At 63.5% G+C, this 56,813-nt stretch carries 50 protein-coding genes, 1 tRNA gene and 1 pseudogene (1 of these 52 cut by a window edge); 25 read left to right on the top strand and 27 right to left on the bottom strand.

The annotated features are described in order from the left end of the window. Positions 1–401 carry the 3' portion of an ectoine/hydroxyectoine ABC transporter permease subunit EhuD gene (gene ehuD / locus CAG18_RS09970; protein ID WP_003256382.1) on the top strand. Its footprint begins 256 nt before the window's first position, so 401 of the gene's 657 nt are visible here — the last part of the coding sequence; its start codon lies beyond the left edge, outside the window; it ends in the stop codon at positions 399–401. A gap of 59 nt (positions 402–460) precedes the next feature. After that, entirely contained in the window at positions 461–1,255 is a 795-nt protein-coding gene (gene ehuA / locus CAG18_RS09975) for an ectoine/hydroxyectoine ABC transporter ATP-binding protein EhuA (RefSeq protein ID WP_075046875.1), read from the top strand. Positions 1,256–1,270: 15 nt separating this feature from the next. Here the strand turns inward: ehuA and CAG18_RS09980 are convergent, their stop codons facing one another. Beyond that, entirely contained in the window at positions 1,271–2,290 is a 1,020-nt protein-coding gene (locus tag CAG18_RS09980; RefSeq protein WP_085720819.1) for a transporter, read from the bottom strand. A 306-nt stretch (positions 2,291–2,596) separates the two neighbouring features. Beyond that, complete coding sequence (locus tag CAG18_RS09985) at positions 2,597–3,622, bottom strand: Fic family protein (RefSeq protein WP_085720820.1); 1,026 nt, start codon at positions 3,620–3,622, stop codon at positions 2,597–2,599. 179 nt (positions 3,623–3,801) lie between these two features. On the opposite strand from CAG18_RS09985, the gene CAG18_RS09990 reads away from it, so the two are divergent. The 6 genes from CAG18_RS09990 to CAG18_RS10015 all read left to right on the top strand — a co-directional run bounded on the left by CAG18_RS09990 (position 3,802) and on the right by CAG18_RS10015 (position 9,759). Further along, entirely contained in the window at positions 3,802–4,191 is a 390-nt protein-coding gene (locus CAG18_RS09990; RefSeq protein WP_015268917.1) for a nuclear transport factor 2 family protein, read from the top strand. A 94-nt stretch (positions 4,192–4,285) separates the two neighbouring features. Next, positions 4,286–5,785: a cytosine permease gene (locus CAG18_RS09995; RefSeq protein ID WP_046616768.1), complete on the top strand. Its 1,500-nt coding sequence runs from the start codon at positions 4,286–4,288 to the stop codon at positions 5,783–5,785. Between the two features lie 13 nt (positions 5,786–5,798). Beyond that, positions 5,799–7,229, top strand: coding sequence for an aldehyde dehydrogenase family protein (locus CAG18_RS10000; RefSeq protein WP_085720821.1), 1,431 nt, complete (start codon positions 5,799–5,801; stop codon positions 7,227–7,229). A gap of 419 nt (positions 7,230–7,648) precedes the next feature. Further along, positions 7,649–7,894 (top strand): hypothetical protein, encoded by a 246-nt coding sequence (locus tag CAG18_RS10005; protein WP_102083596.1) that lies wholly within the window; start codon positions 7,649–7,651, stop codon positions 7,892–7,894. Between the two features lie 228 nt (positions 7,895–8,122). Then, on the top strand, positions 8,123–8,359 hold the full coding sequence (locus CAG18_RS10010) for a DUF6429 family protein (protein ID WP_085720823.1): 237 nt from the start codon (positions 8,123–8,125) through the stop codon (positions 8,357–8,359). 182 nt (positions 8,360–8,541) lie between these two features. After that, on the top strand, positions 8,542–9,759 hold the full coding sequence (locus CAG18_RS10015; RefSeq protein WP_054572310.1) for a DUF3422 domain-containing protein: 1,218 nt from the start codon (positions 8,542–8,544) through the stop codon (positions 9,757–9,759). Positions 9,760–9,870: 111 nt separating this feature from the next. Here the strand turns inward: CAG18_RS10015 and CAG18_RS10020 are convergent, their stop codons facing one another. From CAG18_RS10020 to CAG18_RS10040, 5 genes are all read right to left on the bottom strand, one after another. Next, on the bottom strand, positions 9,871–12,282 hold the full coding sequence (locus CAG18_RS10020; RefSeq protein WP_085720824.1) for a DUF3772 domain-containing protein: 2,412 nt from the start codon (positions 12,280–12,282) through the stop codon (positions 9,871–9,873). A 56-nt stretch (positions 12,283–12,338) separates the two neighbouring features. After that, a complete protein-coding gene (gene ada / locus CAG18_RS10025; RefSeq protein ID WP_015268912.1) occupies positions 12,339–13,391 on the bottom strand; it encodes a bifunctional DNA-binding transcriptional regulator/O6-methylguanine-DNA methyltransferase Ada in 1,053 nt (350 codons plus the stop codon). Between the two features lie 147 nt (positions 13,392–13,538). Then, positions 13,539–14,165, bottom strand: a complete 627-nt coding sequence (locus CAG18_RS10030; RefSeq protein ID WP_015268911.1) for a DNA-3-methyladenine glycosylase — start codon at positions 14,163–14,165, stop codon at positions 13,539–13,541. A 74-nt stretch (positions 14,166–14,239) separates the two neighbouring features. Next, a complete protein-coding gene (locus CAG18_RS10035) occupies positions 14,240–15,418 on the bottom strand; it encodes an MFS transporter (protein WP_023661336.1) in 1,179 nt (392 codons plus the stop codon). Positions 15,419–15,864: 446 nt separating this feature from the next. Beyond that, positions 15,865–17,079 (bottom strand): MFS transporter, encoded by a 1,215-nt coding sequence (locus tag CAG18_RS10040; RefSeq protein ID WP_085720825.1) that lies wholly within the window; start codon positions 17,077–17,079, stop codon positions 15,865–15,867. A 182-nt stretch (positions 17,080–17,261) separates the two neighbouring features. Here CAG18_RS10040 and CAG18_RS10045 point away from each other — a divergent pair. Beyond that, positions 17,262–17,833: pseudogene (locus CAG18_RS10045) on the top strand (FecR family protein); the annotation flags it as partial. Positions 17,834–17,933: 100 nt separating this feature from the next. After that, positions 17,934–18,010: transfer RNA gene (locus CAG18_RS10050), tRNA-Met, on the top strand. 101 nt (positions 18,011–18,111) lie between these two features. Here CAG18_RS10050 and CAG18_RS10055 read toward each other — a convergent pair. Further along, complete coding sequence (locus tag CAG18_RS10055) at positions 18,112–18,726, bottom strand: LysE family translocator (protein ID WP_085720826.1); 615 nt, start codon at positions 18,724–18,726, stop codon at positions 18,112–18,114. A gap of 225 nt (positions 18,727–18,951) precedes the next feature. On the opposite strand from CAG18_RS10055, the gene CAG18_RS10060 reads away from it, so the two are divergent. Then, positions 18,952–19,869 (top strand): LysR substrate-binding domain-containing protein, encoded by a 918-nt coding sequence (locus CAG18_RS10060; RefSeq protein WP_085720827.1) that lies wholly within the window; start codon positions 18,952–18,954, stop codon positions 19,867–19,869. On the opposite strand, the gene CAG18_RS10065 is transcribed toward CAG18_RS10060, so the two are convergent. Then, the gene (locus CAG18_RS10065) at positions 19,809–20,390 is read right to left on the bottom strand and encodes a D-Ala-D-Ala carboxypeptidase family metallohydrolase (protein WP_085720828.1); all 582 of its coding nucleotides are present in this window, start codon (positions 20,388–20,390) and stop codon (positions 19,809–19,811) included. The genes CAG18_RS10060 and CAG18_RS10065 overlap by 61 nt on opposite strands. A gap of 67 nt (positions 20,391–20,457) precedes the next feature. Here CAG18_RS10065 and CAG18_RS10070 point away from each other — a divergent pair, with 67 nt between their 5' ends. Beyond that, the gene (locus tag CAG18_RS10070; protein WP_015268904.1) at positions 20,458–21,615 is read left to right on the top strand and encodes a hypothetical protein; all 1,158 of its coding nucleotides are present in this window, start codon (positions 20,458–20,460) and stop codon (positions 21,613–21,615) included. A 16-nt stretch (positions 21,616–21,631) separates the two neighbouring features. Here the strand turns inward: CAG18_RS10070 and rimI are convergent, their stop codons facing one another. Next, positions 21,632–22,087: a ribosomal protein S18-alanine N-acetyltransferase gene (gene rimI, locus CAG18_RS10075; RefSeq protein WP_003256329.1), complete on the bottom strand. Its 456-nt coding sequence runs from the start codon at positions 22,085–22,087 to the stop codon at positions 21,632–21,634. After that, on the bottom strand, positions 22,084–22,869 hold the full coding sequence (locus tag CAG18_RS10080; RefSeq protein WP_041506271.1) for a hypothetical protein: 786 nt from the start codon (positions 22,867–22,869) through the stop codon (positions 22,084–22,086). The genes rimI and CAG18_RS10080 overlap by 4 nt, the downstream gene beginning before the upstream one ends. 439 nt (positions 22,870–23,308) lie before the next feature. Between CAG18_RS10080 and mksB the strand changes: the two genes are divergently transcribed. The 3 genes from mksB to mksF are packed head-to-tail and all read left to right on the top strand — an operon-like array spanning position 23,309 to position 28,126. Further along, positions 23,309–24,598: an Mks condensin complex protein MksB gene (gene mksB, locus CAG18_RS10085; protein WP_024086237.1), complete on the top strand. Its 1,290-nt coding sequence runs from the start codon at positions 23,309–23,311 to the stop codon at positions 24,596–24,598. Then, positions 24,588–25,295 (top strand): Mks condensin complex protein MksE, encoded by a 708-nt coding sequence (mksE, locus tag CAG18_RS10090; RefSeq protein ID WP_013970824.1) that lies wholly within the window; start codon positions 24,588–24,590, stop codon positions 25,293–25,295. Before mksB ends, mksE begins: the two co-directional genes overlap by 11 nt. Next, positions 25,292–28,126: an Mks condensin complex protein MksF gene (gene mksF, locus CAG18_RS10095; protein WP_085720829.1), complete on the top strand. Its 2,835-nt coding sequence runs from the start codon at positions 25,292–25,294 to the stop codon at positions 28,124–28,126. The genes mksE and mksF overlap by 4 nt, the downstream gene beginning before the upstream one ends. A 143-nt stretch (positions 28,127–28,269) precedes the next feature. Here mksF and CAG18_RS10100 read toward each other — a convergent pair whose 3' ends face one another. From CAG18_RS10100 to rplU, 5 genes are all read right to left on the bottom strand, one after another. After that, positions 28,270–28,731 (bottom strand): CreA family protein, encoded by a 462-nt coding sequence (locus tag CAG18_RS10100; protein ID WP_015268900.1) that lies wholly within the window; start codon positions 28,729–28,731, stop codon positions 28,270–28,272. After that, positions 28,728–29,846 carry a glutamate 5-kinase gene (gene proB, locus CAG18_RS10105; RefSeq protein WP_015268899.1) on the bottom strand — a complete coding sequence of 373 codons (1,119 nt, stop codon included), beginning with the start codon at positions 29,844–29,846 and terminating at the stop codon, positions 28,728–28,730. The genes CAG18_RS10100 and proB overlap by 4 nt, the downstream gene beginning before the upstream one ends. Before the next feature lie 85 nt (positions 29,847–29,931). Further along, entirely contained in the window at positions 29,932–31,158 is a 1,227-nt protein-coding gene (gene cgtA, locus CAG18_RS10110) for an Obg family GTPase CgtA (RefSeq protein ID WP_013970821.1), read from the bottom strand. A 189-nt stretch (positions 31,159–31,347) separates the two neighbouring features. Beyond that, positions 31,348–31,605 (bottom strand): 50S ribosomal protein L27, encoded by a 258-nt coding sequence (rpmA, locus tag CAG18_RS10115; RefSeq protein ID WP_003247464.1) that lies wholly within the window; start codon positions 31,603–31,605, stop codon positions 31,348–31,350. Positions 31,606–31,643: 38 nt separating this feature from the next. After that, positions 31,644–31,958, bottom strand: coding sequence for a 50S ribosomal protein L21 (gene rplU / locus CAG18_RS10120; protein WP_003247466.1), 315 nt, complete (start codon positions 31,956–31,958; stop codon positions 31,644–31,646). Positions 31,959–32,202: 244 nt separating this feature from the next. Between rplU and CAG18_RS10125 the strand changes: the two genes are divergently transcribed. From CAG18_RS10125 to CAG18_RS10135, 3 genes are all read left to right on the top strand, one after another. Then, the gene (locus tag CAG18_RS10125) at positions 32,203–33,171 is read left to right on the top strand and encodes a polyprenyl synthetase family protein (RefSeq protein ID WP_003256318.1); all 969 of its coding nucleotides are present in this window, start codon (positions 32,203–32,205) and stop codon (positions 33,169–33,171) included. A gap of 166 nt (positions 33,172–33,337) precedes the next feature. Continuing rightward, positions 33,338–33,679: a zinc ribbon domain-containing protein YjdM gene (locus CAG18_RS10130; protein WP_009686103.1), complete on the top strand. Its 342-nt coding sequence runs from the start codon at positions 33,338–33,340 to the stop codon at positions 33,677–33,679. An 84-nt stretch (positions 33,680–33,763) separates the two neighbouring features. Next, on the top strand, positions 33,764–34,009 hold the full coding sequence (locus CAG18_RS10135; protein ID WP_003256316.1) for a hypothetical protein: 246 nt from the start codon (positions 33,764–33,766) through the stop codon (positions 34,007–34,009). 127 nt (positions 34,010–34,136) lie between these two features. Here the strand turns inward: CAG18_RS10135 and CAG18_RS10140 are convergent, their stop codons facing one another. The 5 genes from CAG18_RS10140 to CAG18_RS10160 all read right to left on the bottom strand — a co-directional run bounded on the left by CAG18_RS10140 (position 34,137) and on the right by CAG18_RS10160 (position 38,883). Then, positions 34,137–34,754 (bottom strand): FKBP-type peptidyl-prolyl cis-trans isomerase, encoded by a 618-nt coding sequence (locus CAG18_RS10140; RefSeq protein ID WP_085720830.1) that lies wholly within the window; start codon positions 34,752–34,754, stop codon positions 34,137–34,139. Between the two features lie 85 nt (positions 34,755–34,839). Then, positions 34,840–35,145 (bottom strand): DUF6482 family protein, encoded by a 306-nt coding sequence (locus CAG18_RS10145; RefSeq protein WP_015268897.1) that lies wholly within the window; start codon positions 35,143–35,145, stop codon positions 34,840–34,842. 158 nt (positions 35,146–35,303) lie between these two features. Next, positions 35,304–35,792 (bottom strand): TIGR00645 family protein, encoded by a 489-nt coding sequence (locus CAG18_RS10150; RefSeq protein ID WP_003247486.1) that lies wholly within the window; start codon positions 35,790–35,792, stop codon positions 35,304–35,306. Positions 35,793–35,944: 152 nt separating this feature from the next. Continuing rightward, entirely contained in the window at positions 35,945–36,283 is a 339-nt protein-coding gene (locus CAG18_RS10155; protein ID WP_003247487.1) for a hypothetical protein, read from the bottom strand. 161 nt (positions 36,284–36,444) lie between these two features. Further along, a complete protein-coding gene (locus tag CAG18_RS10160) occupies positions 36,445–38,883 on the bottom strand; it encodes a Lon protease family protein (RefSeq protein ID WP_013970817.1) in 2,439 nt (812 codons plus the stop codon). Positions 38,884–39,136: 253 nt separating this feature from the next. Here CAG18_RS10160 and CAG18_RS10165 point away from each other — a divergent pair, with 253 nt between their 5' ends. From CAG18_RS10165 to CAG18_RS10180, 4 genes are all read left to right on the top strand, one after another. Further along, the gene (locus CAG18_RS10165) at positions 39,137–39,625 is read left to right on the top strand and encodes a DUF3015 domain-containing protein (RefSeq protein WP_003256313.1); all 489 of its coding nucleotides are present in this window, start codon (positions 39,137–39,139) and stop codon (positions 39,623–39,625) included. A gap of 74 nt (positions 39,626–39,699) precedes the next feature. Further along, positions 39,700–41,553, top strand: coding sequence for a DUF4105 domain-containing protein (locus CAG18_RS10170; protein WP_085720831.1), 1,854 nt, complete (start codon positions 39,700–39,702; stop codon positions 41,551–41,553). 215 nt (positions 41,554–41,768) lie between these two features. After that, positions 41,769–42,125, top strand: a complete 357-nt coding sequence (locus CAG18_RS10175) for a hypothetical protein (protein WP_085720832.1) — start codon at positions 41,769–41,771, stop codon at positions 42,123–42,125. Between the two features lie 67 nt (positions 42,126–42,192). After that, positions 42,193–42,690 (top strand): GreA/GreB family elongation factor, encoded by a 498-nt coding sequence (locus CAG18_RS10180; RefSeq protein WP_085720833.1) that lies wholly within the window; start codon positions 42,193–42,195, stop codon positions 42,688–42,690. Positions 42,691–42,829: 139 nt separating this feature from the next. Here CAG18_RS10180 and gdhA read toward each other — a convergent pair whose 3' ends face one another. From gdhA to CAG18_RS10195, 3 genes are all read right to left on the bottom strand, one after another. Further along, entirely contained in the window at positions 42,830–44,170 is a 1,341-nt protein-coding gene (gene gdhA / locus CAG18_RS10185; protein ID WP_085720834.1) for an NADP-specific glutamate dehydrogenase, read from the bottom strand. Between the two features lie 313 nt (positions 44,171–44,483). Beyond that, a complete protein-coding gene (gene ettA, locus CAG18_RS10190; protein ID WP_015268893.1) occupies positions 44,484–46,151 on the bottom strand; it encodes an energy-dependent translational throttle protein EttA in 1,668 nt (555 codons plus the stop codon). A 291-nt stretch (positions 46,152–46,442) separates the two neighbouring features. Then, positions 46,443–46,844 (bottom strand): hypothetical protein, encoded by a 402-nt coding sequence (locus tag CAG18_RS10195; RefSeq protein ID WP_015268892.1) that lies wholly within the window; start codon positions 46,842–46,844, stop codon positions 46,443–46,445. 248 nt (positions 46,845–47,092) lie between these two features. Here CAG18_RS10195 and CAG18_RS10200 point away from each other — a divergent pair, with 248 nt between their 5' ends. From CAG18_RS10200 to CAG18_RS10215, 3 genes are all read left to right on the top strand, one after another. Next, positions 47,093–50,923: a bifunctional diguanylate cyclase/phosphodiesterase gene (locus CAG18_RS10200; protein ID WP_043935307.1), complete on the top strand. Its 3,831-nt coding sequence runs from the start codon at positions 47,093–47,095 to the stop codon at positions 50,921–50,923. A 341-nt stretch (positions 50,924–51,264) separates the two neighbouring features. Further along, positions 51,265–52,518, top strand: coding sequence for a serine hydroxymethyltransferase (glyA, locus tag CAG18_RS10210; protein ID WP_003256308.1), 1,254 nt, complete (start codon positions 51,265–51,267; stop codon positions 52,516–52,518). Between the two features lie 278 nt (positions 52,519–52,796). Continuing rightward, positions 52,797–53,750: an arsenic resistance protein gene (locus tag CAG18_RS10215; RefSeq protein WP_085720836.1), complete on the top strand. Its 954-nt coding sequence runs from the start codon at positions 52,797–52,799 to the stop codon at positions 53,748–53,750. 23 nt (positions 53,751–53,773) lie between these two features. Here the strand turns inward: CAG18_RS10215 and CAG18_RS10220 are convergent, their stop codons facing one another. Genes CAG18_RS10220 through CAG18_RS10230 form a run of 3 tightly spaced genes read right to left on the bottom strand, consistent with a single transcriptional unit; the run spans position 53,774 to position 56,616 of the window. Further along, positions 53,774–54,097, bottom strand: a complete 324-nt coding sequence (locus CAG18_RS10220) for a RidA family protein (protein WP_052329203.1) — start codon at positions 54,095–54,097, stop codon at positions 53,774–53,776. A 44-nt stretch (positions 54,098–54,141) separates the two neighbouring features. Then, positions 54,142–55,560 carry an aldehyde dehydrogenase family protein gene (locus CAG18_RS10225; RefSeq protein ID WP_015268888.1) on the bottom strand — a complete coding sequence of 473 codons (1,419 nt, stop codon included), beginning with the start codon at positions 55,558–55,560 and terminating at the stop codon, positions 54,142–54,144. Positions 55,561–55,572: 12 nt separating this feature from the next. Next, on the bottom strand, positions 55,573–56,616 hold the full coding sequence (locus CAG18_RS10230) for a homoserine dehydrogenase (RefSeq protein WP_054572298.1): 1,044 nt from the start codon (positions 56,614–56,616) through the stop codon (positions 55,573–55,575). Positions 56,617–56,813 lie beyond the last annotated feature (197 nt).

Here is a 56,813-nt window from a genome sequence, read left to right on the forward strand (position 1 = left end):
TGACGGCCATGCAGGCCGGCATCATCGGTATCGGCGTGCACTACGCCTGTTACCTGGCCGAGGTTTACCGCGGCGGCCTCGACTCGGTAGCGCGCAGCCAGTGGGAAGCGGTGGTCGCCCTCAACTTCGCGCCGTGGACCGCCTACCGGGCAGTCATCCTGCCCCAGGCGATTCGGCCGATCCTGCCGCCGTTGGGCAACTACCTGATCGCCATGCTCAAGGACACCCCGGTGCTGTCGGCCATCACCGTGGTGGAAATCATGCAGCAGGCCAAGAACGTCGGCTCCGAAAGCTTCCGCTACCTCGAGCCGATCACCCTGGTCGGTCTGTTCTTCCTGGCCCTGAGCGTCGCTCTGGCCTACCTCGTTCGGCGCCTTGAAGTGCGCCTGGAGCTCCGCTGATGATCGCCCCTGTGACCCACTTCGCCACTGCCACCGCCACCCAGCCGCTGGACACCCACATGCCCACACCGGCCATTGCCCAACCGATCGTCAGCTTCAAGGACGTGACCAAACGCTACGGCAGCTTCACCGTGCTCGACGGCCTCAACCTCGATGTCGCCCCCGGCGAAAAGGTGGCGATCATCGGCCCCAGCGGCTCGGGCAAGTCGACGTTGCTGCGGGTACTGATGACGCTTGAGGGCATCGACCAGGGCATGATCGAAGTCGATGGCGAATCGCTCACCCACATGCCCGGGCGCAACGGCGCGCAGCTCATCGCCAACGAGCGCCATGTACGCAAAGTGCGGGCGAAGATCGGCATGGTGTTCCAGAGCTTCAACCTGTTCCCGCACATGAGTGCCTTGCAGAACGTGATCGAAGCCCCGGTCCAGGTGTTGGGCGTGAAGCCGGCCGAGGCGCGCGAACGGGCTGCCGAGCTGCTGGAGATGGTTGGCCTGGGCAACAAGTTCGAGCATTACCCGTCGCAGTTGTCCGGTGGCCAGCAACAACGCGTGGCGATTGCCCGGGCGCTGGCGATGCGGCCCAAGGTGATGCTGTTCGACGAAGTGACCTCGGCACTGGACCCGGAACTGTGTGGCGAGGTGCTGAACGTGATCCGCCGGTTGGGCAGCGAGCACAACCTGACCATGCTGATGGTGACGCATCAGATGGGCTTTGCCAGGGAGTTCGCGGATCGGGTGTGCTTCTTCTACAAGGGGCAGATCCACGAACAGGGGACGCCGGCGCAGATCTACGAAAACCCGCAACAGGAGCGGACCCGGGCGTTCCTCAGTGCAGTGCGGGAGGCGAACTGACCGACGATCGTCGCTTCAGTACTCGCGCCGCTTGCGAAACGCCCAGCGCCCCACCAGCACGGTGAAGGTCGCCACCAGGGCCACCAGCACCCAGAAACCATGGGGGTTTTCCGCCAGCGGCACACCCCCGACGTTCATGCCGAAGAAGCCGGCGATGATGTTGATCGGCAGCGCCAGCACGGTCACCACGGTCAGGGTGAACAGGGTGCGGTTGGTCTGTTCGTTGAGCTTGGCGGCGATTTCTTCCTGCAACAGCTTGATCCGCTCACCGAGGGCGGTGAGGTCGCTGATCACCAGGGTGAACTCTTCTGTGGCCGCGCGCAGCTGGCGTATGTCCTGTTCCTGCAGCCAGTCGGGCGGCCGGTTGAGCAGGCGCAGCAGCGCCCCCGGCTCCAGCGCCAGCAGGCGCTGCAAGCGCACCAGCACCCGGCGCATGCTGCCCAGTTCGGCGCGGTTGTCGCTCAGGCGCTGGGACAGCAACTGGTCTTCGATGCGGTCGACGCTGGCGGTGGTTTCACGCACGATCTGGGTCAGCACATCGCCCTGGTCGCGCAACAGATGGACCAGCAACTCGATGGATGAATGAAAGCGCTCGCCATGCTTGACCGACGAGCGCAGCTTGTCCACCGAATGCAACGGCTGCAACCGCGCGCTCACCAGCAACTGGCTGCTGGCGCAGGCCCACAGCGTGGAGATGTCCGAGGACACCAGGCCGAAGTTGAACACCACATCGTTGACCACTGCCAGCAGCGCCGAGTCGGCGTGTTCGATACGGGTCGAGCGCGAACCTTCGCGCAGGGTTTCGAAGAAGGCTTCGGGCAACTGCAGGTGGGTGCGCAGCCAGCGTTCGCAGGCAGCGTGGGCCAGGTTCAGGTGCACCCACAGAAACTCGCCAGGTTCCAGCGGCTGGCCGAGCGTGCGTAACAACTGCGCCGAATCGATTTCGCGCCCCGGCTGGCCAGGGCGGAAGGCGAAGGCGTAGAGCAGGCCGAACAGGTCGTGGTCCTGTGGCAGATGCAGCGCGGGATGGCCCATTCGAACTCGCAATGAGGCACGGGGAGATGGCAGAAAGGTTGCTGAATATTCGTTGCAGTCAGATGACAGCTGGATAACTGAAAGCCCTTTGGGCTGCGCTGACGCGTAGAGAGCCGAATTCGCAAGCGGTCCGCATACACTGTGGGAGCGGCTTTAGCCGCGAAGAATCCAACGCGGTGCCTGGCACCGGCTGCGCCGGTGTTCGCGGCTAAAGCCGCTCCCACAGGGTCCCTGCTAATTCAATGAGTTATGTGCAGCCTTATGAGAACGGGCACGCCCGCTCCCACAGGATGCGCGGCGCGAAACCTACCTTGCAACCCGCCGATACTGCTGTTTGGGGCTCCGTGGTGATTCGGGATCGGTCATTTCGATCAACCCGGCAGCGAGTGCCGGGTGCAGGTAACTCTTGCGGAATGTGGCACGGTGCGAGAGGCCCAGCTGGTGCATCAATTCGCTGCTCTTCAAAGCAACGCCTGCAGGCAGCACATTCAAGAGACTCGCTACTTGGTCGGTTACTTGGTCGGTTACTTGGTCGGTTACTTGGTCGGTTACTTGGTCGGTTACTTGGTCACTGTCTTCTGCTTCGATAAGCGCCCGCAACAAGGCTTCGAGCATGAATTCGACAAATGGGGTTGCTTCAGCAGCTTGGTCGGCGGCGGCCAGGGCAGCGTAGTAAGCGTCCTGCTGCTCACGAATAACGGTTTCCACCGGCAGGTACGCCAACACCGGCCGCCACTGGCTGAGGAGAAGGGTCTGCCATAACCGTCCCATCCGCCCATTACCGTCAGCAAATGGGTGGATGAATTCAAACTCGTAGTGGAATACACAACTGGTAATCAGCGGATGCCAATCGTTGTTCGCGAGCCAGTGCAACAAATCCTGCACCAGCATCGCCACCCGGCTGGCCGGTGGCGCCATATGCAGAAGGCGAGTGCCGCGATAGATGCCCACCCCTCCACGCCGGTAGCGGCCAGCGTCATCTATAAGCCCATGCATCAGCATGCCGTGCGCAGTGAGCAGATCGTCCTGGGACTCAGCGCGCCAACCAGGCATCGCATCGTAGGTCGCGAACGCGTTACGGACTTCCTGGATTTCGCGTGGCAAACCCAGAACCCGCTTGCCATCCAGCAAGGCGGTTACCTGCTCCACGCTCAAGGTGTTGTTCTCGATGGCGAGCGACGCCTGGATGGTGCGGATACGGTTGCCTCGGCGCAGCTGTGGCGTCAGCGTGCCATCACGGTAGGCAGTCAACAATCCCACTTGCTCGCTGATTTCGGCAACCAGAGCCAGAATGCGGGGGGTCACCGTCAGTGGTGGTTGGTAATTGCTCATTGCCTACAGCCCATGGGGATCAGCCGCCACCTTAATCCACAGATCAGGCGGGGGTAAAGAAAGCGCAGCCATCACTTCACAAATTCCTGAACTGATTATTTGCCCACAGCGATTTTTCCCCTCGCCAACCGCTACCAGAATCGCTTCACCACAATCACAAGAACCGTGAGGCCACTCCCGTGGACCAGACACTTCAGGTACGGCAAGCCGCCGCCGACCTCGTTGCGGCGTTCGCCAGCAACGACACCGCTCGCTATTTCGCCTGCTTCAGCGAAGACGCCACCTTCCTTTTCCACACACTGCCGCAACCGCTGCTGTCGCGCCATGCCTACGAGCAACTCTGGGCCCAGTGGCAGGCCGACGGGTTTGCCGTGCTCGCCTGCGAATCGGGCAATGCCCAGGTGAGCCTGCAAGGTGACGTGGCGATCTTCATGCATGATGTGGCCACGCACATCCGCATCGCCGGCGAAGAACACCAGTTGAGCGAGCGCGAGACCATCGTCTTCCGCCGCCACGGCGAACGGTGGCTGGCCTGCCACGAGCACCTGTCGGTCGTATCGCCGGCCTGATCATCCATTTACGCGGCCCTGCCGCCCTGCCATCGCACCCACAATAAGGCCTGCGTACTGCGCCGGCCCACAACAACCGCGCTGGAGCATCACCATGAGCCACTCGACCGGTATCGAGACCAACGGCGTCGAACAGATCCCCGACGATCAACGCGACGCCTCCCCGCTGGACCTGTTCCGCCTGATCTTCGGCGGCGCCAATACCTTCGCCACGGCCGTGCTGGGCAGCTTCCCGGTGCTGTTCGGGCTGTCGTTCCAGGCCGGCGTGTGGGCGATCCTGCTCGGCGTCGGCGTGGGCGCGCTGATCCTCGCGCCCATGGGCCTGTTCGGCGCGCTCAACGGCACCAACAACGCGGTGTCGTCTGGGGCGCACTTTGGCGTGCACGGGCGCATCGTCGGTTCGTTCCTGTCGCTGCTCACCGCGGTGGCGTTCTTTTCGCTGTCGGTGTGGAGCTCGGGCGACGCCCTGGTCGGCGGCGCCAAGCGCCTGGCCGGCCTGCCGGAAACCGACCTGACCCTGGGCCTGGCCTATGGCCTGTTCGCGGTGCTGGTGCTGGTGGTGTGCATCTTCGGCTTCCGCTTCATGCTGTGGGTCAACAAGATTGCCGTGTGGGCCTCGAGCCTGCTGTTCCTGCTGGGCATCGTTGCCTTTGCCGGGCCGTTCGACGCCGGTTATGCGGGCAGCGTAAACCTCGGCCAGGCGGGCTTCTGGGCGGCATTCGTCGGTGCGGCGATCCTGGCCATGAGCAACCCGGTGTCGTTCGGTGCATTCCTCGGCGACTGGTCGCGCTACATCCCGCGTGAAACGCCCAAGGCGCGCATCATGCTGGCGGTGATCGCGGCCCAGGGCGCGACACTGATCCCGTTCCTGTTCGGCCTGTGCACCGCCACCCTGGTGGCCACCCAGGCACCGGACTACATCGCCGCCAACAACTACGTCGGTGGCCTGCTGGCGGTGGCGCCAAGCTGGTTCTTCCTGCCGGTGTGCCTGATTGCGGTGATCGGCGGCATGTCCACCGGCACCACGGCGCTGTACGGCACCGGCCTGGACATGTCCAGCGTGTTCCCACGCCTGCTCAGCCGTGCCGGCGCCACACTGCTGATCGGCGTGCTGGCGATCGGCTTCATCTTCGTCGGCCGCTTCACCTTCAACCTGGTGCAGAGCGTGTCGACCTTCGCCGTGCTGATCATCACCTGCACCAGCCCGTGGATGGTGATCATGATCCTCGGCCTGATCACCCGCCGCGGCTTCTACCATGCCGACGATCTGCAGGTGTTCACCCGCGGCCAGCGTGGCGGCCACTACTGGTTCCTGCATGGCTGGAACTGGCGCGGCATGGGGGCGTGGATACCCAGCGCGGCGGTGGGCCTGTGCTTCGTCAACCTGCCAGGGCAGTTCGTCGGCCCACTGGGCGACCTGGCCGGCGGCATCGACCTGAGCCTGCCGGTCACCCTGGGGCTGGCCGGCGTGCTGTACCTGCTGCTGCTCAACCTGTTCCCCGAACCTGCCGGCGTGTATGGCCCCCAGGGCCCGCGTTGGGTGCGTTGCAAAAGCACCGCGCACACGCCGGTAACCACCGCCGAAATGGCCTGACTGGAAACCGACCATGACCACTTCCCACTACATTGCCGGCCGCTGGGTCGAAGGCCAGGGCAGCGACTGCATCAGCGTCAATGACCCGGCCCTTGGGCAACCGTTTGCCGAACTGATGGCCGCCAGCGTCGCCCAGGTAGACCAGGCCGTGACCGCTGCCCGTGGCGCCCTGCCCGCCTGGAAAAACACCAGCGCCAGCGAACGCGCCGCCTACCTGCGCGGCTTTGCCGAACAGCTCGGGCAGCGCCGTGAAGCGTTGATCGCCTTGCAGATGCGCAACAACGGCAAGCCACGTCACGAGGCGGAAATCGACCTGGACGACGCCATCGCCACCTTCGGCTACTACGCCGAACTGGCCGAGCAACTGCCATCGAAGAACCGTGATGTGCCATTGGCTGCGCCTGGCTTCAGTGCTCGTACCCGCCTGGAACCGGTGGGCGTGGTCGGCCTGATCGTGCCGTGGAATTTCCCGCTGGTGACCAGCGCCTGGAAGCTCGCCCCGGCCCTGGCCGCCGGTTGCACCGTGGTGCTCAAGCCGTCGGAAGTCACCCCACTGATCGAACAGGCCTACGGCCAGATCGCCGATGCCCTGGGGCTGCCGGCCGGGGTGCTGAACATCGTCAACGGCAAGGCCGAGACCGGCGCTGCACTGAGCAACCACAATGGCCTGGACAAGCTGTCGTTCACCGGCAGCAATAGTGTCGGCAGCCAGGTAATGCGCAGCGCTTCGGCGCAGTGCCGGCCTGTGACGCTGGAGCTGGGCGGCAAATCGGCGATCGTGGTGTTCGATGATTGCGACGTGGGCCAGGCGGTGGAGTGGATCGTCGCCGGCATTACCTGGAACGCCGGGCAGATGTGCTCGGCCACTTCGCGGCTGCTGGTGCAGGACGGCATTGCCGATGCATTGCTGCCGCGCTTGCAGGTGGCACTGGAACAGCTACGGGTCGGTAATCCATTGACCGAAGAGGTCGACATGGGGCCGCTGACCAGCCAGGCGCAGTGGCTGAAGGTGGCCGGCTACTTTGCCACGGCGCGGGAAGAAGGCCTGCAGTGCCTGGCCGGTGGCAAGGCGCTGGACCGGGATGGCTGGTTCGTCAGCCCGACGCTGTATGCCGATGTGCCGAAAGACAGCCGCCTGTGGACCGAGGAAATCTTTGGCCCGGTGCTGTGCGCGCGTCGCTTTGCGACCGAGGGACAGGCGATTGCCGAGGCCAACGATAGCCGCTTCGGGCTGGTGGCTACGGTGTGCTCCGCCGACCTGGAGCGCGCCGAGCGGGTGGCCGATGCGCTGGAGGTTGGCCATGTGTGGATCAACTCGGTGCAGGCGGTGTTCGTCGAGACCTCGTGGGGTGGTACCAAGGGTAGCGGGATCGGGCGTGAGCTGGGGCCTTGGGGGTTGTCGGCCTACCAGTCGGTCAAGCATGTGACGCGCTGTCTGGGTTGAGATTTCCGGGGCCGCTTTGCGGCCCTTTCGCCGGCAAGCCATGTGCCATCGCTGTGGGAGCTGGCTTACCGGCGATCGAGGGCGAAGCCCTCGCCTTGGCCCCTCAGATGTAAGACTTTTCCCAACCTGAAACCAAATGCTTCAGCTGGAAGTAGCTTGGGAATTATCCTACCCGCGCCGCAGCCGTTTCTCTGTTGTTGAACAGGAGCATCAGGGCTAATTTCCCTGGGTCGTCAAAAATGGCGACCGGGTGTGAGAGCCCGTGCTGATCTGGTTGCAACCTCAACGGTAGCTGTGCGCGGGCAGGCTTGGTCCTGGCCGGGTTCCTAGGTCTCCGGTCTCTCACCCCGCGTACGGCTGCCACCCGATCCTGTGAGAGGGAATGAGGTGGTAGCTCCTGACCGACCTAGGGAAACGCAATGAATAAACTTGTGCCCGATCCACCTGTAAAACCTGGCTCCCGCCCGTTCTACTCCATCAACAACGACCTGCCCTCACCCGTGGCACTGCGATACGTCTCGCAGTTGCTGCTTGGCATCGAGGACACCCTCGACGAATACATCTGCGCCAACGCTGGCGAACCGGGCATCGGGTTGTTGGTCAATACTGTGCATAACGTACAAATGACCCGGGCGCTCAACCAGTTGCTGTTGAACCGCGAATAAGGCCTGGAATTGATGCCGGGCTCACCGGCCTCTTCGCGGGTAAACCCGCTCCCACAGGGATAGCGCAGGCCTGAAGGGCAGCACCGTACCTGTGGGAGCGGGCTTGCCCGCGAAAAGGCCGGTACAGGCTTCACAGGATATGTCGCAAAAAAGCCATTTCGAGAACACGTTTGGCAAACATGTCGCTGGCAGCGACACATAGATGCAGCACTGAACGAGGCCGAGATCATGACCTATGACGACAAGTTGATCGAAGAAGCTGTACTTGCCCTGTTAGCCACCTTCAGCTTCAACGGAGGCAGTGCCTGGAAAGGTTTTGACTTCGAGGTAATGAACAATCTGCATGAGCAAGGCTTTATTACTCAACCGCGGGGCAAGGCGAAATCAGTTCGGTTGACACCTGAAGGCATGGAACGAGGGAAGCAAATCGCAGATCAGCTGTTCGCTGAAAAAACCGAACAGTAATGATACCGGGACTTCTTTGCGGCGCAGGCCTGAAGGGCAGCGCGCTACCTGTGGGAGCGGGCTTGCCCGCGAAGAGGCCGGCACAGGCGACACAAAACTCTGCGCCCGCGTGACTTTCCCCTCCCCCCGCAAAGTCCCACTTCCTGGTACCCCCACAATCACAACACCAGGCCGGACCACCCATGCACCCTCAACGCACCGCCTTGCACAACGAGCTGCACGCCCGCCCGTCACTGTATTTCGACGGCCCGGCGCATGTCTTCCACCTGGCCTTGCTCGGCGGCGATGCTGCCTGTGCGGCACTGCTGCAACGCTGCTGCCCGGATGCCCTGGACACCGCTGCCGCCCAAGGCATCACCCGCCTGGATGGCCATCCGTTCAAGTGGGAACGGCACACCGAGTTCTTCACCCTGACCCTGGTGGTGCCCTGCACTGCCGCCGATACCGAGTGGCAGACGCTGCCGCCGGTGCTGGCCGAGGCTATCGCCCCGCAAGCGGCGCAGGTGATCAACGCGGTGCAGGTGCTGGTCCGTGACGAACAGGAACTGGACCTGCCCCACTACGGTTTCAAGGACCCGTGCGGCTCCTGCGTCGGCGGTGGCGATGCGGTGGTGTGGAGCGATTTTCGCCTGACCGAAGACGGCACCAACCGCTTCCTGTTCATCAACCGTCGCCTCAATGCCTACCGCCAGGGCCGCATGATCCGCCGTCTGCTGGAGATCGAGACCTACCGCATGATGGCCTCGCTGACCCTGACCACGGCCAAGGACCTGAGCCAGGAACTGGATGCCTTCGACAAGACCCTGGTCAACCTCTCGGAGCGAAGTGCCGGTGTCGATGACCATGATTCCAAAGGCTTGCTGGAAGCCATTGCCCACCTGTCACGCCAGGTGGTCAGCCGTACGGTGAAAACCCGCCACCGCTTCGGCGCCACGCAAGCCTATGCGCAACTGGTGTTCGAACGCCTGGGCGAGCTGCGGGAAAGCCATGTGGGCGACTGCCAGCGCCTGGGGGTTTTCATCGAACGCCGGTTCAAGCCGACCGTGCGCTACTGCGCGGCCACCGAGCAGCGCCTGGAGCAGCTGGCAAAGAATGTGGCCAACCTGGGCGACCTGTTGCAGGCGCGGGTACAGGTGGAAATGGAAGAGCAGAACGCCGAGATCCTGCGCAGCCTCAATGCCCGGGCTGATGCCCAGGTGAAGATTCAACGGGCGGTGGAGGGGCTGTCGATCATTGCCATCACCTACTACCTGCTGAACTTGTTCAAGCTGCTGTATGGCGGGCTGAATGTGCTGGGGTTGGGGCTGACGGCGCGGGATGGGCTGTTGGCCATGGCGCCGCCTGTGCTGTTGGTGTTGCTGGTGATTTTGCTGAGGATCAGGCAGGCCAAGCAGCATTGAGGCAGGGGGCTGCCTTGCAGCCCAATCGCCGGCAAGCCAGCTCCCACAAGGACCGCGTCGACTTCAAGCCATACGCAGTACCTGTGGGAGCTGGCTTGCCGGCGATTGGCTTCACACCGACTCGTCAGCCGAGCGAGCGCCCTCCTGCACCAACACCATGCTCTGCGGCGACGACAGGGGGATGCCCTCGTCACGCAGGCGCCCAAGGATGGTGAACAACAGGTCACTGCGCGTACCGGACACCTGCCGCGGCCCCGCCACGTAACCACTCACACCTATCACCATGCCGCTGCTGGTCAGGTCCTTGAAAGTGACCGAGGTAGCCGGCGCATCCAGAATCGCCTCGTGCTCCTGGTAAGCCGCCAGCAGCAGTTCACGCACGCGGTTGGCATCGGTCTCCAGCGGCATGGTCAGGGTAATGCCGACCACGCCCAGGGCGTTGCCCATGGTCACGTTACGCACGTTCTGCGAGATGAACTGCGAGTTGGGCACGATAACCGTCGAGCGGTCGGACATCTGGATCTCGGTGGCGCGCACGTTGATACGGCGAATGTCGCCCTCGACACCCGCCAGGCTGACCCAGTCGCCCACCTTGACCGGGCGCTCGGTCAGCAGGATCAGGCCGGAAATGAAGTTCTGCACGATCTGCTGCAAGCCGAAACCGATACCCACCGACAGGGCACTGACCACCCAGGTCAGGCTGGTGAGGTTGATGCGCAGGGTCGACATCACCAGCATGGCCAGGAAGATAAAGCCCAGGTAACCCACCAGAGTCACCAGCGAGGCACGCATGCCGGCGTCCATGTCGGTTTCCGGCAGCAGGCGATCGCTCAGCCAGCGCTTGACCACGCGGATGGCGAACAGGCCGCCGAGGAACATCACCACTGCCAGCAAAATGTCCTGAGGGACAATGTTCATGTTGCCCAGCAGCTTGCCGCCGGTCTCGTCCCAATCACCCAGGCTCAACAGCAGTTCGCTGGGGCTGGTGCCCGACGGCATCAGTGCCAGCAACAACGCCAGGAACAGCACCACGGTGCGGCCGATACCGGCCAGGATGGTGCTGGCCTGGGCCTGGTGACGTGGCGCCAGGCCCAGGGTCGAGGCCAGCGCCAGGCCGCCGGGCTGGCGGGGCGACAGCAAGGTTTCGCAGAGGTCGCCAAAGAACGTGGTCAGCAGGTAGGCACAGGTAATCACCAGGCTGACCCACAGCAGCTTGGCGGTGAGGAAGTAGGCGAGTGTCAGGTAACCGGCGAGCAAGGCCAGCAGGATCAACGTAAGCCAGATCACCATCACGAACGGGATCAGCCCGGCCAGGCCTGTGGGGCGCTCCAGGTCATGCTTGCGCAGGGTGCGGCGGTAACGCAGCAGCGCACCGGCGAAGGTGAACGCCACTACCAGCGCGGTCAGGCCGTTGACCGCCACGGTCAGCGCCAGGCTGGCACCGATCACGCTGTTGATGCGTTCCATGGTCATCATGACCATCAGCGCCAACGCCAGCACCTTGGGGAACCAGCCCAGGGCGCTGGCCACTTCATCGTGAATAGGTGGCAGGCGCCAGGACGGGCGCTGCAGCATCAGCATGGCGCGGCCCAGGCCGGTGATGAAGGCACTGAACACCACCAGGGCAAGTACATGATTGGCCAGGCTGGCGATATCGGCGCCCAACTCGGCGCTGCTCTCCAGCCCCCAACGCAGCAGCGAGACCGAGCCGGCGATGGTGCCCAAGGTTGCCAGGCTGACACCCAGCGCCAGCGCACTGCGGCGCAGGCGGCCTTCGGGCAGCCAGCTGACCATGGCGCCGGCGAGAAGGCGCTCGAGCACGCGGCGCACCAAGGTCCAGACCAGGATTGCCGCTACCAGGCTGGTAATGAACAGCCAGCGATTTTCAGCGCTGAAGGCACTGCTGATGGCATCAGCCGTCTCACCACGCAGGTCACGCAGGCGTGCCACATCGTCCTGGGTGGGGCGAATGATGCTCTGCCAGAACGCCGGGCTCAGCGGTGAGGCCGCGCGGCTGGTGATCTGCGAGTTGAACTGGCTGCGGCGCAGGTTGACGATTTGCGTGGACAAGTCGCGCGCCGACTGGGTCAGCTTGGAGGCCTGATCCCGCTGCGCCACCAAGGCCTTCTTCTCGGCCTCCAGCGCTTTACGCTGCTGGGTCAGGGTAGCCGCCTCGTCCGGCTGGACCGGGCCGATGACCTTGAGCTTGTCGTCGACTTTTTCAACATCAGTGCTGCGCAGGGCAGTCAACGCGTCGGCCTGACGCTGCACCTGCATTGCGCCCAGGCGCAACTGCGAAAGCAGATCATCATTGGCGTCGCTGGTAACGCCCTGGCGTATCTGGTCCAGCCGCTCGCTCAACTGCTCGATGCTGGCGTTTTCATCCAGCACGTCCGCTTCGGCAACCGCCAGATTGGACAATGGCGTGGCCGGGGCCGACCAGGCCGGGCTGGCAATGGCAAGCATCAGGGCCATGAAAACCATCAGGCCTGGACAATAACGGGCAAGGCTGACACGCCTCATCGAATATTCCTCTTTACAATTCGATTTGGCGGAGGATTCTACGCGGCTTCACGCGATCAGGAGAGTGCCGTTTCTCGTTTGAGCAACTGCTGTTTGCGCTCGATGCCCCAGCGGTAGCCACTGATGTCGCCGTCGCGGCGGACCACCCGATGACAGGGGATGGCCACGGCGATGTGGTTGGCCGCGCAGGCCATGGCCACCGCACGCACCGCCTTGGGCGCGCCGATGCGCTCGGCGATGTCGGTGTAGCTGACCCGGCTGCCGGCCGGCACCTCGCGCAGGGCTTGCCACACCCGCTCCTGGAACGCAGTGCCTTGCACATCCAGTGGCAAGGCCAGGCCCAGCGCGGGTGCTTCGACGAATCCCACCACCTCGGCGACCAACCGTTCGTAAGCACTGTCGCCGCCGACCAGGTGGGCCTTGGGGAACTGGTCCTGCAGGTCGTGCAGCAGGGCCTCGGGATCGTCGCCCAGCAGGATCGCGCAAATGCCCTTCTCGCTCTGGGCCACCAGGATGGCACCCAAGGAGCATTGGCCAAGGGCGAAGTGGATGGTTGCCCCGGCGCCGCCGGCGCGGTATTGCCGCGGACGCATGCCCAGGCGCTGGTCGGCGCTTTCGTAGAAGCGGCTGTTGGAGTTATAGCCGGCGTCATAGATGGCATCGGTGACAGAGCGCTGGCCATCTTCCAGGTGGGCGCGCAGGCGCCGGGCACGGAAAGCGGTGGCATAGGCCTTGGGGGTCAGACCGGTTTCGGCCTTGAACAGGCGATGCAGGTGAAAAGGGCTGACGGCCAGTTGGGCGCTGAGTTGGTCGAGGCTGGGTGCCGGGTCGATGGCTTCGATCAGGCGGCAGGCGCGGGTGACCAGCTGGCTGTGGCGGGTGGCGCTGGTGGTGGCGGTGCAACGTTTGCAGGCGCGGTAGCCGGCGGTTTCGGCGGCAGCTGGGGTGTCGTAGAACTCGACGTTGGTTCGCTTGGCAAGACGCGATTTGCAGCCGGGGTGGCAGTAGATGCCGGTGGTGCGCACGGCGTAGACGAAGTGGCCGGTGGCGGCGGTTTCGCGGGATTCTACGGCTTGCCAGCGTTGGTCGGGGGTGGTGTAGGGGTTCATTGGTAAATGTCCAGATAGGTTGTTGCCTGTGCCGGCCTCTTCGCGGGCCTGCCCGCTCCCACAGGTACTGCATAGCCTTTCAAGGCTGTGGAATCCTTGTGGGAGCGGGCTTGCCCGCGAAAGGGCCGGCACAGGCAGTGCAAAACCTCAGGCCCGCCACAGGTACCAGGCCGCCACGGTGCGGTATGGGCGCCAGCCGCCACCCAGCGAACGCATTTGCGCCGGCGTCGGCGCCTTGTCCAGCCCCTTCAGCCGCCGATAACCCTCGCGCACGCCAAAATCGTCGACCGGCAGAACGTCCGAACGCGCCAGGCTGTAGATCAGCAACATCTCCACCGTCCACCGCCCTACCCCGCGCAATGCCACCAGCCGTTCGATCAACGCCTCGTCAGCCATGGCCAGTGCCTCTTCCCGGCTCGGCACCAGGCCATCCAGCCGGCCTTGGGCAATACCCTGGATCGTCGCCATCTTGCTCGCGGAAAAACCACAGGCGCGCATGGTTTGCGGTGCAACCGCCAGCAACTGTTCCGGCCCAGGGAAACTGGCCTCCGGAAACAGCGCCAAAAGCCGCCCCAGAATTGCCTCGGCAGCACGGGCATGCAACTGCTGGTAGGCAATCGCTCGCACCAGCACTTCGTAAGGTTCACGCCCCGGCGTGGCCTGGTGCAGGCAAGGCCCGGTCGCCTCGATATGCCGCGACCAGTCCGGGTCGAGCGCCGCAAGGTATTCAGTGGCCTCACGGTAGGCTTCAGGCGATAGGTCGGACAGGATCATGGCACCTCCAACGGGTCGATTGCAGGCCCAGCTTAACGCAGCCGTTCATCGGACAAACGCCGATTCTTGCGCGGCTAATTCCTGGCAGGGTATTGCTCGGCACCATCGCCCCGCAACCGCACCGTGCGCCGGTAAGACTGCCGGGCAAAGCACACGAACAACCCGGCCATCAGCGCCAGCGCGATGGGCAGACCATGCGGCGCCACATCCATCGCCGCACCGCTGACCAGCGGCCCGACCAGGCTACCCACACCCCACAGCAAGCCCACGCTGGCATTGGCGGTAACCAGGTCCTGCCCCTTGAAGCGCTGCCCGATCAGTACCAGCGCCAGGGTATAGATGCCGCCTGCCACGGCGCCCAGCAGCACCAGCAGCGGCCATAGCAACCAGGTCAGGTTCAGCAGCCAGGGCAGGCCGATACCGATCGCCATCGCCAGCAGCCCGCATACCAGGTGCAGCCCGGTGCGCTCCACCCGGTCGGCCAACCAGCCAAGCGGCAACTGGAACAACATGTCACCGGCAAACACGACGGTCACCATCAGCGCCGCCACGCCCACGGCAAAGCCATGGCTGGTGGCATACACCGGCAGCAGCGACAGCACCACGGCATCGAAGAACGAGAAGAACAGCACCGCCACGCATAACGCCGGCGCCACACGGAAGAAGCCGGCCAGGCCGAAGCTCTTTTCACCTTCTTCATGTTCCACATGGTCGTTGGGTACGGTCAGCACGATGCACAGCAGCGCCAGGCCATAGCAGGCGGTGACCACACCGGTGATCCACGGGCTGTCGGCGCCCAGCACCGCCAGCATGGCCGGGCCGAGCACCTGGAAGCCGGTAAAGCTGGTGGCGTACAGGGCCATGATCTTGCCGCGGTTGTGCTCCGGGCACAGTTCGTTGACCCACGACTCGCCGAGGATGATGGCGATACCCATGCCCAGCCCCAGGCCCAGGCGCAACAGCGCCAGCTGCCACAGCGAGCCGAACGCCGACTCGAGCAAGGCAATGCTGAGCGTGCACAGGCTGAAGCACAGCAGGTAGATGGTGCGCCGGGTCAGGTGGCGACAGCAGGCGTCGACCAGGAACGCCGAGAGCATCATGCCCGCAGCGGGGATGGCCGAGATGATGCCGATTTCCAGGGTGCTCGCACCGGCTTCATGCAGGCGCAACGACACCAGCGGCAGGCTGGCCCCCAAACTGAAACCCACGACCGAAACGGCGAACAACAGGCCCGCCAGCAAACGCATGTTCATGTACCACTCCTTGCAAACCGAAAAGACGTGCAGACACAGGCGCGCACGCCAGGGCGGCGAGCGACGCGAAAGCGCAGATCAGTTCAGGCGAGGTGTGGCGAGAAGGTGAAGGCAAAAAGCACGCTGCGGCGACGCTTGAGCACCGTGTCGCTCGGCCACGCACGACGCAGGGCCTGGAGGGCAGGCTGGCGGGCGTTTGGCAGGGACTGGGTACGGCACATTGCTTTGACTACTACGCAGGTGGTTGAAGAAAGGGCGGACTCTAGGCCAAGGGTGGTCAAGTCGTCAAATTTCGGAGAGCAACCGCCTTGCATGCTCTCCAGACCTGCGCGGGCCCTTGTAGGAGCAGCCTTGTGTTGCGAAGAGGCCGGCAAGACAACAAATTGTCTTCGGCAGTAATGGCCTCTTCGCAGCACAAGGCTGCTCCTACAGGTTCTGTGCATCTTTCAGCGCTTGCCGGTACTTGGCAAGAACACCGCCAGCAACCCGAACAACGGCAGGAACGAACACACCTCGTATACGTACTCGATGCCACGCAGGTCCGCCACATACCCCAGCAAGGCCGCACCGATGCCACCAAAGCCGAACATCAGCCCGAAGAAGATCCCGGCAATCATGCCCACGCTGCCCGGTACCAGCTCCTGCGCATACACCACGATCGCGGAAAACGCCGAAGCCAGGATAAAGCCGATCACCACGCTCAACACGGTGGTCCAGAACAGATCGGCATACGGCAACACCAGGGTGAACGGCGCCACGCCGAGGATCGAGAACCAGATCACGGCCTTGCGCCCGATGCGGTCACCGATCGGCCCGCCAAAGAAGGTACCCGCCGCCACCGCACCAAGGAACAGGAACAGGTGCAGCTGCGAGCTGGCCACCGACACATCGAACTTCTCGATCAGGTAGAAGGTGAAATAGCTGGTAAAGCTGGCCATGTAGAAGTACTTGGAGAACACCAGCAGGCCCAGCATGATCAGCGCCGCCACCACCCGCCCGCGGGAAATGCCGTGGGTCGCCTGCACAGCCTTGCGCGCCTTGGCTTGGTTGAGGTGCTCCTTGTACCAGCCACGCAGCATCAGGGTGACGCCGAGAAAGAACAGCGCAGCCAGGCCGAACCAAGCCACGTGGCTCTGGCCGAACGGGATGACAATGGCTGCCGCCAGCAGCGGCCCCAGAGCCGACCCGGTGTTGCCACCGACCTGGAAGGTCGACTGGGCCAGGCCGAAGCGCCCGCCCGATGCCAGGCGCGCAATACGCGAGGTTTCCGGGTGGAAGGTCGACGAGCCGATACCCACCAGGGCCGAGGCCAGCAGAATCATCGGGAAGCTGCCGACGAAGGCCAGCATCACGATACCCACCAGAGTACACAGGGTGCCCAGTGGCAGCAGGTTCGGTGCCGGTCGGCGATCGGTAAAGAAGCCGACCCAAGGCTGCAGCAGCGAGGCGGTGATCTGGAACGTCAGGGTGATCATGCCGATCTGGGCGAAACTCAGGTCGTAGTTGGCCTTGAGCATCGGGTAGATCGCCGGCAGCACAGACTGGATCAGGTCATTGATCAGGTGCGCCAGGGCGCAGAAACCGATTATGCGCATCACCAGCGGCGTGGCTTGGCTCGCCGCCGCACTGGTGGGCGCCGTGGAAGCGCTACTGATAGCCATGTGCCTGAATCTCCGTCCGTATTTTGGGATCCGATTATCGGAAAACAAATAGATACATAGCTACCTTTTATTTCCTTTGTCCGCGACTCACTTGAAAATGGTTCTCAATATAATTAGCATCCTTGGCCAAAATACCCGTCATCGTTGGGCGAAACGGCCCTAATCGCGAGCACACCCACCCCATGAGCCCAATGCCCGTTCGCGTCCGTCCACGGCAGATCAACGCGCACCGCAGCCATCTGGGCAAATGGCTGGCGCTATTGTTCCTCCTGGGGCTGGCCGCTACCGCCTACCTGTACTGGCCGCTGATACAGCGCCTGGGCAGCGAACTGCATACCGATGCAGGTGAGCGCCGCAGCATCCGCCTGGCCGATGGCACCACCCTGCACCTGGGCAGCGCCAGTGCGATGAACGCCGACCTGCGTGGCCGCACGCGCCAACTGCACCTGGTGCAGGGCCGGGTATACCTGGAAGTGATGCTCGACGGCAGGGCCATGGAAATAGCAGTGGGCGACGCGCGCATCCAGGTGTTCGGTACCCACCTGCAGGTCGCCCGCCATGCAGGCCATGACGAACTGGTGGTACTCATGGCAAGGCCATGGTTATCCAAGGCAGCGAACAGCGCATGGTATCGATGGGTGAGCGGGTAACCTTCGATGGCGCGCATATCGGCCCGGTACGGAAAGCCGACCTCAAAGCCGCCGGTGGCTGGCGCAGCGGGCAGATGAAAGCCGGTGACATGCCGTTGGGCAAGGCAGAACCCGGGCCTGGCCGCTAAGTTTTTGAAAGCGTGCAAATTTTTTTTGAAATGAGTGTTGACAGGGGGGCCGTTCAAGAGAATAATGCGCGCCATCGGCTACATAGCTCAGTTGGTTAGAGCATAGCATTCATAATGCTGGGGTCCGGGGTTCAAGTCCCTGTGTAGCCACCAAACAAGACGAAGGGCTTACCGCAAGGTAAGCCCTTTTTCTTCGCCTGCGGAAAATTACCACAGGCCTGCACCCTTCCCGCACAGGGCATGCAATTGCCACCTCAACGCATTCCGGTCACCGCCACGGCCAGGCCCAACCCGATCAGCGCCAGGCCGATTACCCGGTCCACCAGCCTTTGCCGCTCGATCATCGCCTTGCGCAATGCCGCGCTGGAGAAGAACACCGCCACCAGGCTGAACCACAGCCAGTGGGCAACGGACATGAAAGCGCCGTAGGCAAAATCCAGCACCAACGAGCCGCCCGGTTGCACCACCTGGGTGAAGGCACTGATCACGAACAGCATGGTCTTGGGGTTGAGGGCGTTGGTCAGAAAGCCCGTGCGCAGGGCCTGCGTTACGCTGGTGGCTGATGCGGCAACCCCGTCGAGGCCGATACGCCGGGTGTTGGTCAGCGACTGGAAACCCAGGTAGACCAGGTAACCCGCACCCAGCACTTTCATGCCCAGGAACAGGGTCGGGCTCTGGCTGATGATCACCGCGATGCCCAGCACCGTGTACAGGACGTGCACCTGCACCCCCAGGGCAATCCCTACGGCAACAGCCAGCCCGGCCTTGCGGCCCTGTGCATAACTGCTGCGGGTGACCATGGCGAAGTCGGCACCGGGGCTGATGACGGCGAGCAGGGTGAACAGGGCGACGGCAATGAGTTCGGTCATGCTGGTGGCTCTCGATAGACGATGGAAATGCACAGACCAGGTCATTATCGAGAGCTTATAGCCCAGCAAAAATCGATTTATAGTGAGGTAAATCTGATAGCTTTCCTCACAGATATCTAGCGCCTGTGTCGGCCTCTTCGCGGGTAAACCCGCTCCTACAGGGGCGGCGCATCGCCTGTGTGCGGGTTTACCCGCGAGAGGCCGGCACAGACAAACAGGAATGCCATGAAACTGCCGCCACTCAACGCCTTCCGCTACTTCGACATAGCCGCCCAGACCGAGAGCTTCGTGCGCGCCGCCGAGCACCTGCATGTCACCCATGGCGCAGTCAGCCGCCAGGTGCGTCTGCTTGAAGAAAGCCTTGGTGTGGAGTTGTTCGAGCGCCGCAACCGGGCCATTTTCCTCACCCCTGCCGGCCGTGCCTTGCAGGGCACCACCCAGGCGATCTTCGAGCAGCTCGAAGGCGCCGTGCAGCGTTTGCAACAACAGGCCCGCGACAACGTACTGGTGCTGTCGTGCGAGCCGACCATCGCCATGCGCTGGCTGATCCCGCGCCTGCCCCGCTTCCACGCCGCCCATCCCGACCTGCAGTTGCACCTGGTGGCCGCTGGCGGGCCATTGGACTTCGCACGTAGTGGTGTCGACCTGGCAATTCGCCGCGATGACTTCCACTGGGACAAACAGCTGTACAACCAGAAGATCTGCGACGAATGGATCGGCCCGGTCTGCCACCCCACCGCCCCCCTCCAACTCGAAGGCCAGCGCTTGCTGCACAGCGCCACCCGCCCCGGCGCCTGGCCCAACTGGCTGCGCCTGAGCGGCCAACAGGTCCGGCACACCGAGCGCAGCGACTACCAGCACTTTTACCTGTCGATTCAGGCCGCCAGCGCCGGCTTGGGCCTGGCCATGGCCTCAGCCCTCATGGTGCGCGACGAACTCGACAATGGGCAGTTGCAGGCACCGTTCGGCTTCGTGCGTGACGGCTCGGCCTACCACCTGCTCAGCCCCTTGCCGCTGGAAGACGACGGCAAGCGCCAGCGCTTCGCCACGTGGGTGATGGGCGAATGCAGGAGCTGCCTGGCTCATCTGGGCTTGATACAGAACGACGAACCCGCACGGCCGTCACTACCCCAGGTACGGTAACCCGCGGTATCCACATGAATACGCCCGGAGGGGTAGCGCCCCAGGCCCATGTTCCAGGCCTGGCCGTATTGCTGCCAGAACCGGCACAGCGGGTTGGGGTCCGCCCAGTCGGGCAGCAGGATATCGACAGCGAACGCCCGGGCATGGGCGCTGTTGGCCGCCCCGCCGGCGCAGGCATTCAGACGCGGGGCTCGATAGGCTGAAACCACCTCGAACTGACGCAGGATGCCCTGGTCATGAAGCGTCTTTATCAGCGAGAGCGTCGAGCGCACTGCCGGCCAGTTGCTGGCGGGCGGCACGGCGAAGGGGGACGCGTGGCACAGCTTCCAGTCCGAAGCCGAACGCAGCAGCTGATGGATCGGCACCACGCCATAAAGACGGGCATCCACAAGCATCTCGCGAAATGGCCGTGTCTGATGGTCCCCGGCCCATTGCGCGAACAACCAGATATCACGCTCATCGGCCTGCGCTCCTGCACCCAACATGCCCAGCACCAGCGGCAGCCATCCAGCCCTTTTCATCCCTGCTCCCCTTGCCACAGTATGTGCCACGCTGCCGAATACGGCTGCGCCCAACAAGGAGTTAAGCATGCACAAGATGGCATTACCGAGCCTTGCCGCCCTGGCCTTCAGCGGCCTTGCAGCCGCCGATGCGCGAATCGACCTGGGCGACGCCCAGCGCGTCACCCGCCTTTTCGCCTTCCCCAACAACTGCCACGTGATCTGTTATCGCGACTGGACCCTGGAGCAAACCGTAGAACACTATCTGACACAGAGCGTACGCCGCGACGGCCATGCCGCGGCCCAGGTGCATGTAAGCCGCGACAACGATCGCCTGCACGCAAACATCAGTGGCGTACCCGCCAACTATGCAAAACCCCTGCGCAAGCTGCTCGACAGCGGTGAACTGGCCTATCAGGCGGCCACCCGGCTGAACGAGGACGGCAAATGGTCCTACGACTGGTATCTGTTCCTGCCGCTGGGCATGGCCCTGCAGAACCGCCGCAGCATCGAACTGCTGCACTTCCCGCCGGACTACTCGCTGACCCAGGCCCAGGACTACCTGCGCTCCAACACCACCGACCGCTGGGCTGAGCTGTTGACATTCAACGGCGTCGACGCCAGCCAGACCCCGGCCTACCAGACCATCATCGATATCGCTCCCATCGCCGCACCCGCCAGCGCGGGTGAAACGCTGAAGGAAACCTACAGCTACTTCAAGGACTACCAGGTGCGCATGGTCAGCGAGATGACCCTGCAAAACCCCGCCAGGCCTCTGCCGATGGTGGCATTCGGCGCGCCGGTACGCAGCTGGATCCAGCAGCAGTACGGGCCGCAGGTTAATGTGCTGGGCCTGGTCAGCATCAGCCCGCAGGCAGGTGCCAAGGTACCGGTACTGGGTGCCAACCACCCTAGTGCCATCTGGTATGCGGCAGACAAGGACAGCCACGGCGGCAACCAGGATGCAGCTGATGCTGCCGGCTTGAAAATGATGGGGCAGGACCTGACGGCAGCCTGCTGGCAGGCAGGGATGGGGCGCAATCAACGGGCCGATGCCAAGCTGACGCTGGATGCCTGCTCGACCAAGTGGCAGGTTACACAGAAGAAACAGACCTGCGAGCTGTTCTTCCGCACCATTCGCAAGTACACGCCGGAGCAGGCGGCGGCAAAATGCAATACCGGCAGCGTGACCAGAAGCCTGCGCGACCTGGCCAAGCCGATGGAGGCTCAGCCACAGGACCTGTGATTGAAGCCCGCCCTGCTCAATCTTCGAGCAGGGTGCAGGCCATCACCAAGGCGTCTTCACGGCCGCCGGCAACCGGGTAATAGTCGCGGCGGCGGCCGATTTCGTTGAAACCATAGCGTTCGTACAAACGATAGGCCGACTGGTTGCTGGCACGCACTTCCAGGAAGCACTCGCGGCCATTGAGCTGGTAGGCCCGGGCCATTAGGTGCTCGAGCAGGCGCAGGCCCAGGCCGCGGCCCTGGTTTTCCGGCTTGACGGTGATGTTGAGCAGGTGGGCCTCGTCGATGATCACGTTGATCACGCCATGGCCCACCTGCTGCTGGCCGTCGAACATCAGCCAGACTTCATACGATTTGAGCGCATCCTGAAAGATCCCTCGAGTCCAGGGATGACTGAACGCGGCATATTCGATCTTAAGTACGGCATCCAGATCCGCCTCGGTCATCCGGCGGAAGCTGATCGAGTCACTCATTCAACGCTCTTCCAGCGCGCCATCAGCTGGCGCATGGCTTTCCAGACGTCCGCCTTGCGCTGCGGCTCGTCCATCAACAGTTCAAGGCCCGGCAAGGCCCAGGCTTCGCCCAGGCCCTCGAGCTTCAGGGTTTGGTAATAGGCTTCGCCGTCGACATTGGCGGCAAAGCGCAGCGCCGGCAGGCCGACCAGCCACAGGCAGGTGCACGGGGCGTCCTCCAGGCGCGCCTGGACAAAGCCCTGGACAAAATCGCGCGCCGCCTCCGGGCCCTGGTCCATGTTGCCGCGCACCAGCAGCGGCCAGCGCACCGGCTCGCCGATGATCTGCGGTGCGTCGGGCAGGCCGGCGGCGCGCAGCATGTCCTTGAGCAGCAGGTACGACGGGTCGCGGCTCTGGAACGGCTGGCCGGTGGCCAACTCCACCAGTAGCAGGCAGCTGCCGGCTCGTAGCAGCTGCAGCGAGAAGCGCGGGGGTGGCACCATGGCCGGGCGCGGTGGCGTGGCTTGCTCATCGGCCTCGACAGGCTTGGCGGCCGGCTTGGGCGCACTGCCCGGGCGCGGAATCTCGATTTTCGGCCGCTCGCCGGAGCGGGCCTGGGGGGTGACTGGCGCCTCGTTGGCAGCCGGTGCCGGCCTGACGTCGAAGTCGAGGTCCTCGACCGGCGCCACCGGCAGCAGCAGCTCGGGCCGCGACGGTGCGGCGAACGGCAGTTCGGCGCGCGGCAGCCAGTGCACCACTTGCATGGCGGAAAGGTAGGCGCGGCGACGGGGTTCGGTGAGCAAGGGGCGGGTTTCCGAGGGGTGGAGACAATAGGGGATTCTAACGTGTACGCCGTGGTTTTTGCAGCGCCTATCAGACCGAGCGCCGCGCGGGCGGCGCTTCGCGGGGCGAGCCCGCTCCCACATTTGTTGCAACGTGGCCATGCCTGTGAAAGAGGTGTTGTCAGCCTTGGTGCACGGCTTGAGGCAAGTGGGGCGGCAGCAGCGCCAGCCCTGAAGTCCAGCCGGCCCAACAAGGCTGGCAACCATGGCCTGTCAGGTTCGGCACGTTGCAACAAATGTGGGAGCGGGCTCGCCCCGCGAAGCGCCGCGCGGGCGGCGCTCGATCTCACAGGCACCACAAAAACCAAGACGTACTCCACCATTACAGACCAAGGGGTGAAAACCTCCCCCCCGGATGCAGTACAATCGCCCCCTTTTTCTTGGCAACGAGTCGAAGCCAATGATCGAACCCAAGCGCGTCCTGCGCGCCCTAGCCGAACACTGGGCCCTGATCGAGCCGCTGTGCGAGCGTTTCGACCAGGGCACCCTGAGCCTGGTCGAATTGCGTCAGCATGTGGCCCGCCAGCAGGTCGAGAGCACCCCGCAGGACATCACCCAGCTGCTCGACGTGTGGATCCGCCTGGATATCCTGGTCCCGGTGGCCAAGAGCCCGAACCGTTTCGAGCTCAACGCGCAGATCCACGACTTCCTCGCCTACCTGCGCCGCGAACACCGGCTGGGCCTGTGCCTGGAGATCGAAGCCTACCTGCGCCACCTGGAGCGCCTGGCCGGGCATATCCAGGACGCCTTCGACAACCGCGACAGCGACGACCTGGCGCGCCAGCTGCGCCTGCTCGACATGCGCGTGCGCGATGTACTGAAGAAGCTCGACAACGACGAACAGGCACTGGTGGCCGTGGCCGAGCGGGCCAAGACCAGCAACCGCCAGATCCCGCTGCGCCAGCGCTATGCCGAAGTACTGGCGACCTGGGACGAGTATGTCGAGCCGATGATCCAGCTGGTCAACGCCGACGGCGCCTTCGAACAGGGCGTGCGCAAGGTCGAGACCGTGCTGCTGAAGCTGCTGGGCGAACAGGCGCGCCTGGGCCACCTGGTCGACGACGACATGCTGCTGCGCACCCATGCGCGCATCCTGGAAATGCAGACCAGCGCCCAGCTGACCCTGCGCCACGCCCGCGAATTGCTGCTGCCGCTGCGTGAAGAAGCCCGCCGGCACAACGCCGTGACCCGTGGCGCCGCACTGGCCCTGTCGGTGATCCGGCGCAAGGGCATCGACGCCGTACCGCAAGCGGCCATGCCGATGTTCACCCGCCCGCAAAGCACCTTCCTCGGCAGCGCCAGCCAGGTCGAGGCCTATGTCTACGCCCTGGCCCGCTTCGAGCCCAAGCCGGCGCGCTTCCCCAAGGCCCACAAGACCCAGTCCGGCGCCCTGCCCCGCGCACCGCGCACGGTCAAGGAAATGGCCGAACGCTGCGAACAGGCCCTGCCGCTGCCCGACCTGATGGTCTGGCTGCTGGAGCAGGAACCCGAAGGCGCCACCGACGAGCTGCTGTACTGGTTCTCGCGCCTGTCGCGGGAAAAGCGCTTCAAGCGCGAACGCCTCGACCGCCGCGAGTACATCACCCAGGAACACCTGGTCAGCCTGCGCTCGTTCGCCCTGACCTCCAGCCGCGAAGACGCCGCCAGCGCGCCTACCGAATCCAACGCGAGCCCAGCCCATGCATCTTGATCTTTCCGAACTGTCCCAGCTCGCGCCGATCTTCCGCGAGCTGTTCAAAGGCTTCCACGTCAGCCGCCGCGACCCCGAGCTGTATGCCCAGCTGTCGAACTTCCAGGACCAGTACCGCACCCTGTTCAAGGCCCTGGGCTTCGAACTGGTGTGCGACACCCGTGGGTTCTACTACTTCGTGCCGGACATGACCGCCGCGCAGGTCAACAAGACCGCGCAGCGCCTGTCGCTGTTCACCTTCATCCTGGTCGAACACCTGGCCGACCAGGGCCGCGACCCGATGGCCGTGCTCGATGGCGGCAGCATCGGCCGTGACGAACTGCCCTCGCTGCTGGACAAGTACCGCGACCTGTTCCTGCAGGCCGAAGTGCAGACCGTGGACGAGCTGGAAGAAAAAATCCTGCGCCGCATGACCCAGCTCGGCTTCGCCTTCGAGGAAGGCGGCATCTACCGCTTCCTGCCGCCGATGCATCGCTTCCTCGACGTGTGCCTGGCCGTGCAGCAGGACCGCGACCTGGCAGCCACCCTGCACAGCGACCTGCCGCTGCCGACCCCGGTACTGGTCGAGGAAGAAAGCCCCGAAGAACTCAACCGCACCGACGACCCGCTCGACCTCAGCCCCTTCGAGGGCGAGGAAAGCGAAGAGGAAGCCCTGGCCCGGGCCATCCGCGAAGAGCAACAGGAGATTGACGCATGAGCCAGGAACGCTACGGCATCCGCCGCTTCGCACTGCTCAACACCGCCGGCTACAGCCTTGGCCTGTTCCCGCTGGAGCAACCACTGTCGGTATACGGTGCCAACAACCTGGGTAAATCGGCGTCGATCAACGCCCTGCAGTTCCCGATCCTGGCGCGCATGTCGGACATGAGCTTCGGCAAGTACAGCCTCGAGCAGTCGCGCCGCTTCTACTTCGCCAGCGATACCTCGTACATTCTCTGCGAACTGAGCCTGCCCCACGGCCCGCACGTCATCGGCGTTGTCGGCCGCGGCCCGGGCGGCGGTTTCGGCCACCAGTTCTTTGCCTACAAGGGCGAACTGGACCTGGCCCACTACCAGAAGAACGACACCTGCCTGCGCCAGAAAGAGCTGTTCACCAACCTCGAGCGCCTGGGGATCAAGGCCTACGAGCTGAAGCCGGACGAACTGCGTCGTCTGCTGGTCGGTGGCCACACCTCGGTGCCGCTGGACCTGACCATGATCCCGCTGCGCTCGACCAGCGAGCAAAGCCTGAAAACCTTCCGCGCGCTGTTCATCAACCTGCTGCACATGCGCGAAATCACCGCCGCCAAGCTCAAGCAGCTGTTCCTCGACGCCTTCGAGCACAGCCTGCGCTCCGGCAGCGTCGACTACATCGCCGCGTGCGAGGAAGCCTTCCGCGACGTGCGCCGCATGGAACAGGACTACAACGCCCTGGTCGCCGCCGGCCCGCTGGTCGAGGCCCTGGCCGGTGGCGTGGCCCAGCGCGACATCCTGCGCGGCAAGCTGCACCGCATTTCACCAGTGCTCGACACCCTGCTGGGCACCTGGCAGGAATACGCCATGGCGCGCAAGGAAGAGCTGGTGATCCAGGCCGAGCACTACCGTGGCGAGCAGGACCGCCTGCAGAACGACCAGCGCGGCGGTACTCAGGAACTGATGCGCCTGGAGCGTGAAATTACCGGTATCCAGCGCTGGCTGGGCGAGCTGTCGGTGCTCAAGCATCGCTTCGCCCTGGTCGATGACGTCAAGGTGCTGGAGCAGCAACTGCTGGCGGCCAAGGACGCCCACGACGAACTGGCCGGCGCCCTGGCCCAGTCGCGGCAGTTCAGCGCCGAAGACCTGGACGAACGCGTCCGCGACCTGGAAAAGCGCCTGAAGCAGGTCAAGCAACAGCTCGACCACGCCGACAACAACAGCTACGCCCGCCTGCGCGAAGAGTTCTCGCAGCAGGACGTCGACCGCCTGATGCGCCTGTTCAATGGCGCGCTGTTCAGCCTGCCGCTGGGTGAGCGCGGTATCGAACTGGACGACAGCGACCTGTGGGTAAAATCGCTGGAAGCGGTGCTCGACGGCTTCAAGGGCGAACGCTTCGAAGCCCCGGGCCTGTCCATCGACCTGTCGCACATCGACCCACCGGCACTGCAGGCCCTGGCCGACCGTGCCGCCCTGCGTGACCAGAAAGAGCGCCTGGAAAAAGAGCTGAAGCAGCTCAAGACCCAGCAAGCCGTGGCCGCCGACCGCTCCGCCTCCAAGGCGCAGACCGAGGCCCTGTACCAGGAAGTACTGGACGCGCAGAAAGCGCTGGAAGACTTCCGCCGCAGCGAAACCCTGGCCGCCGAAGAGCCCGAGAAGCTGGAGCAGCTGTCGCAGCTCGAAGCCGCCCAGGACGAACTCAAGCGCTCCAGCGACGCCTTCACCGAACGCGTCCAGCAACTGTCGGCCAAGCTGCAACTGGTCGGCCGGCAGATCGGCGACCTCGAGGCCAAGCAGCGCACCCTGGAAGACGCCCTGCGCCGTCGCCAGCTGCTGCCGGCCGACCTGCCCTACGGCACGCCGTATATGGAAGCCATCGACGACTCGATGGACAACCTGCTGCCACTGCTCAACGACTACCAGGACAGCTGGCAGAGCCTGCAGCGCGTGGACAACCAGATCGAGGCGCTGTACGCCCAGGTACGCCTGAAAGGCGTGGCAAAGTTCGACAGCGAAGACGACATGGAGCGCCGACTGCAGCTGCTGGTGAATGCCTACGCGCACCGCACCGACGAAGCCTTGACCTTGGCCAAGGCCCGCCGCGCAGCGGTCACCGACATCGCCCGGACCCTGCGCAACATCCGCAGCGACTACGACAGCCTCGAGCACCAGTTGGCGCTGTTCAACCGCGAGATCAACAGGCGCCAGGTATCCAACCTGGAGAGCTTCCGTGTGGTGCTGGCGCCGAACAAGGAAGCGCTCAAGCACATCGACCAGATCATCCACAGCGCCGGTCAGTACGAAGAAGGCGAAACCCTGTCGGTATTCGACCTGACCCAGAGCGCCGAGCAGGACAACAAGAACGAAGAGGCCAAGGAATACCTGGCACGGCTGGTGGCGGCCAACCACAACCAGCTGGGCCTGAAGGACCTGTTCGAGCTGGCGTTCGAGATCACCAAGGTCAACGGCCAGCCGGTGATCCATGCCGACATCGACGGCGCGGCATCCAACGGCACCACCATGACCATCAAGGCGCTGACCAACATGTACCTGTTGCTGCACCTGATGGACCGCGACCTGGCCGGGCGTATCCGCCTGCCGTACTACCTGGACGAAGCGGCGGACATCGACGAACGCAACCAGGCTGCACTGCTGGAGACCAGCCTGCAGCTCGGCTTCGTGCCGATCCTGGCGAGCGTGAAGCCGCAGGTGTCGGCGCGCGTGGCGATCGACCTGGAAGGTGGCAGTGGGCCGAATGGCATCTACATCGACGAGGCGGACTGGAAGTTCATCAGCCGTCGCGATGAGGTGAAGGCGGTTGTGCGTGAGGATCATCAGGCCGAGGAATTGGCCTGAGGTAATTGGGGCCGCTTTGCGGCCCTTTCGCCGGCAAGCCAGCTCCCACAGGTATTGCACAAGCCCCGAGGCCTGCACTGTACCTGTGGGAGCTGGCTTGCCGGCGATGGAGGCCGAAGGCCTCCCGGCGATCTGTCAGGCTATCAATGAGCCCAAGGCAGAATCGGAATCGCAGTCACCGCATTCTGCGGGCTGCCTTCGATCATGCGGTCGCTGTACACCAGGTACACCAGCGTATTGCGCTTCTTGTCGAGGAAGCGCACCACCTGCATGGTCTTGAACACCAGCGAGGTGCGCTCCTTGAACACTTCCTCGCCATCCTTCAGCTCACCCTTGAAGCTGATCGGCCCGACCTGACGACAGGCAATCGATGCCTCCGCCCGGTCCTCCGCCAACCCCAATCCACCCTTCACGCCGCCAGTCTTGGCCCGCGACAGGTAGCAGGTCACACCCTCGACCTTGGGGTCGTCGAACGCCTCGACCACAATGCGGTCATTCGGCCCGAGGAACTTGAACACGGTGGACACCTGGCCGATTTCCTCGGCCCCGGCCAGCATTGGCAGCACCAATGCCGCCACGCCGATTACCCGCTTCAGCACGCTCATACCAGCACCAGGTTGTCGCGGTGCACCAACTCCGGTTCTGCGCTGTAGCCCAGCAGGCTTTCGATGGCATCGGATGGCTGGCCGATGATCTTCTGCGCCTCAAGGGCGCTGTAGTTGGCCAGCCCACGGGCTACTTCCAGGCCGTCCGGGCCGACGCACACCACCATCTCGCCACGACGGAAGCTGCCCTGCACGGTCTTCACGCCAACCGGCAGCAGGCTCTTGTTGGCCTGGCGCAGCGCCTGCACGGCACCGGCATCCAGCACCAGGGTGCCACGGGTCTGCAGGTGACCGGCGAGCCACTGCTTGCGCGCGGCAAGCATGCCGCGCTCGGGCGACAGCAAGGTACCCAGGCGTTCGCCAGCCTTGAGGCGATCCAGCACGCGCTCGATGCGACCACCGATGATGATGGTGTGGGCACCGGAACGGGCAGCCAGGCGCGCGGCGCGCAGCTTGGTCTGCATGCCGCCACGACCCAGCGCGCCACCGGTACCGCCGGCCACGGCATCCAGTGCCGGGTCGTCGGCGCGAGCCTCGTAGATCAGCTGGGCTTCGGGGTTGTTGCGCGGGTCGGCGTCGAACATGCCATCGCGGTCGGTGAGAATCACCAGCAGGTCAGCCTCGACCAGGTTGGCCACCAGCGCCGCCAAGGTGTCGTTGTCGCCGAAGCGGATCTCATCGGTGACCACGGTATCGTTTTCGTTGATCACCGGTACCACGCCCAGGTCGACCAGCGTGCGCAGGGTGCTGCGGGCGTTCAGGTAGCGCTTGCGGTCGGACAGGTCGTCATGGGTCAGCAGGATTTGCGCGGTGTGCTTGCCGTGCTCGCCGAAGCTCGACTCCCAGGCCTGCACCAGGCGCATCTGGCCGATCGAGGCAGCCGCCTGCAGCTCGTTCATCGCACTCGGTCGCGACGTCCAGCCCAGCTGGCTCATGCCGGCAGCCACGGCCCCGGAGGAGACCAGTACCAACTCCACGCCTGCCTCACGCAGCGCGACCATCTGCTCGACCCAAACGGCCATGGCACCGCGATCGAGGCCTTTGCCATCGGCGGTCAGCAGAGCACTGCCAATCTTCACGACCCAGCGCTTGGCGCCCGTCACCTTGCTTCGCATCTTCTTCCAACCTATGTCGAATCTGTAGATACCGTGGATACAAAAACGCCGCTCCAAAGAGCGGCGTTTAGTGTACTGCAACCGGTCAGTCGCGCACGTAAATGATTTCCGGGCCGTCTTCGTCGTCCTCGAAATCATCGTCCCAACCATCGTCGTCGCCGATGTCGTGCACGCTCTTGACACCAGTACGGCGCAGGGTACGGGCGTCGTCCAGGGCCTGCAGCTGGGCACGGGCTTCGTCTTCGATGCGCTGGTCGAGGTCGGCCAGCTCTTCGGCGTAGGCCGGGTCGTTGGCCAGGCGGTCGGCGCGGTCTTCGAGGTAGCGCATCAGGTCGTGGCTGAGCTTTTCGGTGCCCTGCTTGGAGATGGCCGAAATCACGTAGACCGGGCCCTCCCACTGCAGGCGCTCGACCACTTCCTTGACCCGCTCGTCGCGCTCGTCATCCATGACCATGTCGGCCTTGTTCAGCACCAGCCAGCGCTCACGCTCAGCCAGCGACGGGCTGAAGCGGGTCAGCTCGTTGACGATGACTTCGGCGGCATCGGCTGGGCTGCTTCCGTCCAGCGGCGCCATGTCCACCAGGTGCAGCAGTACGCGGGTACGCGCCAGGTGCTTGAGGAAGCGGATACCCAGGCCGGCGCCTTCGGAAGCACCTTCGATCAGGCCGGGAATGTCGGCGATGACGAAGCTCTTCCAGCGGTCGACGCTGACCACACCCAGGTTCGGCACCAGGGTGGTGAACGGGTAGTCGGCCACTTTCGGCTTGGCGGCCGAAACCGAGCGAATGAAAGTGCTCTTGCCGGCATTCGGCAGGCCCAGCAGGCCGACGTCAGCCAGCACTTTCATTTCCATCTTCAGGTCACGCTGGTCACCTGGCTTGCCCGGGGTGGTCTGGCGCGGTGCACGGTTGGTGCTGGACTTGAAGCGGGTGTTGCCCAGGCCGTGCCAGCCGCCTTGGGCGACCATCAGTTTCTGGCCCGGGGTGACCAGGTCACCGATCACTTCCTGGGTGGAGGCGTCGATCACGGTAGTGCCGACCGGCACACGCAGGTACAGGTCGTCGCCCTTCTTGCCGGTGCAGTCGGTGCTGCCGCCGTTGGCGCCACGCTGGGCCTCGTGGTGACGGGTGTAGCGATAGTCGACCAGGGTGTTGAGGTTTTCGTCGGCGATCATGTACACCGAACCACCGTCGCCACCGTCACCACCGTTGGGGCCACCGTTCTCGATGAATTTCTCGCGACGGAAGCTCATGCAACCGTTGCCACCGTCACCGGCCTTGACCCGAATGGATACTTCGTCAACAAACTTCATTCAAAACCGCCTCTCGCCTGCTGGCGAGTTGAATACCTGAAAAACCTGAGGCTCTTGCAAAAATGAGCGCGGCGGCCCCGTACGACCGTAGAAACCCACGCCGGCAGCCCATACAAACAGCTTTGCAAGAGGCTCACCACAAACGAAAAAGCCCCGTCGCATGACGGGGCTTCTGGAGCGACGTCGCGATTAAGCGGCGACGATGCTCACGTAACGGCGCATGAACTCGCCTTTTTTCTCGAACTTGATCACGCCTTCGATCTTGGCGAACAAGGTGTGATCCTTGCCCATGCCAACACCGTAGCCAGCGTGGAATTCGGTGCCGCGCTGACGGACGATGATGTTGCCTGGCTTGATAACCTGGCCGCCATACATCTTCACGCCAAGGCGTTTCGATTCTGAGTCGCGACCGTTACGAGTACTACCACCAGCCTTCTTGTGAGCCATGGTTCAATTCTCCAAATAAATTCAGGGGATCTAGGGGATTAAGCCTGGATACCGGTGATTTTGATCTCGGTGAACCACTGGCGGTGGCCCATACGCTTCATGTGGTGCTTACGACGACGGAACTTGATGATGCGAACCTTGTCGTGGCGGCCTTGCGAAACGACTTCGGCCACTACTTTAGCGCCAGCAACAACTGGAGCACCGATGGTGACTTCTTCACCGTTGGCGACCAGCAGGACGCGATCGAAGGTCACGGATTCGCCAGTGGCGACTTCCAGTTTTTCGATCTTGAGGAATTCACCTTCAGCGACTTTGTACTGCTTGCCGCCGGTAACGATTACTGCGTAAGACATGGTATTTCTCCGATAATCCTGCTCACCCAGCGCTTTATATGATGAGTATTGGCTGGCATGGCTGCACAGGGCTGGAACGGCCCGGCGCAATTGCGTAAGGCAGGTGCTGCCCAGGAAGTTAGGGTGCGCGATTGTACGCAACCGCGGTTTTGCTTGCAAGTGCCGCCCCCGGGGCGCTGGCACCGCGCCTTGACACACCGGGACCCGCGACCTAGCATGCCGCGCAACCTCACTGGAGCAGCCGATGCAACCCCAATCCTTCTACCGCGCGGTGGCTGATGATTTCAGCGCCGTCGACGAGATCATCAAGAAGCAGCTGACCTCGCGCGTGCCGCTGGTATCGAAGATCGGCGACTATATCACGTCCGCCGGTGGCAAGCGCCTGCGCCCCCTGCTGGTGCTGCTGTGTGGCAAGGCCCTGGGCCGCGAAGGCGACGACCTGCGCCTGCTGGCTGCCACCATCGAATTCCTGCACACCGCTACCCTGCTGCACGACGACGTGGTCGACATGTCCGGCATGCGCCGTGGCCGCTCCACCGCCAATGCCCTGTGGGGCAACGCGCCGAGCGTGCTGGTGGGTGACTTCCTCTATTCGCGCTCGTTCGAGATGATGGTCGAACTGGGCTCGATGCCGGTCATGCAGATCCTGTCCAAGGCCACCCGCGTGATTGCCGAAGGTGAGGTGCTGCAGCTGTCGCGGGTACGCGATGCCAGTACCACCGAGGAAGTCTACATGGAGGTCATCCGCGGCAAGACCGCGATGCTGTTCGAGGCTTCGACCCACAGCGCCGCCGCGCTGGCCGAAGCAACCGACGAACAGCGCGAGGCCCTGCGTACCTTCGGTGACCACCTGGGCGTGGCGTTCCAGCTGGTCGACGACCTGCTGGACTACAAGGGCGACTCGCAGACCCTGGGCAAGAACGTCGGTGACGACCTGGCCGAAGGCAAGCCTACCCTGCCGCTGATCTACACCATGCGCGAAGGCACCGCCGAACAGGCTGCGCTGGTGCGCCAGGCGATCCAGAAGGGTGGCCTGGAAGACCTGGAGCAGATTCGCGTAGCAGTCGAGGAGTCGGGTGCTCTGAAGTACACGGCGGAGCTTGCGCGTGACTATGTGAAGCGTGCCATCCAGTGCCTGGAAGTACTGCCGGCCAGCGAATATCGTGATGCGCTGGTCGAGTTGAGCGAGTTTGCTGTCGCGCGTACTCACTGATAGACCGAGTCGTCTTCATTCGCGGGCAAGCCCGCTCCTACAGGATTGCGTCGCCTGTATGAGCTGGCTTGCCCGCCATGCTTTTGTCCGGACATAATCACTTCTGAAAAAATACCTTATACAATTCGGGTTTTTAACCGCCCGTCTGTTTGTTTGAGGAACCGAAGTGAGCACTCTGCCACCCTGCCCGAAATGCAACTCCGAATACACCTATGAGGATGGCACTCAGCTGATCTGCCCTGAATGCGCCCACGAGTGGTCGGCCAGCGGCGACGCCGAAGCGGCCAGCGACGAGGTGGTGAAGAAGGATTCGGTCGGCAACATCCTGCAGGATGGCGACACCGTCACCGTGATCAAGGACCTCAAGGTCAAGGGCTCGTCCCTCGTGGTCAAGGTCGGCACCAAGGTCAAGAACATCCGCCTGTGCGACGGCGACCACGACATCGACTGCAAGATCGACGGTATCGGCGCCATGAAGCTGAAGTCCGAGTTCGTGCGCAAGGTCTGATTTTCCATAAAACCGCCAATCGGCGCTTGCTATTCAGATAATAAGAATTATTCTCATTGGGACTGCTATCCAAGGAGAATAGCCATGACTTATCTGATCGACGCCTGGCTGGACCGCCCTCACCCCTACCTGCGCATTCTTCATCGGGAAACCGGCGAAGTGTGCGCGGTGCTTGAAGAAGAAGCACTCGACGAGCTGCGTGACCAGGGCGACCTGGACATGAGCGGGCTGAATTCGAGTGAACCGGGGGTACTCAAGGAGCTGGTGCGGAATCTGTTTCTGTTCTGCTACGCGCGGGCGTTGCGCCCCGGGGGGACAGACTGGAATTGAGGCCAGCAGGACCGGCCTCATCGCCGACAAGCCAGCTCCCACAAGCACAACACAGGGTTCGAATGCTGTGGGGATCCTGTGGGAGCGGGCTTGCCCGCGAATGGGCCGCAAAGCGGCCCCGAGGGCATTACAGAACGTCGAGCAGCTCGACGTCGAACACCAGCACGCTGTGCGGCGGGATGCTGCCAACGCCTTGGGCGCCGTAGGCCAGTTCGCTCGGCACGTACAGGCGCCATTTGCTGCCAGCGCTCATCAGCTGCAGGGCTTCGGTCCAGCCAGCGATCACACCACCTACCGGGAATTCAGCCGGCTGACCACGATCGTAGGAGCTGTCGAACACAGTGCCGTCGATCAGGGTGCCGTGGTAGTGGGTGCGCACATTGTCTTCGCGGGTCGGCTTGGCGCCTTCACCTGCGGTCAGTACTTCGAACTGCAGGCCCGAAGCCAGGGTGGTGATGCCGTCACGCTTGGCGTTCTCGACCAGGAATGCCTTGCCAGCGGCAGCAGCGGCTTCAGCCTTGGCAGCTGCTTCGGCTTGCATCACTTCGCGGATGACCTTGAAGCTGGCCGACAGGTCGGCTTCGCTGACGCGGCTGTCGGCGCCGTTGAAGGCATCGGTCAGGCCAGCCAGGATGGCTTCCAGGCTGACGCCCGGTGGCGGGTTGTCGCGCAGCTGGCCGCCCAGCTGACGGCCGATGCCGTAGCTGACGCGCGTTTCGTCGGTGGACAGGTTGAGTTCGGACATTGTCGTGCTCCACTGCAGGGCGCAGTGAAGCCGCGCCCTTGATGAAAAGGGCGAGCAGCCTAGCACACTGGGGCGCTGCGAGCAGCTACCAGGCCGAGCGCTGGGAAATCGGCACCTTCAAGTCTTCTTCCGGGTGCGTGCCCATGCCGCACATTTCGTCCTGCACCGACCAGTGCACCAGGTTCATCGAGACCATGGGGATGGTTTGCAGCAACTTGCGTGCATCCTCCACCGAATGCACGCGCAAGCGTTCACCACGGGCATCGGACAGGGGGTGGGGGTGGCCTTTGATCCGCGCTTCGAGCAGGTAGTCACCGCCTTCGATGGCGATCAGGTTCAGTTCGTCGACATGGCCAGCCCTGGCCTCGGTGTTGAGCTGATGCAGGTTCATGAGAGCACCTCGCGATGGGAACCACGCATGAGAGCTCATTTTTTGTACAGAAAGGGCGAATGCACAAGGCATGACTGACGCCGCTCGTCAGTTGGACCGCGCCGGCCTCTTCGCGGGCTTGCCCGCTCCCACAGGGATGGCGAAGAGGCCTGAAAGGTTCAGTGCTTGGTCAGCTTGTCCAGGTAACCCATGCAGAATGCCGAGACCACGAAGGTCATGTGGATGATCACGTACCACATCAGGTAATCGGTGGAGATGTTCTGTGCGTCCATGAACACCCGCAGCAGGTGGATGGACGAAATGGCCACGATCGACGCGGCAACCTTCATCTTCAGCGACGAAGAGTCCATCTTGCCCAGCCAGTTGAGCTTTTCCTTGCTCTCGTCGATGTCCAGTTGCGAAACGAAGTTCTCGTAGCCGGAGATCATCACCATCACCAGCAGGCCGCCCACCAGCGACATGTCGATCAGCGACAGGATCACCAGGATTAGGTCGGCTTCGCTGAGGGCGAAGACGTTGGGCAGGACGTGGACCACTTCCTGGAAGAATTTCAGCGCCAGGGCCAGCAGGCCGAGGGACAGGCCGAAGTAGATGGGGGCGAGCAGCCAGCGCGAGGCATACATCGCATTTTCGAGGATACGTTCCATGGAGTGTCGGGACTCATCAGGTGACTAAAAAAGCGACGGCGAGTATAGCCAGCCACCTGTTACAGCAAAAGCCCGGGGCTGCCATGCAGCCCATTCGCTTGTAGGAGCAGCCTTGTGCTGCGAATGGGCCGCAAAGCGGCCCCCTGCATCAATCAGGTCTCAGGATGAAACTGGTAATCCCCCAGATTCCGACACCGCTCACCATTGATCCGCCGCAACTGCGCCTGCAAATGCAAACACCAGATCTGCGGATCCTCGGCCACCTGATACCCATGCAAGGTCAGGCTGTCGACAATGGCATTGAGCACAGATTCGGCCACCAGCGGCCCATGGAACGGCCCTTGGGCCTTGATCGCGGACGGTTGTTCACCGGCCATGCCGGCGGCGAACAGCAGCGTCCACATGCCGTTATCCCCGGCCAGCGGACGGATGCTGCATTCGATGCGGGTCACCAGGCCCAGGCACTGGCGTGTGAGGCTGAGATTGCGCATGGCCGCGCCCCCTCCAATAAGCCTTGTTCAGCCTGAACCTCAGGCTGTTTCCATCCTGAACGCTGTTACCGTCCTTAAGTTCCAGCATAGAAGAACGGTACAGAAAGATGGAAAACCGGCGCTGAACGGTAGCACATCGCCGCCAGCGCCGGTTTCTTGACTCAGGCCGGCTTGGCCTGGGCAATCACCTCTTCCAGGCGCTCTTTCTCCGCCTTCTCGATTTCTTCCTCGCTGATCATCTCGGCAATCTCACGCAGGCGCTCCACCACCCGCGCGTTGACGCTGCCTTCGGTGAACTGGCCCTTGTCATCCAGCACACCGGCCTCCTCGCCCACCAGCAGGCTCAACGCCTCGTCGGCCTGGCTGACCGCGTACACGTGGAACATGCCGTTCTCCACTGCCTGCAGCACACGCTCGTCGAGCATCAGCGTGGCAACGTTGGCACGCGGGATGATCACTCCCTGCTCGCCGGTCAGGCCACGCGCCTCGCACAAGCGGAAGAAGCCTTCGATCTTCTCGTTGACCCCACCCACCGCCTGCACTTCACCAAACTGGTTGATCGAGCCGGTGATGGCGAAGCACTGCTTGAGCGGCGTACGCGACAAGGCCGAGATCAGCGTGCAGGCTTCGCCCAGCGAGGCGCTGTCACCGTCCACATAGCCGTAGGACTGTTCCAGGGCGATGCTCGCCGAGATCGCCAGCGGGAACTCCTGGGCATAGCGGCTGCCCAGGTAGCCGGTGAGGATCATCACACCCTTGGAGTGGATCGGCTGGCCGAGGTTTACCTCACGCTCGATGTCGACGATACCGCTGCCGCCCGGGTACACGGTGGCGGAGATACGCGCCGGCATACCGAACGCCGAATCACCCACTTCCAGCACGGTCAGGCCGTTGCATTTGCCGATGGCCGCGCCTTCGGTGTCGATCAGGATGATGCCGGCGAGCATGTCGTCCAGCACCCGCTGCGAAACACGCCCGGTACGGGTGGCCTTGGCCTTGAGCGCACGCTCGATGTGCCCGGCGTCGGTCATTTCGTCACTGGCCAGCTGGCGGATGAAATCAGCTTCGCTGACCAGCTGGAACAGGTCGCCGATACGTGCCGACAGGCGCGACTGGTTTTCTGCCAGGCGGGCGCTGTAGGTGGCCAGACGCGCCACCGCGTCACTGGTCAGTGGCGCCATGCCCTCTTCGTTGGTGCGGGTGCGCAACAGCTGGGCGAACTGCTCCAGGTTCTCATCGACCATGGGCATGTCTTCGTCGAAGTCCACCAGCACCCGGAACATTTCCTGGAAGTCCGGGTCGTGGTCCTGCAGCGCGTAGTAAAGCTGGCGCGAACCGATGATGACCAGCTTGATGTTCAGCGGGATCATCTGCGGCGTCAGGCTGACGGTGGCCACCCGCCCCAGCTCGCCCAGTGGCGACTCCATCTTCAACTTGCGCGACTGCAGCGCACGCTTGAGCGCGTCCCAGACGAACGGCTCGCCCAACATCTTCTCGGCTTCCAGAATCAGGAAGCCGCCGTTGGCGCGGTGTAGCGCGCCTGGGCGCAGCTGACGGTACGAGGTGTACAGCGCACCCTGGTCGGTGCTGTATTCGATACGGCCAAACAGGTTGTCGTAGGTCGGGTGCGGCTCGAACACCACCGGCGCACCGCCGTCGGCGTGGTGGCCGACCACCAGGCTTGGCGCGTACTGCTCTTCCAGCAGCTTGCGCGCAGCCGCGTCGGTCTTGCTGTCATCGACCAGTTGCTCGACCACGGTACGCAGCAGGTTCAGCTGCACCGACTGCAGGTAGGCGCAGACCGCAGCGTTCTCGGCGTACTTCTCCGACAGCGGCGCCAGCAACGGCTGCAGGGCCAGGGTAATGGTTTCCTCGTTGAGCTGGCGCAGCTGGTTGTTCGACTCGCGCTTCCATTGCGGCAGGCTGGCCAGCTCTTCGTTCAGGCGTTCCTCGAGCAGGGCGATATCCTCGTGGAACTGCTCGCGCACCTCTTCCGGCAACTGGGCGAATTCGGCTTCATCCAGCGCCTTGCCGTCGGCCATCGGGGTGAAGGCGACGTTGCTGGCATCGCGGTACAGGGCCACGTCCTTTTCCAGCGAGGCGCGCTCGATCACATCCAGGGCGCGGTCGTAACGCTGGTTGAAGGCGCGGTCGATGGCGCCTTTCTTCTGCTGGTAGGACGGGTGCTCGAATACCGCAGGGAAGGTCGACAACAGGTTGTCGATCAGCCCGTTCATGTCGGCGATGAACGCCCCGGCGGTGCCGGACGGCAATTCCAGTGCGCGGGGTTCACGCGTGTCATCGAAGTGGTTGACGTAAACCCAGTCGGCCGGGGTCTGCTGACGCTTGCCCTCGGCCTTGAGGTAGCGCTTGACGAACGAGAAGCGGCCGGTGCCGGGCTCGCCCATCACGTACACGTTGTAACCAGGGCGCGGCATGGCCACGCCAAACTGCAGGGCCTCGACAGCACGCTCCTGGCCCAGGACTCCGCGAAACGGCTCCAGATCGTCGGTATTGGTAAAGGCAAACTGCTCGGGGGAGAAACGCCGGGTCAGGGCTTCAGGCGCGAGACGCAGGCGCGCAGCGACAGGATCGGGCATTGGGTTTCCTTACTTCGGCGGGGCAGATACGCAGCATTCTGGCGCTGCCCGCGCGCGCCTTGCAAGGCTCCGCAGGACTTTATGTCGCAGCCGGTGCGGGTCATGCAACAGCAAATTTTTCGCAATCAACAACGCAACTCTTAGATCGTGCCTAAACTCCAAGCTGCGCGGGTGGGTGAAAAGCTTTCCCGACCTGGCAACCGAGTTGCCAGAAACCCTGACCCTTGGTTAAGTCAAATAGAGAACAAATGCTATGAAACGGATTCTTCTGGGTACTCTGTTCACCGTGGTCTCGATCAATGCCATGGCCGAAGCGCCAGGCGGCCCGAACTGCGGCTGGGGCAACATGCTGTTCGAAGGCCAGCGCGGCACTCCGGCACACTTCCTGGCTTCCACCACCAACGGCACCTCCGGTAACGCCACCTTCGGCATGACCTCCGGCACCAACGGCTGCTCGACCAAAGCGTCGCTGACCTACGGCGGCAAGTCCTGGTTCGCCATGAACGGCATGATGAATGAACTTTCCGAAGACATGGCCATGGGCCAGGGCGAAGCACTGACCACCTATGCCGTGGTTCTCGGCGTGGCCCCTGAAGACCGTGGCTACTTCGCATCGGTCACCCACCAGCACTTCAACCAGATCTTCAGCAGCGCCGACGTCACTGCCGAAACCGTCCACAGCAACACCCTGGCTGTTCTGAAGAACGACCCACGCCTGGCCAAATACGCAACCGAGGCCTGAGTGCAGCTCCTCCCGCCCCGGCCCCGGGGCGGGTTTCGCCTTTTTTCGGCATCGTTAAGAAGTAGTTGCCCGACATGCTCAAACGCTTCGTATCCCTGGCGCTGTGTGCCTGCGCCCCTGCTCATGCCGCGCCCGTGCTGGACCAAGGCCGTGTCCAGCAACTGGCCAACACCCCTTACTGGATTGCCCTGGGCCATTACGAAACCGCCAAGCTGGGTGGCTGGCGCAGCTATGTGGACGATGATGCGTTCTTCCTCGCCGAGGATGGCGCGCACCACCCCGACCAGGAACTGAAAGCCACGGTCGAAGCGCTGTACGCCCCGGCCAGCCTCGGCGACAAGCATCCCCAGTGCGTATTCCCGGCGCGCACCCGCTGGCTGCGCGAACAGCTCGACTTGCAAGACTTGCCGCAACCTGACTGCCAGGAGTTCACCACCTGGTACCAGTCTATCGACCCACACAGTGCGGCGCTGATCTTCCCGGCGGCCTACCTGAACAGCCCGTCATCGATGTTCGGCCACACCTTGCTGCGCATCGACCAGTCCAACACCCGCAGCGACGACACCACGCTGCTGAGCTACGCAATCAACTTCGGCGCCTACATCGAAGGCAGCGACAACAGCATCCTGTATGCCTGGAAGGGCCTGATGGGTGGCTACCCGGGCCTGTTCGCGCTGATGCCCTACCAGGAGAAACTGTCCGAATACCGCAGCCTGGAAAACCGCGACCTGTGGGAGTACCAACTGGACCTGACCCCGGAAGAAACCGGGCGCATGGTCGAACATGTGTGGGAGCTGAAGCAGATCCAGTTCGACTACTTCTTCTTCGATGAGAACTGCTCGTACCGCCTGCTGGAGCTGCTGCAGGTGGCCCGGCCGGGCCTTGACCTGACCTCGCAGTTCCCGCTGACCGCCATCCCGACCGACACAGTGAAGGCCGTGAAGCAGTCCGGCATGGTCGCCAGCGAGACGTACCGCCCCTCTCGCGAACGTGAACTGCTGGCCCGGGCCGAGCCGCTCGATCACGACGAAAAGCGCCAGGTGCTGGCTGTAAGTGCCAACACCGGGCAACTGCAGAGCCCCGAATTCAAGGCCCTCCCCCGCCAGCGCCAGGCGCTGGTGCAGGACGCCGCGTACCGCCTGGAGCGTTACCGTGCCAATGGCCAGGAGCGCGACCCTGGGCAGGCGAAACGCAGCTTCGAACTGCTGCGGGCAATCAACAGCAACCCGCCCCCACCCCTGCAGATCGAGCGCCCAGGCCTGCCCGAGGACGGCCATGACTCGCGCACCTGGCAGCTGGGCGTAGGCACCCGCGAAGACCGCGCCTACGCCGAGTACGGCCTGCGCATGGCCTACCACGACCTGAATGACAACGCCTATGGCTTCCCGCTGGGGGCGCAGATCGAGATCCTGCAGCTGAAGCTGCGCCAGTACGAAGGCAATGACTGGCAGGTGCAGCGCCTGGACCTGGCCACCATCCGTTCGCTGACACCGCGCAACGAGCTGCTCAAGCCCTGGTCGTGGCAGGTGGCCGGCGGGCTGGAGCGCGTGCCGGGCAAGCATGATGACGAAGTGCTGGTAAGCCATGTGAACGGCGGGGCCGGCGGCACCTGGCAACTGGCCGACGGGTTGCTGGGCTTTGCCCTGGGCACGGTGCGGGTCGAGCACCACAATGATTTTGCCCAGTTCATCGCCCCGGCGGCGGGCTTCAATGGCGGGCTGCTGTGGCGCAACGGGCTGGGCAACATGACGCTGGAGGCCAAGGGCGATTATTTCACCAATGGCGAAGTACGGCGCAGTGTGAGCCTGAACCAGCAATGGGAGATCAGCCAGAACCTGGGCCTGCGGTTGAGTGCTTCGCGAGAGTTCAGCCACCTGGCCACGGCGCAGAACGAGGTGATGCTGGAGTTGAAGTGGTATCACTACTGAGGCCGCTTTGCGGCCTTTCGCGGGCATGCCCGCTCCCACAGGTACTGCACTGGCCTCGAATCCTGGGGTGATCCTGTGGGAGCGGGCGTGCCCGCGAATGGGCCAGTGAGGTCAGCAGAGCAGTGTGAACCAACCGACTCTTTGACACTGTTTTAACGGCTCCCCGACAAATCGCCACCTAGACTTTCCAGTATCAACCGGAGGGTTTTGTGGTTATGTCGCGGTACTGGTTCGGCGTGTGCATGGCGTTGTTGCTGTCTGGTTGCGAAACCACCCACGAGCAGATGGTCCACCAGGGTTATCCCCCCGCCTATGCCGATGGCTTCCAGGACGGCTGCAGCAGCGGCCGACAGGCGGCAGGGCTGATGGTCGGCGCTTATCGCAAGGACGTGCCGCGCTACCTGCACGAGCGCCAGTACGAAAGCGGCTGGGACGACGGTTTTCGCCAGTGCCACGCCATGCAGAACAGCGAAGAACAGCGCCAGTACCACGAGCGCTTCTGGGACCAGCGCGAGCGCGACTGGGAGCAGGAAAAGGACCGCGACGCCGCACGCGCCTATCGCCACAACTGAGTCGCAAACGGACATCCCTTGAAACCGGCGGCCTGCGATGATGGTCTCCTGCAAAAGGAGGCCACGCATGAGCCGAGCATTCGTCAACGAAGACCAGGCCGCCGCCCAGGCTGATCAGCCGGTCGAGCGACGGGTCAGCGAACAACCCAACTACGTGACCGCCAGTGGCCTGCGCCAGCTGCAGGAGCGCATGGCCGAGCTGAATGCCTTGCGCAGCGAACTGCAGGCACAAGGTGAACGTGGCGACAAGCAGCGGCTGGCGGATACCGAACGGGACCTGCGCTACTTCAGCGCGCGATTGCAAAGCGCCCAGGTTGTGCCGGCGGCGACATCGCGCAGCAAGGTGCAGATTGGCAGCCGGGTGCGGTTTGTCGATGCGCAGGACCAGGAACAAGTAGTAAGGCTGGTGGGCGAGGATGAGGCGGATGCCGGGCGGGGGTTGATAAACTGGGGTTCGCCGTTGGGGCGGGCTTTGCTCGGGGCGGGGCCAGGGGATGAGGTGGTCTGGCGGCGGCCGGTGGGGGAGCAGGTGATCGAAGTGGTTGAGGTTTTTGGTGAAGATTGAGGACCTGGGGGCTGCTTTGCAGCCCATCGCGACACAAGGCCGCTCCTACAAGGACCGCGTCATTTCTGAACATGCGCGATACCTGTAGGAGCGGCCTTGTGTCGCGAAAGGGCCGCAAAGCGGCCCCAACGGCCTCAGATCAAACCACGCCTTGCGCCAACATCGCATCAGCCACTTTCACGAAGCCCGCGATGTTCGCACCTTTGACGTAGTTGATGCGGCCATCCGCCTCTACACCGTAATGCACGCACGCATGGTGAATCGACTGCATGATGTTGTGCAGCTTGCTGTCCACCTCACCGGCAGTCCACAGCAGGCGCATGGCGTTCTGCGACATCTCCAGGCCCGACACGGCCACGCCGCCGGCGTTGGAGGCCTTGCCCGGGGCGTACAGGATGCCGGCCTCCAGGAAGATATCCACAGCCTCCAGGGTAGTCGGCATGTTGGCGCCTTCGGCCACGCAGATGCAGCCATTGCGCAGCAAGGTGCGGGCGTCTTCGGCGTCCAGTTCGTTCTGCGTGGCACACGGCAGGGCGATGTCGCACGGCAGGCTCCACGGGGTCTGGCCCTTGCGGAACTCCAGGCCGAACTGCGCGGCCAGTTCGCTGATGCGGCCACGCTTGACGTTCTTCAGTTCCATCACCGCATCCCACTGGGCATCGGTCAGGCCAGCTTCGGCGTACAGGGTGCCTTCGGAGTCAGACAGCGAAATCACCTTGCCGCCCAGGTCCATGACCTTGCGCGCGGCATACTGGGCCACGTTACCCGAACCGGAAATCGCCACGCGGCAGCCATCGATACGCTTGTCCTGGCGCTTGAGCATTTCCTCGGCGAAGTACACGCAGCCGTAGCCGGTGGCTTCCGGACGGATCAGGCTGCCGCCGTAGGTCATGCCCTTGCCGGTCAGCACCGAAGTGAACTGGTTGGCCAGGCGCTTGTACTGGCCGAACATGAAGCCGATTTCGCGGGCACCCACGCCGATGTCACCGGCCGGGACGTCCAGGTCAGCGCCAATGTGGCGGTACAGCTCGCTCATGAACGCCTGGCAGAAACGCATGACTTCGGCGTCGCTCTTGCCTTTGGGGTCGAAGTCCGAGCCGCCTTTGCCGCCGCCCATGGGCAGCGAGGTGAGAGAGTTCTTGAACACCTGCTCGAAGGCCAGGAACTTCAGCACGCCCAGGTTGACCGACGGGTGGAAGCGCAGGCCGCCCTTGTACGGGCCGATGGCGCTGCTCATCTGGATGCGGTAGCCGCGGTTGACCTGCACCTTGCCCTGGTCATCGACCCAGGACACGCGGAACAGTACGGCGCGCTCGGGCTCGACCATACGCTCCAGAATGCCGGCCTGCAGGTAATGCGGGTTGGCCTCGAGGAATGGCCACAGGCTGCGCAGCACTTCTTCCACAGCCTGGTGGAATTCAGGTTGGGCCGGATCGCGTTGCTTCAGGCGCGCGAGGAAATTGTCGACAGATTCGATCATGGTAGACATCTCACCAAGAGGATTGGACTTATTGGTTTTTTCAGGAATGTACCAAGAAGCAATCGCACCGGAATAGGGCGAAATGTCGTTTTTTTGAAATTATTTGGTGCGTTTTATATAAGTGTATACAAAATCCGGGGCGGCGGCGGCTTCATTCGCGGGCTCGCCCGCTCCCACAGGTTCATCACAGGCCTTGGGTTTCAGGGGCTCCTGTGTGAACGGGCATGCCCGCGAATGAAGCCAGCACCACTTCCCAGTCGGGCACAAAAATGGGGCCTCAAAGGGCCCCATTCTTGTGCATCAGAACACCGGCTTACTGAGCCAGCTTCTTGTGCCGTACACGGTGCGGCTGGGCAGCAGCATCGCCCAGGCGCTTCTTGCGGTCGGCTTCGTACTCGGTGTAGTTACCCTCGAAGAACACCACGTTCGAGTCGTCTTCGTACGCCAGGATGTGGGTAGCCACACGGTCCAGGAACCAACGGTCGTGGGAGATCACGATCGCCGCGCCCGGGAAGTCCAGCAGGGCCTCTTCCAGCGAACGCAGGGTTTCGACGTCGAGGTCGTTGGACGGTTCGTCGAGCAGCAGGACGTTACCGCCCTCCTTCAGGGTCAGAGCCAGGTGCAGGCGGCCACGCTCACCACCGGACAGGTCCTTGACGAACTTCTGCTGGTCGCCACCCTTGAAGTTGAAGCGGCCCACATAGGTACGCGACGGGATCTCGTAGTTGCCGATGCGGATCATGTCAGAGCCGTCGGAAACCTGCTGGAATACGGTCTTGCCGCCGTCCAGGTCTTCGCGGCTCTGGTCGACGCAGGCCAGCTGCACGGTTTCACCGATCTCGATGCTGCCCGAGTCCGGCTGTTCCTTGCCCATCAGCATGCGGAACAGGGTCGACTTACCGGCACCGTTACCACCGATCACACCGACGATGGCGCCTTTAGGCATGGAGAACGACAGGTTGTCGATCAGCACGCGGTCGCCGTAGCCCTTGGTGACGTTCTTGAACTCGATGACCTTGTCGCCCAGGCGCGGGCCGGCCGGGATGTAGATCTCGTTGGTTTCGCTGCGCTTCTGGAATTCCTGCGACTGCATTTCTTCAAAGCGCTGCAGACGTGCCTTGGACTTGGACTGGCGGGCCTTGGCGCCTTTGCGCACCCACTCCAGTTCCTCTTTCATGGCCTTCTCGTGGGCGCTCTGCTGCTTGGATTCCTGCGCCAGGCGCTCGGACTTGGCTTCCAGCCAGCCCGAGTAGTTGCCTTCGTACGGGATACCGGCGCCGCGGTCCAGTTCCAGGATCCAGCCAGCGACGTTGTCGAGGAAGTAACGGTCGTGGGTAATGGCTACCACGGTGCCTGGGAAGTCGTGCAGGAAGCGCTCCAGCCAGGCCACCGAGTCGGCGTCCAGGTGGTTGGTCGGTTCGTCCAGCAGCAGCATGTCGGGGGCCGACAGCAGCAGGCGGCACAGGGCCACTCGGCGCTTCTCACCACCGGACAGGTGCTCGATGCGTGCATCCCAGGCCGGCAGACGCAGGGCGTCGGCGGCAACGTCCAGCTGGCGCTCCAGGTTGTGGCCGTCAGCGGCCTGCAGGATGGCTTCCAGCTTGGCCTGCTCGGCGGCCAGCTTGTCGAAGTCGGCATCCGGTTCGGCGTAGGCAGCATAGACCTCGTCCAGGCGCGCCTGGGCGTCCTTGATCACGCTGACCGCTTCCTCGACCACTTCGCGCACCGACTTGTTCGGGTCCAGTTGCGGTTCCTGTGGCAGGTAGCCGACGTTGATGTCGGGCATCGGACGGGCTTCGCCGTCGAATTCCTTGTCGACGCCCGCCATGATCCGCAGCAGGGTCGATTTACCCGCGCCGTTCAGGCCGAGCACGCCGATCTTGGCGCCCGGGAAGAACGACAGGGAAATGTTCTTGAGAATTTCCCGCTTCGGCGGCACGACCTTGCTCAGCCGATGCATGGTGTAGACGTATTGAGCCAAAACCAAGCCCTCTAATCAGATAGGTAAAGACATCGACGATCGCCCCGGCGCGCTGGCCAGGGGGATGTATTTACGGGGTGTCATTGAACAAAGTCGACCATTCTACGCCAACGCGCGGCGTTGCATAGGAGGGGCGGATGGTGGGGGGTAGGACCGGGGAGAATCTATTGCCTGTGCTGGCCTCTTCGCGGCTAAAGCCGCTCCCACAGGTACTGCACAGTTCTCGAAGGCAGTGATAATCCCTGTGGGAGCGGCTTTAGCCGCGAAAGGGCCGGTACAGCTGCAGATGACTCAGACGTGACGCTGCTTGGCCTTGCCCCGCGGCAAGCGGCAACGGTCGCCCTGCTCGGCCAGGCGCGCGGCCCAGGCGGACTTCACGCTGAAGCCACCGCTACGAGTCGGCTGCTGCTCGGCAGCTTTTGCCGGTTTGGCGGCCGCAGGCACGCTGACAACCTTGACCGCCGGCTTGACCTCGGCCACGGCGACTGCCGGCTCAACTGCCGCCTTGGCGGTCTTGCGCAGTTCGGCCAGCGATGGGCTCTTGCTCTTGGCGACAGCTGCCGCCTCGGGTTTGCTCAGCGAACGCTGGCAAGACTTGCAGGATACGTCCTCGGTCACGGCAGTGCTGACAAGGGTCTGACTGCTGCGCCCGCAGGCGGAATCGAGGCCATTGGAGGAAAAGTGAGTAACCAAAACCGAACATCTCCGATGCGTTGTCATTTGAAGCGGGCGCTATTCTCGCACAGGTTGCAGGGGCTTGCCGAACCACCGGGCAGGCACCACCGGTCACATCGGCTGGCACTTTGCCATAATCCTAGGCATGCTAGCCCGTTTCGGGTGTCCGGCCTTATAGTGCGCCACCGCGGTCTGGCAACCAGACACCGGCACACACCGTGCATGATCCATCCCTGCCATCGCCAGCCCAATCGCAGGATCAACGCTTGACCAATCTTACTCATCCGTCGACATTGCGTTCCGCGCCACAGGCGCCCGTGGCCTCGCTGCGCGGGTCGATCAAGGGTGCGCTGGCGCTGCTGGCCCTGATCCTGCTGGGCCTGCTGCTGTGGCAGCTGTTCGCCCAGTTCAACCATACCCAGGCCGACCTGCGCAAACAGAGCCTGGACGCCACCGCCGAACTGGCCGACCACCTGAGCCTGAACATGGCCCTCAAGGCGCAACAGGCCGTGAATGTGGTGCAGCCCTACGTCAAGGCGCCGACGCCCTCGGCCCTGCCCAGCCTCATGGGCACCCTTCGCGAGCGCCTGCCGGCCCTGCAGAGCATGGCCTGGCTGGACGCTACCGGGCAGGTGCAGGCCGACAGCCTGGCCGGCAGCCCCGACCGCCATTTGCTTGACGAGCTGCTTAGGCTGAACCAGGGCAGCCCGTACTTCTTCACCAATTCGGGCGACAACCGCACCGTCTACCTATTGCTACGCCAGGCCACCGAACAAGGCCGCGGCTACTGGCTGCTGCGCCTGTCGCCAGACTACTACCGCACCCTCACCCTCCACCTGGATGGTGCCGGCCACCCGCTGTGGCTGTTGGAAAACAGCCGCAACGGCGAGGTACTGCAAAGCCATGCGCCGGCCGTTACCAGCAACGAACCGCTGCAAAGCGTGATGCTGGCTTTCATCGACAACAGTACCTGGCAGTTGCGCGGCCTGTTCGACGCCAAGCTGGCCCAACAGAAGCTGCTGCCGGCGCTGCTCGGCAAATGCCTGCTGGTGCTGTTCTGCGCCCTGCTGCCGATGCTGGCCCTGGTCAACATGCGCCGCCGCCAACGGGCGCTGCAGGACGACCGCCGGCGCTATCAGGAAATTTTCGAAGGCACCGGCGTGGCCTTGTGTGTGCTCGACCTGTCCAGCCTGCCCGGCCAACTCGACCGTTACCACCTGCGCAACCGTGCCGCGCTCAAACACAGCCTGGCCCTGGACCCCAACCTGCGCCGCTCGCTGCTGCTGGAGCTGAAGATCACCGAGATCAACCAGGTGGCCCGCCAACTGTTGAACATCGACAGCCACGAAGGTGCCTGGCAGCGCCTGATCGATGGCACTGGCGATGGCCGCGACAGCATCGGCATGCAACTGATCGACGCGCTGATCGAGCAGCGCCCGCTGCTGGAGCTGGAGGTGCGCCTGCCGGCGCCGCTGGGTGGCGAGCTGCACCTGTGGCTGATGGCCCGCCTGCCGCAGCAGCGCCGCGACTACCAGGCGGTCATCCTCAGCATCAGCGACATCACCAGCCGCAAGCAGGTGGAGCTGTCGCTGCTGGAGCGCGAAAGCTTCTGGTCGGACGTGGTGCGCACCGTGCCCGACCAGTTGTATGTGCAGGACGTGCTCAGCCAGCGCATGATCTTCAGCAACCGCCACCTCGGCCAGACCTTGGGCTACGACCGTACCGAGCTGGCGCAGATGGGCGAGCGCTTCTGGGAACTGCTGCTGCACCCCGAGGATGCCACGCACTACCAGGCGCTGCGCCAGCAACAGCGGGACAGCGGCCATGACCAGCCGCTGCACTGCCAGCTGCGCTTCCGCCACCGCGATGGCGGCTGGCGCTGCTACGACATCCGCGAACAAGTGCTGACCCGTGACGCCGACGGCCTGGTGACACGCATCATCGGCGTGGGTAAGGACGTGACGGTGCAGATCGAGGCCAGCCAGTCGCTGCGCGACAGCGAGCAGCGCTACCGCATGCTCGCCGAAAGCATCAGCGACGTGATCTTCTCCACCGACAACCTGCTCCAGCTCAACTACGTAAGCCCCTCGGTGCAAAGCGTGCTGGGCTACCAGGCCGACTGGATCTTCGCCAACGGCTGGCAGTCGATCATCGCCAACCCGTCCCAGCTCACCGGCATCTACAGCCTGATGGAGCGCGTCAGCAAGGCCATGGGCGACCCGGCCCAGCTGGCCCAGCTACGCAACCAATTGCCCACCCAGCTGTTCCTTTTCGACTGCCTGCGCGCCGATGGCCGCAAGATCCCCATTGAACTGCGCCTGGTGCTGGTGTGGGACGATGAAGAGCGCTTCGAAGGCGTGCTCGGGGTTGGCCGCGACATCAGCCAGCAACGCCGTGCCGAGAAAGACCTGCGCATGGCAGCGACGGTATTCGAGCACTCCACCTCGGCCATCCTCATCACCGACCCGGCGGGCTATATCGTCCAGGCCAACGAAGCGTTCAGCCGCGTCAGTGGCTACGCCGTCAGCGAGGTGCTCGACCAGTTGCCGGGCATGCTTACCGTCGACGAGCAGCAGGAAGGCCACCTGCGCTACGTGGTGAAGCAGCTTTACCAGCGCGGCAGCTGGGAGGGCGAAATGTGGCTCAAGCGCCGCGACGGCGACCACTACCCGGCCTGGGTCGGCATTACCGCAGTGCTGGACGACGAAGGCGACCTGGCCAGCTACGTGTGTTTCTTCACCGACATCAGCGAGCGCAAGGCCAGCGAACAGCGCATCCACCGCCTGGCCTACTACGACGCCCTCACCCACCTGCCCAACCGCACGTTGTTCCAGGACCGTCTGTACAACGCCCTGCAGCAGGCCGAGCGGCAAAAGGCCTGGGTGGTGCTGATGTTCCTCGACCTGGACCGCTTCAAACCGATCAACGACTCCCTCGGCCACGCTGCCGGCGACCGCATGCTCAAGGACATGGCCCAGCGCCTGCTGGCCTGTGTGGACAACGACGACACCGTGGCGCGCATGGGCGGCGACGAGTTCACCCTGCTGCTGCAACCGCGCGCTACCCGCGAGATGGCACTCAACCGCGCCATCCACGTGGCCGAGAACATCCTCGGCAGCCTGGTGCGGCCGTTCGTGCTGGAAAACCGCGAGTTCTTCGTTACCGCCAGTATCGGCATCGCCCTCAGCCCGCAGGACGGCAGCGAACTGAGCCAGCTGATGAAAAACGCCGACACCGCCATGTACCACGCCAAGGAGCGCGGCAAGAACAACTTCCAGTTCTACCAGGCGGAGATGAACGCCAGCGCCCTGGAACGCCTGGAGCTGGAGAGCGACCTGCGCCATGCCATGGAGCAGAACGAGTTCATCCTCTACTACCAGCCGCAGTTCAGTGGCGACGGCAAGCGCCTGACCGGCGCCGAAGCCCTGCTGCGCTGGCGCCACCCGACCCGCGGCCTGGTGCCGCCGGGCGATTTCATCCCGGTGATCGAAGAACTGGGCCTGGTGGTGGACGTGGGCGACTGGGTGCTGCGCGAGGCCAGCCGCCAGCTCAAGGCCTGGCACAAGGCCAAGGTGCGCGTGCCCAAGGTGTCGGTGAACATCTCGGCGCGGCAGTTCTCCGACGGCCAGCTGGGCACGCGCATCGCCACCATTCTGGAAGAAACCGGCCTGCCACCGGCGTGCCTGGAGCTGGAGCTGACCGAAAGCATCCTGATGCGCGAAGTGAACGAAGCCATGCAGATTCTCGCCAGCCTGAAAAACCTCGGCCTGAGCATCGCGGTGGACGACTTCGGCACCGGTTATTCGTCGCTGAACTACCTCAAGCAGTTCCCGATCGACGTGTTGAAGATCGACCGCACCTTCGTCGACGGCCTGCCCGAAGGCGAGCAGGATGCGCAGATTGCCCGGGCGATCATCGCCATGGCCCACAGCCTCAACCTGGCGGTGATCGCCGAAGGGGTGGAGACCCACGAGCAGCTGGAGTTCCTGCGCGAGCATGGTTGCGACGAGGTGCAGGGCTACCTGTTCGGGCGGCCGATGCCGGCGCATCAGTTCGAGGCGCAGTTCGCCAACGAGAAGCTCTTCATGTTCCATTGACCCCGACGCCTCCTGGCGTGCGCGGACTCTGTAGGAGCGGCCTTGTGTCGCGAAAGGACCGCAACGCGGTCCCGACAATTTCGGCGGCAACGCTGCAATCGCGGGGCCGCTGCGCGCCCCTTTCGCGACACAAGGCCGCTCCTACAGGGACCGCGCCCGGCCTGAGAAGCGCACCTGTAAAAACGGACCTGCGAGTCAACTCCAGTTCCCGCCCAGCCCAGAAACGGCGCGGGATGCAACGTGAAGCCCATTGGTCCGCGACTTGATGCCACTTCATATGCCAGCCGCGGATCAATCGGTTAGAATGCCCCCCCAATTCACCCCGATCCTTGAGGACCGCCATGTTCAGCCGTGATTTGACCATTGCCAAGTACGACGCCGAGCTCTTCGAAGCCATGCAGCAAGAAGCTCTGCGCCAGGAAGAGCATATCGAGCTGATCGCTTCGGAAAACTACACCAGCCCGGCAGTCATGGAGGCACAGGGCTCGGTCCTGACCAACAAGTACGCCGAAGGCTACCCAGGCAAGCGCTACTACGGTGGTTGCGAGTACGTCGACGTCGTCGAGCAACTGGCCATCGACCGTGCCAAGGAACTGTTCGGCGCCGACTACGCCAACGTTCAGCCGCACGCCGGCTCCCAGGCCAACGCCGCCGTCTACCTGGCCCTGCTGTCGGCCGGTGACACTATCCTGGGCATGAGCCTGGCCCACGGTGGCCACCTGACCCACGGTGCTTCGGTAAGCTCCTCGGGCAAGCTGTACAACGCCATCCAGTACGGCATCGACAGCAACGGCCTGATCGACTACGACGAAGTCGAGCGCCTGGCTGTCGAGCACAAGCCGAAGATGATCGTTGCCGGCTTCTCGGCCTACTCGCAGGTTCTGGACTTCGCCCGCTTCCGCGCCATCGCCGACAAGGTCGGTGCCTACCTGTTCGTCGACATGGCCCACGTTGCCGGCCTGGTTGCCGCTGGCGTGTACCCGAACCCAGTTCCGTTCGCCGACGTGGTCACCACCACCACCCACAAGACCCTGCGCGGCCCGCGCGGCGGCCTGATCCTCGCTCGCAAGAACGAAGAGATCGAGAAGAAGCTGAACTCCGCCGTCTTCCCTGGCGCCCAGGGTGGCCCGCTGGAGCACGTCATCGCTGCCAAGGCCATCTGCTTCAAGGAAGCCCTGCAGCCTGAGTTCAAGGCTTACCAGCAGCAGGTAGTGAAGAACGCCCAGGCCATGGCCAGCGTGTTCATCGAGCGTGGTTTCGACGTGGTTTCCGGTGGCACCCAGAACCACCTGTTCCTGCTGTCGCTGATCAAGCAGGAAATCTCCGGCAAGGACGCTGACGCCGCCCTGGGCAAAGCCTTCATCACCGTCAACAAGAACTCGGTACCGAACGACCCACGTTCCCCGTTCGTCACCTCGGGCCTGCGTTTCGGCACCCCAGCCGTTACCACCCGTGGTTTCAAGGAAGCCGAGTGCCGCGAGCTGGCTGGCTGGATCTGCGACATCCTGGCTGACCTGAACAACGAAGCGGTTATCGACGCCGTGCGTGAGAAGGTCAAGGCCATCTGCAAGAAGCTGCCGGTTTACGGCAACTGATTGGCGATTGCCTGACAGGAAAAAGCCCGGCCTAGTGCCGGGCTTTTTCGTTTGACGCAGGCTGCAAGACTTGAAGTCGATACGGTCAATGTGGGAGCGGCCTTGTGTCGCGAAAGGGGCGCGCAGCGGCCCCACGATTGCAACTTCGCCATCGAGATTGCCGGGACCGCTTTGCGGTCCTTTCGCGACACAAGGCCGCTCCCACAAAAACCGCGACACCGTGCTGCTATCTCGTATTACCCTGTGCCCCCTCCACAGCACCGAGCACAGGCCGGACCTTGACCAGAGAGCAACTCGAAACCCACCAGATCCCGATCTACTTCGCCGCCGTGCTGGCCGCCGTCGCCTTCGGAGTGCTGACCAGCGACACTGCGCGCCACATGGAAGTCCTGGTCACCCCTGCCATCGCCGTGCTGATGTACGCGATGTTCCTGCAGATCCCTTTCCTCGACCTGCGCCAAGGCCTGAGCAACCGCCGCTTCATCAGCGCCTTGCTACTGGCAAACTTCATTTTCGTGCCGCTGCTGGTATGGGCCATTACCCGTGGGCTGGTGGCACACCCGGCGATCCTCATCGGCGCGCTGCTGGTGTTGCTGACACCGTGCATCGATTACGTGGTGGTTTTCACCCACATCGGCAAAGGCGACTCCCGCCTGACCCTGGCTGCCACCCCTGTGCTGCTGTTGGTACAACTGGCAATGCTGCCGCTCTACCTGGCCCTGATGCTGGGTGACAACAGCAGCGTGGCCATCTCCATCACCCCGTTCGTGGAAGCCTTCGTGCTACTGATCGTGCTGCCGATGGCCCTCGCCGTACTCACCAGCGCCGGCGCCCGTCGCTCACGCACGGTCTCGACCTGGAACGACGCCTGGGCGTGGATGCCGGTACCGGCCATGGCTCTGGTGCTGGTGGTGGTCATCGCCTCGCAGATTGCCGTAGTACTGCGTGATTTCGACCGTTTGCTACCGGTGATTCCGGTGTACATCGGCTTCATGCTGCTGGCGCCAGTGCTCGGGTTCGTTGCGGCGCGCTTGCTGCGCTTGCCGGTGACCGAGGCACGCTCGGTAACCTTCAGCGCCGCCACGCGCAATTCGCTGGTAGTGCTGCCGCTGGCGCTGGCGTTGCCGGAAGACATGCGCGGTTTGGCGGCGGCAGCTGTGATTACGCAGACATTGGTGGAACTGCTAGGCGAACTGGCCTACGTAAAGGCGATACCCCGGTTTGTGCGCTGACCCGGGGCGTCAGCCGCTTTGGGTCAGGAGCGCTCAGGGCACACGGCAAACACCTGCACCTCGACCAGATACCCCTCTCCCAGGTCTGCGCCTACGCAAGCCCGTGGAGGTTTCGGATACCCCTTCAACCAGGCATCGTACACCTCATTGACCAGGTCGAAGTGGCTGTAGTCGGCGATCCATAACTGAACCCGGGTCAAATGCTCCTTGTCGACGTTGGCCTCTGCCATCAGCCCATCGATCGTACCCAACGCCTGGCGCAACTGGCCCTGTACATCCTGCTGCAGGTCGTCCGCAACCACGCCTGCCGTTTCGAACAGGCCCCTGTAGCAGACCGCCAGCGACATCCGCTCGCCTTGTCCATAACGTTCGATCATCAAGGTTCCCCCTCTCAACCCATCTGGTTGAGGCAGACGACTTTGGGCTGGGTCATGTCCTCGTAGGCGAACCGCACCCCCTCGCGGCCAAGGCTTCCATATTTCGAGCCACCGAATGGCATGGCATCGAAGCGGTAGTCGGACGAGTCGTTGATCATCACGCCGCCCGCCTCGATACGCCGTGCCAGGCTCAACGCCAAGGACAGGTCTCGGGTAAACACACCAGCGTGCAAGCTGTACTCCGGGGCATTGGCCAGCGCTATGGCCTGCTCGATCTCCTCGAAGGGCGCCAGCATCACCACCGGTGCGAACACCTCTTCACGCCACAGCCGGCTGGCGTGGTCAACACCTTCCAGCACCGTCGGCGAATAGGTAGCCCCCTGGCGCTTGTGACCACAGAGCAGGCGAGCGCCGCCTTGAAGGGCCTGGTTCACGCGCTCTTCAATCTGCCGGGCCGAGCCTTCGGTGATCATCGGCCCCATGTCGGTTTCGCGCAGGCCTGGATCACCTACCACCATGGCCTGGGTCAAGGCCACGAAGCGCTGGCGGAATGCCTCATAGATGGAAGCTTCCACCAGGATGCGCTGGGTGCCGATGCAGTTCTGCCCGGCTGCCCAGAACGCGCCAGATACACAAGACTCGACAGTGGCCTCGAGGTCGCAGTCCTTCAGTACAAGCACCGGGGCGTTGCCACCCAGGTCCATGGCCAGTTTTTTCAGGCCCGCCCCCCGGGCAATCTGTTCGCCTGTGGCGAAACCGCCGGTGAAGGAAATCATCCGCACTTCACGCACGGCCACCAGGGCCTTGCCCAGTTCGGCACCGCCAGTGGCCACGGTGACGACGGCCTCTGGCAGCCCCGCGTCGACCAGGTACTGCACCAGCTTCAAGGCAGAAAGCGGGGCCAGCTCCGAGGGTTTGAGAATGACCGCATTGCCCCCGGCAATCGCTGGCCCCAACTTGTGCGCCACCAGGTTGAGCGGGTCGTTGTACGGCGTGATGGCCAGGATCAGCCCCAGCGGCTCGCGTGTGAACCAGCCCTGACGCGATTCGGAGCCTTCGTAGGCATCGAACGGCACCACCTCGCCGGCATTGCGCCGCGCTTCCTCGGCAGACAGCTTGAGCGTGTTGATGCAGCGTTTCACCTCCTTCTCGGCCTGACGCAGGGTCTTGCCCGCTTCGTCGACAATCAGGCCGGCAAAATCGGCTGCATCGCGCTCAATCAGCCGGGCCGCCTGCTCCAGGATGCTGGCGCGACGGTGCCGAGGCAGCGCGGCACTTTCGTGCACGCCCTGCCGAGCACGCACGAGCAGACCTGGCACGGCATCGGCAGCAAGGTTGGCGACGCTGCCGACCAGGCTACCGTCGAACGGGCTGTAGACATCGATCAAGGCGGGTTGCTGGACGGCTACCCGGGACACGGAAGTCAGGCTCATGAAGGTTGCTCCTCAGGCCGAGCGGCCAGCAGTGTGGATGGCGACGATATCCGACAACAGGGCGAATGCCGTTTCGACACGCCCCGCACCCGGGCCGGACACGGTTACAGCGCCCAGCAATTCGGTGTTGAACGCAACCGCATTGGTGGCACCGGAAATACCCGCCAGAGGGTGGTTGCCGGGCAACAGGCGCGCTTCGACGCTGGCACGCACCGAACCATCGGTTTCACGGCTGGCACTGCCGATCAGTTTCCAGCGCTGGCCCGCCGCCTGCGCTTGCTGGATAGCAGCGCTATCGAGGCTGCTGATCCCGCTGCAGGTCACATCATTCACCTGCAAGCAAGCGCCGAGCAGCTCGTTGGCGAGGATCACCACTTTCAGGCGTACGTCATACCCCTCCACATCGGCGCTCGGGTCCGCCTCGGCATAGCCAAGTGCTTGCGCCTGGGCCACTGCATCGGCAAAACCGAGTCCCTCTTCCATGCGCGTCAGCACATAGTTGGAGGTGCCGTTGAGGATGCCCTCGAACCCCACCAGGCCTGCACCGGCCAACGTCTGGCGCGCCATGCGCAGCACCGGCGTACCGCTCATGACCGCGCCTTCGTACTCGAACGACACACCATTGGCCTTGGCCAGGGCCTTCAGCGCCGCAGCATGCAAGGCGATCGGCCCCTTGTTGGTAGTGACCACATGCTTGCCAGCTTCCAGCGCCCAACGGCAGAAGGTTGCCGCCGGCTCACCGTCCTTGGGGTTGGTGAATGTGGCCTCGGCGATGATGTCGGCACCGGACTGCTTGATCACCGATTCGTTGAACGCTTCAGCCGAACCTTGCGGGATCTGCGCCAGCGCCCCCTTCTGAGCAGGCAGTGCAGCGAGCGTGGCCGCATCCAGGCCGTTGCGGTCGATTGCCGACCCCAGGAACAGGTCGGTCACGCCAACGATCTTCAGGCCAAAGCCCAGCTCTTGCTGCCAGCGCGCATTGCGTTCGGCGATCAGTTGGGCCAGGGCACGGTTCACACCGCCAAAGCCAACAAGTGCAATTTTGTATTCGGTCATGGTTCGCTGTCCTTTCCAGGCGGTTGGTCGATGGGGACAAGCGTAAGAGCCGTGCAATGCCAGTTGAATATGGCAATCCGCTGTATTTACTGGCCAATCTGACCAGTAGCCGATGCACGCCTGAGCGCCGCCGGAATGCAAAACGCCGCCAGGGCGCAAACCCGGGCGGCGTTGTTGTAGCGAGGGTTACCAAACGG

Origin of the sequence: Pseudomonas sp. B22(2017), assembly GCF_002113105.1 — a bacterium.
Classification (GTDB): Bacteria; Pseudomonadota; Gammaproteobacteria; order Pseudomonadales; family Pseudomonadaceae; genus Aquipseudomonas; species Aquipseudomonas asiatica.

What these genes read in the sequence shown, in the direction of transcription:
- CAG18_RS10145 (WP_015268897.1), bottom strand. Translation starts at nt 35,145, where the DNA reads ATGAACCTGCATCAGCTCAACACCGAGGCCAGGGCTGGCCATGTCGAC.
- glyA (WP_003256308.1), top strand. Translation starts at nt 51,265, where the DNA reads ATGTTCAGCCGTGATTTGACCATTGCCAAGTACGACGCCGAGCTCTTC.
- mksF (WP_085720829.1), top strand. Translation starts at nt 25,292, where the DNA reads ATGAGCCAGGAACGCTACGGCATCCGCCGCTTCGCACTGCTCAACACC.
- CAG18_RS10230 (WP_054572298.1), bottom strand. Translation starts at nt 56,616, where the DNA reads ATGACCGAATACAAAATTGCACTTGTTGGCTTTGGCGGTGTGAACCGT.
- CAG18_RS10010 (WP_085720823.1), top strand. Translation starts at nt 8,123, where the DNA reads ATGACCTATGACGACAAGTTGATCGAAGAAGCTGTACTTGCCCTGTTA.
- CAG18_RS10175 (WP_085720832.1), top strand. Translation starts at nt 41,769, where the DNA reads ATGTCGCGGTACTGGTTCGGCGTGTGCATGGCGTTGTTGCTGTCTGGT.
- CAG18_RS09980 (WP_085720819.1), bottom strand. Translation starts at nt 2,290, where the DNA reads ATGGGCCATCCCGCGCTGCATCTGCCACAGGACCACGACCTGTTCGGC.
- CAG18_RS10140 (WP_085720830.1), bottom strand. Translation starts at nt 34,754, where the DNA reads ATGTCCGAACTCAACCTGTCCACCGACGAAACGCGCGTCAGCTACGGC.
- proB (WP_015268899.1), bottom strand. Translation starts at nt 29,846, where the DNA reads ATGCGAAGCAAGGTGACGGGCGCCAAGCGCTGGGTCGTGAAGATTGGC.
- CAG18_RS09985 (WP_085720820.1), bottom strand. Translation starts at nt 3,622, where the DNA reads ATGAGCAATTACCAACCACCACTGACGGTGACCCCCCGCATTCTGGCT.
- CAG18_RS10000 (WP_085720821.1), top strand. Translation starts at nt 5,799, where the DNA reads ATGACCACTTCCCACTACATTGCCGGCCGCTGGGTCGAAGGCCAGGGC.
- rplU (WP_003247466.1), bottom strand. Translation starts at nt 31,958, where the DNA reads ATGTCTTACGCAGTAATCGTTACCGGCGGCAAGCAGTACAAAGTCGCT.
- CAG18_RS10165 (WP_003256313.1), top strand. Translation starts at nt 39,137, where the DNA reads ATGAAACGGATTCTTCTGGGTACTCTGTTCACCGTGGTCTCGATCAAT.
- rimI (WP_003256329.1), bottom strand. Translation starts at nt 22,087, where the DNA reads ATGAGTGACTCGATCAGCTTCCGCCGGATGACCGAGGCGGATCTGGAT.
- CAG18_RS10040 (WP_085720825.1), bottom strand. Translation starts at nt 17,079, where the DNA reads ATGGCTATCAGTAGCGCTTCCACGGCGCCCACCAGTGCGGCGGCGAGC.
- mksB (WP_024086237.1), top strand. Translation starts at nt 23,309, where the DNA reads ATGATCGAACCCAAGCGCGTCCTGCGCGCCCTAGCCGAACACTGGGCC.
- CAG18_RS10060 (WP_085720827.1), top strand. Translation starts at nt 18,952, where the DNA reads ATGAAACTGCCGCCACTCAACGCCTTCCGCTACTTCGACATAGCCGCC.
- CAG18_RS10035 (WP_023661336.1), bottom strand. Translation starts at nt 15,418, where the DNA reads ATGAACATGCGTTTGCTGGCGGGCCTGTTGTTCGCCGTTTCGGTCGTG.
- CAG18_RS10005 (WP_102083596.1), top strand. Translation starts at nt 7,649, where the DNA reads ATGAATAAACTTGTGCCCGATCCACCTGTAAAACCTGGCTCCCGCCCG.
- CAG18_RS10015 (WP_054572310.1), top strand. Translation starts at nt 8,542, where the DNA reads ATGCACCCTCAACGCACCGCCTTGCACAACGAGCTGCACGCCCGCCCG.
- CAG18_RS10180 (WP_085720833.1), top strand. Translation starts at nt 42,193, where the DNA reads ATGAGCCGAGCATTCGTCAACGAAGACCAGGCCGCCGCCCAGGCTGAT.
- CAG18_RS10065 (WP_085720828.1), bottom strand. Translation starts at nt 20,390, where the DNA reads ATGAAAAGGGCTGGATGGCTGCCGCTGGTGCTGGGCATGTTGGGTGCA.
- CAG18_RS10100 (WP_015268900.1), bottom strand. Translation starts at nt 28,731, where the DNA reads ATGAGCGTGCTGAAGCGGGTAATCGGCGTGGCGGCATTGGTGCTGCCA.
- CAG18_RS09995 (WP_046616768.1), top strand. Translation starts at nt 4,286, where the DNA reads ATGAGCCACTCGACCGGTATCGAGACCAACGGCGTCGAACAGATCCCC.
- ada (WP_015268912.1), bottom strand. Translation starts at nt 13,391, where the DNA reads ATGAACCCCTACACCACCCCCGACCAACGCTGGCAAGCCGTAGAATCC.
- CAG18_RS10160 (WP_013970817.1), bottom strand. Translation starts at nt 38,883, where the DNA reads ATGCCCGATCCTGTCGCTGCGCGCCTGCGTCTCGCGCCTGAAGCCCTG.
- CAG18_RS10170 (WP_085720831.1), top strand. Translation starts at nt 39,700, where the DNA reads ATGCTCAAACGCTTCGTATCCCTGGCGCTGTGTGCCTGCGCCCCTGCT.
- CAG18_RS10020 (WP_085720824.1), bottom strand. Translation starts at nt 12,282, where the DNA reads ATGAGGCGTGTCAGCCTTGCCCGTTATTGTCCAGGCCTGATGGTTTTC.
- CAG18_RS10055 (WP_085720826.1), bottom strand. Translation starts at nt 18,726, where the DNA reads ATGACCGAACTCATTGCCGTCGCCCTGTTCACCCTGCTCGCCGTCATC.
- gdhA (WP_085720834.1), bottom strand. Translation starts at nt 44,170, where the DNA reads ATGATCGAATCTGTCGACAATTTCCTCGCGCGCCTGAAGCAACGCGAT.
- CAG18_RS10220 (WP_052329203.1), bottom strand. Translation starts at nt 54,097, where the DNA reads ATGTCGCTGGCGGTCTGCTACAGGGGCCTGTTCGAAACGGCAGGCGTG.
- CAG18_RS10125 (WP_003256318.1), top strand. Translation starts at nt 32,203, where the DNA reads ATGCAACCCCAATCCTTCTACCGCGCGGTGGCTGATGATTTCAGCGCC.
- CAG18_RS10030 (WP_015268911.1), bottom strand. Translation starts at nt 14,165, where the DNA reads ATGATCCTGTCCGACCTATCGCCTGAAGCCTACCGTGAGGCCACTGAA.
- CAG18_RS10070 (WP_015268904.1), top strand. Translation starts at nt 20,458, where the DNA reads ATGCACAAGATGGCATTACCGAGCCTTGCCGCCCTGGCCTTCAGCGGC.
- CAG18_RS10155 (WP_003247487.1), bottom strand. Translation starts at nt 36,283, where the DNA reads ATGCGCAATCTCAGCCTCACACGCCAGTGCCTGGGCCTGGTGACCCGC.
- CAG18_RS10135 (WP_003256316.1), top strand. Translation starts at nt 33,764, where the DNA reads ATGACTTATCTGATCGACGCCTGGCTGGACCGCCCTCACCCCTACCTG.
- ehuA (WP_075046875.1), top strand. Translation starts at nt 461, where the DNA reads ATGCCCACACCGGCCATTGCCCAACCGATCGTCAGCTTCAAGGACGTG.
- CAG18_RS10225 (WP_015268888.1), bottom strand. Translation starts at nt 55,560, where the DNA reads ATGAGCCTGACTTCCGTGTCCCGGGTAGCCGTCCAGCAACCCGCCTTG.
- rpmA (WP_003247464.1), bottom strand. Translation starts at nt 31,605, where the DNA reads ATGGCTCACAAGAAGGCTGGTGGTAGTACTCGTAACGGTCGCGACTCA.
- CAG18_RS10150 (WP_003247486.1), bottom strand. Translation starts at nt 35,792, where the DNA reads ATGGAACGTATCCTCGAAAATGCGATGTATGCCTCGCGCTGGCTGCTC.
- mksE (WP_013970824.1), top strand. Translation starts at nt 24,588, where the DNA reads ATGCATCTTGATCTTTCCGAACTGTCCCAGCTCGCGCCGATCTTCCGC.
- cgtA (WP_013970821.1), bottom strand. Translation starts at nt 31,158, where the DNA reads ATGAAGTTTGTTGACGAAGTATCCATTCGGGTCAAGGCCGGTGACGGT.